The organism is Guptibacillus hwajinpoensis (assembly GCF_020171785.1).
In the GTDB taxonomy this organism is placed as follows: Bacteria; Bacillota; Bacilli; order Bacillales; family Guptibacillaceae; genus Guptibacillus; species Guptibacillus sedimenti.
The window spans coordinates 286,206-343,876 of the sequence record NZ_JAIVAE010000002.1; the positions used below are offsets into that span (position 1 = coordinate 286,206).

Sequence of the window (57,671 nt, forward strand, 5' to 3'; positions counted from 1 at the left end):
AAAGAAACAAAAAGTTTAATGGAAGAAAATACTGCAGATATTATCCTAACGGATGTGAGTGACCCAGAGTCAATCACCAGTCTTTTTAATAAAATAGAAGAGAAATATGGACGCATAGATGTTTTAATTAATAACGCAGGCTTATCAGAATTTAAGCAAATGGATGAGCTAAGTGTTAATGAATGGGACAAGGTGATCAATACAAATTTACGAAGCGTTTTTCTTGGCTCACGTGCGGCAGCACGAGTCATGAGAAAACATAATGGTGGATCAATCGTTAACATCGCATCTACTAGAGCAACGATGTCAGAACCAAACAGTGAAGCATATGCTGCTACGAAGGGTGGCATCGTAGCGCTCACACACGCGCTTGCTATTTCCCTTGCTGATGACCATATTACCGTCAATTCAATAAGCCCTGGTTGGATTGAAGTGGAGAATTATGATTCTCTGCGCAAGGTCGATCATGAGCAACACCCAGCAAAAAGAGTGGGGAAACCTTCTGATATTGGACGTGCGTGTCTCTTTCTAACAAATGAAGCGAATAATTTTGTGACTGGTGAGAATCTGGTGGTTGATGGAGGCATGACTCGAAAAATGATTTACGAGCATTAATCGACTTACAGTTAACGGACAATCCCCATTCATGTTACTATAAAAGCAGACCTTCCTTAAAGAAAATTAACAGGGCGAATCATGCTTGAGGGGACGTTTTAAATGGCAAAACATATGGAAGTACCTAATTTGTATGAAACAGGAATTGAAGATCTTGTAATTTCAGCAGAAAAAGTTGCGCATGTCCAGCTTACGAATCCTTTGGAGCACGCAATGCTTATCTTGATTAAGTCAGGCTATTCATCGATACCCGTATTAGATACAGAATATCGGTTAAAAGGGTTGATCAGTCAGCCGCTAATCCTCGATTCTATATTAGGGATTGAGCGAATTGAATTCGAAAAGTTAAGTGAATTAGTTGTTCAGGAAGTTATGAATACGGATATACCTTGCATTAATGAAAAAGATGGTTTTTTTAAAGGTTTAAAGTTAGCGATTGACCACCCGTTTCTCTGTGTTGTTGATGATGAGAACATCTTTAAAGGAATATTGACGAGAAGAGCGCTTCTTAAATTCGTTAACCGTTATTTGCATGAATCTTCCGTACGACAGTCATAATGATTTACCCGGTTCTTTAACCGGGCTTTTTTAAATAGGTGGAGTTGAGAAAAATGAAATCGCTAACAAATCAAATATCCTATAGTATTCGAAAAAAAGAAACAAACCGCCCCCTCGTTCTCGGTGCGATTATAATTGGGATGTTTATGGCGGCAATTGAAGGAACGATTGTTTCCACAGCTATGCCTGGTATTGTGGGAGATCTTGGTGGATTTTCAACATTTAGCTGGGTTTTTTCAGCATACTTATTAATGTCTGCCATCACAGTACTGATTTTTGGGAAACTTTCTGATTTATTTGGAAGGAAGCCCATTTATACGATTGGCGTCGTGATTTTTCTAATCGGGTCACTTTTATGTGGGTTTGCGGAGTCAATGGAAGCACTTATCCTTTTTAGGCTCATTCAGGGGATTGGAGCAGGGGCCGTTCAACCGATTGCTCTTACGATTGTAGGAGATATGTATACAATGGAAGAAAGAGCGAAAATACAGGGATATCTTGCAAGCGTATGGGGGATTTCAGCGATTGCAGGACCAGCCCTTGGCGGTGTTTTTGTTCAATACCTAGATTGGGCCTGGGTTTTCTGGATGAACATCCCGCTTGGTATTTTATCGTTGGTTGGAATTGTTCTTCTGCTTCATGAATCCATTGATAAAGAAAGAAAGTCAATTGATTATGCAGGAGCAGCACTTCTACTTGTGTCCATCAGTGCGCTAATGGTCGTGTTAATTGAAGGAGGAGTTCACTGGGGTTGGACATCAGCTCCGATCTTAATGCTCGTCAGTATTTCAATTGTAGCGATGGTTCTGTTTTTTAGAGTAGAACGAAGGGCGAAAGAACCGCTAATGCCACTTGGGATTTGGCGGGACCCTGTTATCGCTATTTCAAATTCCGTTACGTTTACAACCGGGATGATTTTAATTGGCGTTTCGAGTTTTCTTCCGACATTTGTTCAAGGAGTTATGGAAGAGCCCCCTATCATTGCAGGTTTTACCCTTACAACGATGTCGATTGGGTGGCCGATTGCATCAACCATTGCTGGGAAGCTTGTGATCAAAATTGGATTTAGGGTCACTTCAGTGCTTGGAGGTATCGGTCTTATTAGTGGTTCTGCCATCTATCTTTTAATGACTCCTGCACTAGGCCCTATTTTTGCAGGAGTTGGTTCGTTTTTTATCGGGGTTGGAATGGGGTTAACCTCTACAACGTTTATCGTAGCCATACAAAGCGCTGTCTCATGGAAACAGAGAGGCATTGCAACTGCCTCAAATATGTTTATGAGAACATTAGGAAGTGCAGTCGGTGCAGCCTTACTTGGCGGTATTTTAAATAGTCGTCTGCAGAAATACTTAGCAAATCAAACCTCGAGTGACGAGGTGAATATCAATACAGCGAATCAGTTACTTGATGAAGCAAAGAGGAAAAGTCTTGATCCAACAGTTCTTGAACTGTTACAAAGTGGATTAACTACTTCATTAAAGTGGGTATATGGGGGAGTAGCTGTCTTCGCACTCATAAGTTTTGTTCTGGTTCTTTTTTTACCCAAAAAAGCGGAGTCAACTTCCGAGGAAAAAGAACTTCATCATGGATAACATTAAGAAAAACCCGGCTCGGTCAAGAGTCGGGTTTAGCTATACGTGAAAGGAACTCAATTCGATTACAGAAAGGATCAAAGAATGTAAAGCGCTGGAGACCTTCAATCGGGGTTTCCTCATGAATCGTAATGCCACGTTTTTCGAGATACGCTCTTACTTCATTTAGGTTATTAATCTCAAATGCAGGGTGTCTTTTACCAGGGACGATCGTGTCCTCTGTTCCGATATGAAGCTCAATGTTCGCTCCTTTAAGCCAGAAGCCACCATTTTTCTTTAACGCTTCCGGTTTTTCTATTTCCATAAAGCCTAATGTTTCAATATAAAATTGTTTTGCTTTCTCTTCCTTTCCTTTCGGTATGCAAATTTGGACATGGTGAAGGCTTAGGTAGTCGATAACCATTTCAGCTCACTCCTAAAATTGAGTTTTTATAAGGCTATAGCAAACTTGAAAAATCAAAAGAATCGTCATCAACCGTAATAACCAGTTTACTTGACGGAAAGAAAGTTTATTTGCCATTCGAACAGAAAGTTGAGCCCCGGTAATGGATCCAGCTGCAAGAGGAAGGGCAATTGCCATACTCAGATGACCGTGAAGTAAATAGACGATGACGGCTCCCGTACAGCTTAAAAATGTATTAAATCTTGTGAGTCCAATGGAAGTCAGATAGGCGATTCCGCTTTGACGAAAAAGATGCATCTGCAGGGTCGCCTGTCCAGGACCGAATGTTCCATCATACCATCCAATAAGACCAATAAAAGGCAAAGATTGAACGGGTACCTTATGCGATGACTGAGTTGACTGCCCTTTTTTTATAAAGGATAAAGCTAATGCAAGAACAAGCATTGTGGCAGCAAAAATTTGAAGGACCTGTTCGGAAAGTAAGGAGGCAAATAGACCACCAAGAACGCCACCACATAGCGCAATAGGGCCAGTTTTTAGTGCTTCCTTCATTGATAATTCTTTTCTCTTCAATAAAACATAAAAGCTAGAGAATGAGCTTAGCATATTGGAAAACTTGTTCGCTGAAATAATGGAATGAATGGGAAGTCCGAGTAGCATCATCGAAGGCACGTTAATGAGACCACCGCTTCCTGATAATGTGCCGACAAAGGTGGCAATAAGCCCAATGCCAAATAAGAAAAGTGAGTCCATGAACATCATCTCCATATGAAAGATTTCATTCATAGTATAGTCACCTTTCTTCCATAATGAAATTAGATTATAATAATGAATTACGATAAGTTATTCTTATGGTTAAAGATTATTGGTGAGAAAGGAGGACTTCGATGAGCTCTGAATATCAAGTGTTATCGATCCTAGCTGAAGAAGCAAATATGCGAAGAGCCGCTGAAAGATTGTATGTTTCCCAACCAGCGTTAAGTCAGAGACTTCAATCAATTGAAAAAGCGTGGGGTGTTCCGATTTTTCTTCGATCTCAAAGAGGATTAACGATTACACCAGCGGGTGAGCGAATTATTGCTTTTGCGAATGATACGATTCGGAGAGAAGAAAAAGTGTTTGAAGCGTTGACTGCCTTAAGCTCAGAAGTTCACGGAACGTTAAAATTAGCTGTTGCGTCTATTATTGGACAATATTGGCTTCCGGCAGTGTTGAAGAAGTTTGTTGAACATTATCCAAGCGTAAAAATCTCACTTGTCACCGGATGGAGCAGTGACATTTTACGCTATTTGTATGAAGATGATATTCACATTGGGATCATTCGTGGAAAGCCCGATTGGCGAGGTAGAAGTCAGTACTTGCTTTCAGATGAGCTTTACCTTGTGGATACAGCGATTCAATCGATGGAAGAGTTGAAGGAAACAGAAAAACCGTTTATACAGTTTAAGAGTGATTCGACTTATTTTCAAGAAATACAAGAGTGGTGGCAAACTCAGTCATTCGCACCCCCAAAGAAAACGATCGTCGTAGATCAAATTGAAACGTGCAAGCAGATGGCGTTAAATGGGATCGGCTATGCCATCCTACCTTCGATTAGCATTACAGAGAATGATAAAGAGTATTTTCGCATTCCTCTTAAAGATGGTGAGGGATTGCCATTAAAGAGAGATACTTGGTTATTAACCAATGATACCGCCATGCAATTGAAGCAAGTTCAAAAGTTTGTGGAATTATTAAGTGAATAGCTTGTAAGATTAGACTTCACGTGATCGATCATGTACGATAAAATGTGTAACATGCTTAGTTTTATAAGCATGATAACAAAGGAGGAATTTTCCAATGAAAATGATGGATGCAAACGAAATTATTAGCTTTATTCAAAACAGTGAGAAATCAACTCCTGTTAAAGTACATATTAAAGGAAACCTTGAAGGAATTGACTTTGGTAGTAACACGAAGTCATTCATTACAGGGAATACTGGTGTTCTTTTCGGAGAGTGGAAAGACATTAAAAAGGCGCTTGAGTCTGAAGCTTCTAATATTGAAGATTATGTTGTAGAGAATGACCGTCGTAATTCTGCAATTCCAATGCTTGATCTTAAAGGTATTCAAGCACGTATTGAGCCTGGAGCTGTTATTCGCGATCAAGTGGAAATTGGAAATAACGCTGTTATCATGATGGGCGCAATGATCAATATCGGATCTGTTGTGGGTGAAGGAACTATGATCGACATGAACGTTGTTCTTGGTGGACGTGCAACAGTAGGTAAGAACTGTCATATCGGTGCAGGTTCTGTTCTTGCAGGTGTTATTGAGCCACCATCTGCTAGCCCTGTTGTGATCGAAGACGATGTTGTGATTGGTGCAAACGCAGTCGTTCTTGAAGGCGTAAAAGTAGGAAAAGGTTCAGTAGTCGCTGCAGGTGCGATTGTTACAGAAGATGTTCCTGAGTATACGCTTGTTGCTGGAACGCCAGCACGTGTACTTAAGAAAATTGATGATCAAACTCGTTCAAAAACAGAAATCAAAAAAGAGCTTCGTCAGCTACAAAACGACTAATTCCGATGGATATCACATCAGTCCGAAGGGATTTACATCGTATTCCTGAACTAGGTTTCAAGGAATTTAAGACGCAGCGGTATTTGCTTCATTTTATTGAAAACTTGCCACAGGACCGTCTTCAGGTGAAAACCTGGAGAACGGGTATCCTTGTGCTAGTGAAGGGTGATAATCCTTCAAAAACAATAGGGTATCGCACGGATATAGATGGCCTTCCGATTAAGGAAGAGACAGGGTATGAGTTTAAATCGGAGCATGAAGGCTATATGCATGCATGTGGTCATGATTTTCATATGACGATCGCTCTTTCCATTCTTGAATATTATGCGTCTCACGCTTTAAAAGATAATTTACTGTTCGTCTTTCAGCCGGCAGAAGAAGGACCCGGCGGTGCACTCCCAATGCTTGATAGTGAAGAGTTTAAAGCATGGAAGCCTGATCAAATGATTGCATTGCATATTGCACCTGAATATCCAGTTGGAACGATCGCAATAAGACCGGGTTTGCTTTTTGCGAATACATCTGAGCTGTTTATTGATTTAACTGGTAAAGGCGGGCATGCCGCATACCCGCACCATACGCGTGATATGGTCGTTGCAGCTAGCCATCTTGTTACCCAGTTTCAATCGATTGTAGCGAGGAATGTCGATCCGCTCGATTCAGCTGTGGTCACAGTTGGGAAAATCGACGGAGGTACGAAGCAAAACATCATTGCAGAAAAAGCGCGATTAGAAGGTACCATTCGGACGCTTTCGGCTGATTCAATGTCAAAAGTAAAGACCCGTATTGAAGCGATGGTAAGAGGGATTGAGGCCTCATTTGAGTGTGAAGCTTCCATTGATTATGGTTCAAACTACTATCAAGTAAACAATACGCCTGAGCTTGTGAAGACGTTTATGGCGAATATAGAAAACCTCTCTGAGGTAACATTAGTGGAATGTCGAGAAGCGATGACAGGAGAAGATTTTGGTTATTTCTTAAAAGAGATCCCTGGCTTTATGTTCTGGCTTGGTGTGAATTCTTCATCAGGTCTTCATACATCTACATTAAAACCAGATGAGTCGGCAATAGAAACGGCGTACCTTGCGCTCACATCTTATTTAAATGAAATAGCAAATTGAGTTTGTAAGCCTTCAGGTCTTTATGCCTGAAGGCTTTTATTGTTTGGCGTATAAATTAACGAACGTTGGTGAACATAGAAGGGTAGCAGTTACATACTAAAAGAGGGAAGGATTGATTAGGATGAAACGAATCGCAGTAGAAGATACGCTTTCTGATGTGGCGCAAGCTTTACAAGCAAAGGGATATGAGGTTGTACCTTTAAAACAAGAAAGTGATGCAAATGGCTGTGATTGTTGTGTTGTCTCCGGTCAGGATCAAAATGTGATGGGGATGCAGTCGGTTAGTACGCAAGGATCAGTAATTAATGCGGATGGCATGACAGCTGATCAAGTATGTCAGCAAGTGGACAGTCGCTACCAATAGAAATACACAAAAAACCCCTAAAGTAAATTAGGGGTTTTTGCTTAGTTGTTTTTTTCTTTTTGTACCCAGTTCCCATTGTCGTTCTTTTCATATTTCTCTTCCACAGCACTCCAAGCGACTTTAAAGGCCGTTTTCTCAGAATCATATTGCTCAGAAGCTGAGTTGAAAGCTTCTTTGAAAATATCCTGTGCGTGGCTTGGTAAGTTGTCTTTCACTTGATCTGGCAATTCACTTTTAGAATTGTAAGGCAACTGAATCACACTCCTGATTTGTATGTGTGATTACATTACCCATGAAAAATAGTTGATAAACTACTGTTCTTTCTTTTCAATAAATACTTGATGAGGAAATGGAATTTCAATTCCGTTGGCATCAAGCGCTTCTTTAATTTCTTTGCGAAGCTGTCGTTCCACACCCCATTGCTCCATGTTTTGCGTGCGGCACAGTATGCGGAGGACAACATCGGATGAACCAAGACTTTGAACACCAAGGACATCAGGCCCTTCTACAACAGCCTCATTGGTCGCAGCAACATTGTCACACACTTTCTGAATTACGCGAATGGCTTCGTCGATGTTATCATCGTAGGAGATCCCAATATCGACAAGAGCACGCATGTTACCACGTGAATGGTTACTTAGTGAGCTAATCTCACGGTTCGGTACGTAGTTCAATGTTCCATCAAAAGAACGGATGTGTGTGGTGCGAAGACCGACTTCCTCTACGATTCCACCAAAGCCTCCCGCAGTGACATAATCCCCAACATCCATTTGCTTCTCAAGAAGAATGAAGAACCCTGTTACAACGTCACTTACAAGACCTTGAGCACCAAATCCGACGGCAAGGCCGATAATACCGGCACCAGCGATTAATGCTTTAATATCAAAACCAAATGTTTCGAAAATAATCGCAACAGCCATAAAGAGTAGAACGTACGTAAATATGCTTTTTGATAAGTTTTTCAGCGTATTCGCTCTTCCAGGACTCATGTTTTGTTTTTCAGATACTTGCGTAAACGTTCTTTCAATAAATCGGTTTCCAATTGCTTTAACGATGGCGTAAATGATTAAAATCGCAATAAGCTTAAGAACAATTATGCCCGTATCCACTAAAAAACCTTCCCAGTTAATGTTGTCAAATAAATTCAATCGACTTCCTCCTTTTGTTCCCACTACATAAATAGGATAAGCACTCGGTCAAATTATAGCGAAAATTGTTATGATAATTCAAGTAAAGCGTTAATACGCGACGAATGAAATGATTTTCGATATACTAAAACTACCCTGTTTAGTACGCGGTAAACGTGGGTACGATAGTGGGGGAAGGTAATTAACCCACATTAAATTAATTATCATTTAATATTGACTAAAAATAAATCGTGTACTATAATGTCATTTGTGGGCGAAAGCCGCAGGATATTTTCTAGGAGGGATTTACACATGGTAGAACGCATGGTAGGTAAACAAGCACCTCGCTTCGAAATGGAAGCAGTGATGACAAACAAAGAATTTGGCAAAGTAAGCCTTGAAGAAAATATGAAGAACGATAAATGGACAGTCCTTTTCTTCTATCCAATGGACTTTACATTCGTGTGCCCAACTGAAATTACAGCACTAAGCGATCGTTTCGAAGAATTCGACGATCTTGATGCAGAAGTAATCGGTGTTTCAACTGATACAATCCATACACACCTTGCATGGATCAACACAGACCGTAACGATAATGGTCTTGGTGATCTTAACTATCCACTAGCTGCAGATACAAACCACAAAGTATCAAAAGAATACGGCGTATTCATTGAAGATGAAGGTGTTGCACTTCGCGGACTATTCATCATTAACCCTGAAGGGGAGCTTCAGTACTCTGTTGTGAACCATAACAATATTGGTCGTGACGTAGACGAAACACTTCGCGTCCTTCAAGCACTACAAACTGGTGGCCTTTGCCCGGCTAACTGGAAGCCAGGCCAAGAAACACTTAAATAAAGTCAACTAACCCCAGAGAGCGGAGCTCTCTGGGGTTTATTTTTGTTTAAACAATCTCTTCTTCTTGGAAAAACTCCACAAAGTTATCACTCATTTAAAAAATTCCGAATTTTAGGCCGAATAGGTGGTTATTTATTTCGAATTCCGATATATTATGTATATTGTCACTCTATTTATCATTACATACTGTCAAAAGGTGGTGTTGGAATGGAAACGTTTAAAAGATTGAAAGACTTTTATTGGCCATATAAGAACCTTTTTCTATGGTCTGTGTTTTCCCTTCTATTTGTAACAGGTATTACCGTCTTATATCCTATGCTTCTTCAATTCACAATTGATGACGTCATCCTTAAGCAAGAATACAAATGGGTTCCGTATCTTGCATTTGGTTTTATAGGAATTATGATCGTGAAAGGGACCGCTACATTTTTTCAACAATACTTAGGAGATTTGTTTGGCGTTACCGCTGTTTACAGACTTAGAGAGGAGCTTTATAAAAAACTACAGTACTTGCCTTTTCGTTATTATGATAACGCAAAAACGGGAGACTTAATGTCGCGTTTAACTGCTGACGTAGAAGGGTTTCGCTTTTTCTTATCGTTTGGATTTGCTCAGGTGATCAATTTTGTTCTTATCATAAGCTTTAGTTTAATCGTCATGTTTAGCTATTCAGTTCCGCTAGCTTTCGTTACATTAGGGATGCTGCCATTTCTTGCGATTGTCGTTTACCAATTTGATAAGCGCGTCCATCCTGCATTCCGTGGGATTCGAAAGTCGATGGCACGCTTGAATACAAAAGTACAAGAAAATATTAGCGGTATTAATACCGTGAAATCACTCTCGAGAGAAGATTTTGAAATTGATAAATTTGTAAATAGTAATACGGATTATCGTGATAACTACTTAACAACGTCTTATATTTGGGCTAAATTCTTTCCGTTAATGGAGTTTATCGGAAATTTATGCGTTGTTTTTCTTCTATCTTATGGAGGTTATCTGGTCTTTCAAAACCAGCTACAGCCTGGTGAACTCGTCGCTTTCTTTAGTTTAGTCTGGTATATCATCTGGCCTATAATGAACCTTGGCTTCGTTATTAATACTTTTTCTCAGTCAAAAGCCTCGGGTGAAAGATTGCTAGAGATTCTTGATGAGCCTGAAGATATTTATGATCTTGAAGGCGCTGTTAACGTTGAACGTCTTGAAGGAAATGTGGCCTTTAACAATGTAACCCACCAGTATGCTGTTGATGACGATGAAGCGTTAAAAAACATTTCATTTCATGCTCCGAAAGGGACGACAATTGGTTTATTAGGAGCAACAGGAGCTGGTAAAACGACGCTCACTCAGCTCATTGCACGTTTTTATGAACCGAATAGTGGTGAGATTATGATTGATGGGCGAAATATTAATGAGTATAGCTTGAAATCGCTCCGAAAAAATATCGGCGTAGTTCTTCAAGAGACATTTCTTTTTTCGTCAACGATCAGAGACAATATTGCTTACGGTGATCCTGACATCTCGTTTGATGCGATTCAGGATGCTGCCAAAAGAGCCCAGGCCCATGACTTTATCATGGAAATGCCAAATGGATACGATACCGTTTTAGGAGAGCGTGGTATGGGACTCTCTGGTGGCCAAAAGCAGCGGATCGCGATTGCCCGTGCCATTTTAACTGATCCAAGTATTTTAATTCTTGATGATGCCACTAGCGCAGTTGATATGCAAACGGAAGTAAAGATTCAGAAGGCATTTGAAGAAGTGATGAAAGGGAGAACAACCTTTATCATCGCGCACAGAATTTCTTCACTTAAACACGCAAATGAAATCCTTGTATTAAAAGAAGGAGAAATTGTTGAACGTGGGAATCACCAAGAATTAATTGAACAGAATGGATATTACCGGAGTATTTACGATATTCAATACCAAGATCGTAAGGAGATAATGGCCAAACAGACTGGATGAAATGGGGTGAAGACTTGAAGCAAAATCGAAGAGAGCGGTTCCATTATTCACAGGATACAGCAATTGAAAAACAGTTTAACTGGAAACAGATGTCACGACTGCTTGGGTATATGGATCCTTACAAGAAAAATTTGTTGCCAAAAGCGATTATTTCAATGCTGCTGTCAACAGCAGTTCGGCTAATTGTCCCGATCTTCATCGGGGTCTTGTTGTTTGATCACGCGATAAAGAATCAAAACCAAACGTTACTTATCCAATTGATCATTGGTATAGCTGGGTTGTATTTGCTATCATGGATTGCCAATACGTACCGAATTAAATGGACCAATCAACTTGGTCAATATATTATTTATGACATTAGACAAGGATTGTTCAAGCATATTCAGCGACTTTCCCATGGCTTTTTCGATAAACGATCAGCAGGTTCAATCCTCGTTCGAATTATCAATGACGTGAACTCCATGCAGGAACTTTTCACAAGTGGTGTTATTAACCTACTAATGGATATTGTTTTATTACTAGGAATCATTGTGATTATGTTTGTATTAAGTCCTCAATTAACGCTCGCAATTATGATCATTTTGCCGCTTATGTTCTTAATCTCAACGAGCTTAAGAAAAAGAATCCGTCGATCCTGGCAGGATGTTCGAATCAAGCAGGCAAAAATAAATTCACACTTAAATGAAAGTATCCAGGGAATTCGCGTTACTCAATCCTATACCCAGGAAAAAGGAAACATGGAATTTTTCCAGGGCGTAAATCAAGAGAATTACGCAAGTTGGAAAGATGCAACGCAAAAGAGTGCTATTTTTAGACCGTTTGTTGAAATGTCAAATGCAATTGGAACGGCCATTTTAATTTGGTTTGGCGTTTATCTTATTCAAAATGGAATGGATTACGGTGTTTTCGTAACGTTTGCTTTCTATCTAGGGATGTTCTGGGAACCAATTTCTCGTTTAGGGCAAGTTTACAATCAACTTCTTGTAGCCATGGCTTCTTCAGAAAGAATTTTTGAGTTTCTAGATGAACAACCAAATGTCCCTGAAAAGAAAAACGCAATTGAGCTCGACGATATTAAAGGAGAAATCACGTTTGAAAATGTTGAATTTTCCTATGATGAAAGTCGTAAAGCGCTCCATGAGTTAAGTTTGAAAATGCAAGCGGGTGATACGGTTGCGCTTGTTGGTCATACCGGTTCAGGAAAATCAACCATTGCAAACTTAATTAGTCGCTTCTATGATCCGACCAGTGGAACAGTTCGAATTGATGGAATGGATTTAAAAGATGTGAAACTCGATAGTTTGCGAGAAAAGGTGAGCGTCGTTCTTCAAGATACGTTCATTTTTTCCGGAACCATTATGGAAAACATCCGTTTTGGACGTCCAGGTGCAAGTGATGAAGAGGTGATTGAAGCAGCTAAAGCGGTAGGGGCTGATCACTTTATTCAGCGCTTAAGCAATGGTTATGAAACAGAAGTAGAGGAGAGAGGGAACGTTCTCTCGGTTGGTGAGAGGCAGCTATTGTCCTTTGCGAGAGCACTGCTCGCTGATCCCCGTATTCTTATCTTAGATGAAGCTACTGCAAGCATTGATACAGAAACCGAGCTTAAAATTCAACAAGCCTTGAATGTGGTTCTAGAAGGTCGAACGGCCATTATGATTGCGCATCGACTTTCTACCATTCGTGAAGCGGATAATATCATCGTTCTTGACCACGGTCGAATCCTAGAACAAGGAAATCATAATGAGTTGATGCGTAAAGGCGGAACTTACTATGAGCTTGTAAAATCACAATTTAATATGATGGATGCTGTTTAAAAAAGAAGCCTGCTTGGCTTCTTTTTTTTGAATAGAACTTAACGAAAGGAAATTTTAATAAATGTGAACAGATTATTAACGGACAGAACATTATTCTTAAGAAAAAAGATTGTGATACTTGTCACAATCTCAACGATGATTCATAATAAAGGTGTAAACAAGAGGTTCACTGTTTCTATGTGCATTGATAAGGGAAGATGAGTAACAGATGATGAGAAATTGGTACAAGGGGGATGAACAATTTGGAACTAGATTCAGCGATGCTAAGTCGTCTTTTAACAAGTCTAACACTAGGCTTTCACATTATTTTTGCGACGTTAGGTGTCGGTGTCCCGTTATTAATTAGTCTAGCTGAATGGATCGGGATTAAACGAAACGATCCCTATTATACGTTACTTGCTCGGAGGTGGGCGAGAGGTTTCGTCGTTACCGTAGCGGTAGGTGTTGTGACTGGTACTGCTATTGGGTTACAATTATCACTTTTATGGCCTAACTTTATGCAGCTGGCGGGTCAAGTCATTAGTTTACCGCTATTCCTTGAAACATTTGCTTTCTTTTTTGAAGCGATTTTTCTAGGAATCTATCTTTATACTTGGGACAGGTTTAAAAAGCCGATCTACCACTGGTTAATTTCAATCCCAGTTGTCATTGGCTCAACGTTATCCGCTGTCTTTATTTCAACAGTTAATGCTTTTATGAACTCCCCGCAGGGTTTTGATATGGTAGATGGTGTGCTTACCAATATCCAACCGCTTGCAGCAATGTTTAACCCTGCAACGCCAACAAAGGTTGGGCACGTTGTGATGTCAGCCTATTTAACTTCTGCGATCGTACTAGCTGCTATTACAGCGTTCCATATGTTAAAGGGAAAGCGAAGTACGTATTATCGAAAAGCGCTTAAATTGACGATGACGGCCGGTTTTATCTTTGCGATCGGAACAGCTGTCATTGGAGATTTTTCAGGAAAGTATTTAGCTGAGTACCAGCCGAGTAAGCTAGCTGCTGCAGAGTGGCATTTTGAGACGTCTGAAAATGCTGATCTCGTTGTTGGTGGTTTTCTAAATGACGAAACGAACGAAGTGAAATATGGTCTTGTTTTACCTAATTTCTTAAGTATTCTTGCCCATGGTGATCCTAATGCTGAAGTAATGGGACTTGATCAAGTTCCGGAAGATGAAGTGCCGCCGCTTTACATCCACTATTTATTTGATGGGATGGTCGGCATCGGGATGTTTTTGGCCGCTTTAACGTTCTTTTTTGTGATCGCTCTTCGATTGAAACGGTTTAATACCGAAAATAAATGGTTCTTGCGCCTCATCGTCCTTGCTGGACCGCTCTCAGTTCTTGCAATTGAATTTGGATGGATTTTCTCGGAAGTGGGCCGTCAACCGTGGATTCTATGGGACATAATGAGGACGGGTCATGCTGCTACATCTGCAAATGGTGTTGGATGGATGTTTGTTCTTTTCCTTCTCCTCTATATTGTACTTGGCACGCTTTGTGTGACTGTGCTTAGAAAAATGTTCAAAACGAATCCAGCTGAAAATGAGCTAGAGGAGATTGCTAGAAAGAAATAAGAGCTTTCAATAGAAGGGGTGAAAAAATGGATATTCAATTACTTGGGATCACCGTTCTGTGGGTTTTTCTTTATGGCTATCTCATTACAGCCTCCATTGATTTTGGAGCGGGCTTCTTTGCTTACTATGGAGAGCTTACGGGACGCGACCACATTATTAATAAAATCATTAGTCGTTATTTATCACCTGTATGGGAAGTGACCAATGTTTTCTTTGTTTTCTTTTTCGTTGGCCTCGTAGGCTTTTTCCCTGATACGGCCTATTATTATGGAACGGCTTTACTTGTACCAGGCAGCATCGCCATTATTCTTTTGGCGATACGAGGGTCATTTTATGCATTTGGAAACTATGGAGCGAAGAAAAGCAGAGTTTATACGTTTTTATACGGGGTTACAGGCTTATTGATCCCAGCTTCACTTTCAACTGCTTTAACGTTATCAGAAGGTGGATTTATAGAAGAGGTTAACGGAGAAGTGAAATTTCTTGCAGGAGAGCTATTTTCCAGTTTTTACTCATGGTCTGTTGTCTTGCTTGCGATTGTATCCGTGCTCTTTATTAGTGCGGCGTTTCTCACGTACTATGCTAGTCGAGCAAATGATGAGCCTGCTCTTGAATTGCTTAGAAAGTACGCGCTGTTTTGGAGTGCGCCAACGATTTTGTCCAGTATTCTGGTTTTCGTAGCCCTTCAACAACATAATTCTGTGCATTTCGAACGAACGCTGGATTATGCCTGGTTCTTTATTGCTTCACTTTTTTGTTTTTTAATCGCAACGTATTTGATTTTCCAACGTAAACGATATGGAACCGCATTTATTTTTGTGATGCTTCAATTCTTTTTCGCATTCTTCGGGTATGGCATTTCTCACTTACCATGGATTTTATATGATCACATTACCATTTATTCAGGGTATACGAACGAAACAACTGGTGTATATCTTGTTATCGCCTTTATAGCTGGTCTTTGCTTACTCGTGCCTTCCCTCGTCTTATTAATGAGGCTATTCTTATTTGATGCAGAGTATGTAAAGGGGAATAAGTCCTGAAGAAGAAATATTGACACTGATGATAAGAGTGGTAGGATAGATATGATAGTGCGTCAGCAATGTTGCTGGCGCGCGTTTCTTTCTGAATGAGTAGGAGGAGTGTGTCTTGAAAAAGCAATTTGCCGTTATTGGACTCGGTCGTTTTGGAGGAAGCATTTGTAAGTCACTAAGTCAGCAGGGGATGGAAGTTCTTGCGATTGATATGGATGAAGATAAAGTGAATGAGTTTTCTTCTGTAGCGACACATGCTGTTATCGCTGATTCAACTGATGAAAGTGTTCTTAAAAACCTTGGTATTCGTAACTTTGATCACGTTATCGTAGCTATTGGGGATAACATTCAATCGAGTATTTTAACGACGTTAATTCTAAAGGAATTGGGCGTAAGTAAAATTACGGTAAAAGCCCAAAATGATTATCATGAAAAAGTACTAAACAAAATTGGTGCAGATAAAATTGTGCACCCCGAACGCGATATGGGTGTTCGGATTGCACATAGCATGATTTCAAATAGCGTATTAGACTATTTAGAACTCTCTGATGAGCACAGCATTGTAGAGCTGATCGCAAACTCGAGAATGGATAATAAAACAATCATTGAATTGGATATTCGCGCAAAGTATGGTGCAAATATTGTTGCTATCAAAAAAGGTGATGAGATTATCGTTTCGCCTCAAGCTGATCAAATGATATCAAAAGGTGATATTCTTATCGTAATTGGTTCAGATCAGGACATTAACCGCCTTGAGCGACAAATTTTAAATCGTGATTAATCTTCACACAGAAAAAACAGCCTGTCGAACGATCGACAGGCTGTTTTTGTTTGATCAAATTTCCATAATGATCGGAAGGATCATTGGACGACGCTTCGTTTTTTCGTATAGGAAAGGTGCAAGAGTATCTGTAATTTCATTCTTAATTTCAGACCACTGGCTTGTACGCTTTTCCATTACACCATTCAGATGCTTTGATAAAAGCTCTTGAGCATCATTAATCAAATCACCAGATTCTCTCATGTAGACAAATCCACGAGAAATGATGTCAGGACCGGAAAGAATTTTAAACTCTTTCATGTTAATGGAGACAACAACAATAACAAGACCTTCTTCAGAAAGGATTTTACGATCTCGTAGCACAATGTTGCCAATGTCCCCGATTCCTTTTCCGTCCACATAGACAGATCCAGAAGGGATTTTACCACTAATGGAGGCTTCATTTTCGCTTAGTGCGAGAACTTCACCGTTATCCATAATGAAAGAATGATCCTGCGGAATGCCGCAATCTTGTGCGAGCTTTGTATGCATCTTAAGCATACGGTACTCACCGTGAATTGGCATAAAGAATTTAGGCTTAATGAGACGAAGCATAAGCTTCTGCTCATCTTGTCCACCGTGACCAGAAGTATGAATGTCACTTAGTTTATGGTGAATCACATCAGCACCTGCGCGAGATAGTTGGTTAATGATTCTCGATACGCTTACCTGGTTACCAGGAATAGGTGAAGAAGAGAAAACAACTGTATCTCCAGGAATGATTTGAATTTGACGATGTGTCGCGTTCGCAATTCGAGATAGAGCAGCCATCGGCTCTCCCTGACTTCCTGTACAAAGAATCGTTACTTTATTTTCTGGAAGACGGTTGATTTGATTCGCATCAATAAATGTATCTTTAGGTGCATTAATGTACCCAAGTTCCTGACCAATCGTAATGTTAGATTCCATACTGCGTCCGAAGACGGCTACTTTACGTCCGTTTTCAACGGCTGCTTCCACAACCTGTTGAAGGCGGTGAATATTTGATGCGAAAGTAGCGAAAATGACACGGCCATCTACTTTTCTAAAGATATCCTGGATGGTTTCCCCTACGCGACTCTCAGACATTGTAAAGCCTGGAACTTCACTATTTGTACTATCAGAAAGAAGAGCTAGAACGCCTTCTTTACCGATTTCGGCCATTTTAGTTAAGTTTGCGGGTTCGCCAACCGGTGTGAAATCAAACTTAAAGTCTCCCGTATGAACGATGTTACCAGGAGGAGTTTTAACAACGACACCATAAGAATCAGGAATACTGTGAGTTGTTCTAAAGAACATTACTGATGTTTTACGGAACTTAATAATGTCTTCTTCTGTGATTTCATTTAAAGAAGCGCCTCGAAGAAGTCCGTGCTCTTCAAGTTTATTGCGAATAAAACCTAGTGCAAGCTTACCACCATAGATTGGCACGTTAATTTCACGAAGTAAGTAAGGGATGCCGCCTATATGGTCTTCGTGACCGTGAGTGATAAATAAACCTTTGATTTTATCCTGGTTTTTAACGAGATAAGAATAGTCTGGAATAACGTAGTCAATTCCTAGTAATTCTTCTTCTGGGAATTTAATCCCAGCATCAACAAGGATAATTTCATCCTGAAACTGAATACCGTACATGTTTTTACCGATTTCTCCGAGTCCACCTAAAGCGAACACGGCGGTTTGATGATTTTTAACAAATTTCATAGTCTATACATTCTCCAATTCAAAGTGCTCTGATTTTTGCTCAAACGAAAGGAAGTCATCTTCCACGGTTTGAATAAATTCAATATTAAGGTCGCGGTCCTTTAATTTGTAGCGAACTTCCCGTTCAGAAGTAGCCTCTACGTAAAGGCTCATTGTTCGCTCTCTTACAGGAACCTCCTTTTTTGTCTCTTGATAAAATACCTTATAAATCATTCTAAATCTCTCCTTAACTCAGACAATTTGTGTGCATCTTCGTTTATTATATAGGAAATTGGTTTCTTTTTCATGTTTCTAACCACATTTCCATAAGAAATAGGAGAATTTGCACGAATTTAAGGGTGGAAAAGGTTAATCAATGGAATATTTAGGTTGTGGAAATAGCACGTTCCTCCAGGTTTTTTTTAATTTACGCTTCATTTTTCGATACATTAAGCTCATCCTTCCTTTTTTAATAACTATTTTTATTATTGATCATGTCGTTAGGATTTAGTTTGGAAAAAGATGGGGAAATAGTAGGGACACCATTTCCTTAATCATGTAACATGTTAATGAATTCGCTTATAAGGAGGGTGAGATTTGAAGTTATATGTTGCGCTTATTTCATTAAGTTTAATATGGGGCATGTCGTTCATGTTCATTAAATTGATTGTTCCGATTACAGGGCCATGGGGCGTAGTCTTTTTTCGCTGCATACTTGGGGCAGTATCAATTTTTCTTTATTTAATGATAAGAGGAAGAATAAAGAAGTTAAAAGGCAATCTTAAGTGGGGAAGTCTTATTCTAGTAGGGATTATGAATGCGCTCATTCCCTGGGGAATGATTGCACTTAGTGAAGAACGGATCTCGAGTAGCCTTGCTGCTACGTTAAATGCGACGACACCACTATTCACAAGTATTCTTGGCGCTTTTTTATTTGGGCGAATGCTATTTCTGAAACAGTGGACAGGTATAATCGTTGGATTTATCGGCATCCTTTTTTTAATTGATCTTGATCTAAGTGCATTGGTAAAAGGCGAGTGGAGAGGGGTATTTCCAATGCTAATCGCCACTTGCTGCTATGGATTTGCATCGCAATATACAAAAAAGAACTTAAAGGGCGTACCTGTTGATGTGTTGTCGTTCATTACGTTAACGATCGGAGCGACAGGAGGACTTCTAATGATGCTCATTAGTGGGGAAGGTGGTATTCAGTTTACGTTACTCCTTCAACGTGATATTCTAATAGCGCTAATTGGTCTAGGTGTGTTCGGTTCGGGTCTAGCTTATTTGCTCTTCTATTATATGATTCAACATGGTAGCGCAGAGTTTGCGACATTAGTGACATACCTTGTACCTGTCACCGCCTTGATCTGGGGAAGCTTTTATTTAAATGAAAACATCACACTACCTATGATTTTAGGGTTGCTACTTGTGTTTTTTGGAGTTTATTTATCAGGTAAACATCAAAGAACTGAAGCAAACACGATAAGAAGATCAGCATAATGTTTTCAAGATAGTTATGATAAAAAATATAGCAGGAACAGGTGAATGACGATGCATAACGAAAAGATTGTGTTTTTTGATATTGATGGCACACTTCTTAATCATGACAAAAAAATTCCAGTGTCAACGCGGGAAGCTTTAAAAACACTTACAGAGAATGGGGTTCATGTTGCCATTGCAACAGGCAGAGCGCCATTTATGTTCGCAGATCTTAGAGAAGATCTTGGAATAGACACGTTTATCAGTTTTAATGGCCAATACGTGAAACACCAGGAAAAGGTTGTTCATACAAATCCGCTAAGTCGCGATGAAATTACGGTTCTTGAAGAAGAAGCCAAGAAAAATGGCCATCCCATGGTATTCCTTGATCACGAAGCGATGATGAGTAACCATGATGAACATCCTCATATTATGAAAAGCATGGACGACTTAAAAATGCATTATCCTGGATATGATCCTTCCTATTATCACAATAGAGAAATTTATCAGGCGCTTCTGTTTTGCGAAAGTAATGACGAAGGTGGCTATCGTGATGCATATGGGAACCTTGATTTTATCCGCTGGCATGATTATTCCATGGACGTGATTCCCCCTGGAGGCTCAAAAGCGAAAGGAATAGAAGCTATGATTAAGCACCTTGGATTTAAACGAGAAAATACGTACGCTTTTGGAGATGCACTCAACGACATCGAAATGTTGAAGTTTGCAGGCACGGGAGTCGCAATGGGAAATGGCTATGAAGAAGTGAAACAAGTGGCTGATTACATCACGGATCCGGTCGATCAAGACGGTATTCAAAAAGGGTTGAAAAAAGTAGGCTTACTATAAAAAAGGGGATCGCCTATTGAAACGGCGATCCCCTTTGCTCATTGTAGAATCAAGCTTATCGACCTAAAGGTGTTAATTCACTTGCTTCTTCATTGTTAATCCGATCGTAAAACATAACGCCATCAAGATGATCAACTTCATGTTGGACAACGATAGCAGGCAACCCCTTTAATCTTAGCTTTAGCGGATTACCTTCAGCATCAACGCCCTTGACTGTAATCCGAGCATATCTCGGTACAGCACCAGGTACTTCACGATCAACGGAAAGACAGCCTTCCCCTCCATCTAAATACGTTTTTTCAACGGAATGACTAATGATTTTTGGATTCATGATGCCATAGCTATATAGCGTGCCTCTATTATCAGAGACGTGCACCGCAATCATACGTTTGCTAATGCCGATTTGTGGGGCAGCAATTCCGATACCTGAGCGTAATTCATACTTTAAGGCAGCTTCAGGATCTTGACTATTAATAAGGAATTCAAGCATTTCTCTTAAGGTTTGCTTTTCTTCTTCAGTTGCAGGAAGGGTAATTTCATTTGCAACTTCAGTTAGGATTGGATCCCCTTCTCTACGAATATCTTTCATTGTTAACATGGTATGTTTCACTCCTATTCAAAACGGTCTATCATAAGTATATTCAACTTTTTGTAAGGGTTAAAGCAATTGCTCTTTTATTAATGACGATTGATACTGAAAAAGTACAAGTGGCATTATGTGTCACTGTGTAAAAGAGAATCTTACAATAGTGATAGTTTAGCACAAGCCGATTTAACAGGGAATCCTCTTGAATGATCTGTCTAGAAGGAATATGCGTGAATTATAGTATTGATTAAAAATGGAGTATTCTATTGAGATCTGTATTATGGTATAGTAATCAGGGATGTAATTATTATGGTATGAATTGGATATGTGGGGGGACTTTTTTTGCTACGTAAATATCGTTTGGGAATTATTTCTCTGTTTTTCTGTTTTCTAATGGTTGGGTTAGCTGGTTGTCAGTTTGGTGGTAGCCCAGCAGAAAAAATGTATGACCATTTAGAGGAAGCTGTTGCTCTTGAAGATCAATTTAGAGAACAACAAGAACCTCTGGCGAAGGCAGAGAAAAAAGAGCAAGACATTTATAATGAGATTGTTGCACTAAGTATGGAAGAGTTTGATAAGATTGAAAAGCTTTCGAAAGAAGCTGAAGAAAATGCAGATCAGCGCCTTGAGTATTTAAAGAAGGAAAAAGAAAGCATCGATGAAGCATATGAAGAATTTGAGGAAGTTAAAGATTTAACCGAGGATCTTGAAACGGATGCAGCTAAGAAAGATGCTAAAAGCTTGATTGACATTATGGATAAGCGTTATGAAGCTTATGGAAAGCTACATAAAGAATACAAAGCAGCTGTTGAACAAGATCAAAAGCTCTACAGCTCACTTGAAGATAAAGAACTAACATTAGAGCAACTCCAAGAACAAATTAAAGTCGTTAACGAGAAATATGGCAAAGTGGCTGAGCATAAAGAAAGTTTCAACAAATTCACATCTGAATTTAATGAAGCCAAAAAAGCTTTTTATGAATCAGCTGAATTAAATGTGAATTACGGAGAATAGAAACCGCTCGTTTGAGCGGTTTTTTCTATGGATGTAGAAAATATTTTGAACGCGGTCGTTTTTTAAAATTAAAGGGGACAGCATTTTTGTCATGAAATTTGAAGCAATTTCTTGTTATAACGAGTTATAAAAGATCTCCCCTCCTAATTATTGACACTAATACAGTCTATCAAAACAGAATGTAACAGTTTTAATATCATCCCATAACATGCAATTAATAAATCAATTAATTGACTTGAAACTTACTGTATTGTAAACTTAAAAACGAACTTACTCATGAAGAGAAGCACTCCCTTAATCTTACTGATACAGACTATTATTCGCAGTAATACATAGCACTAGGGATTATTTCTTCAGAATTAAGGGTATGACATTGAGTGTTGTCTTAAGTAATGCAAATTAATGAATGGTATTTGTCATTTAATAACGTTGAAATGGACATGCTAGTGATGTCTGTAAACTGAACGACCCACTCACAATTGCAACATTTGCAATTCAATAATCTATCTCTTTATGAATGAAAGGATGAGGTGAAAGGTATGGGAACTAAAACCATCGAAAACATCGAAGGCCAATTCGAAATGTTCCAGATTCTAAATGAAAATGGCGAAATCGTTAATGAAGAAGCAATGCCTGAACTATCAGATGAGCAGCTTCAAGAATTAATGCGCCGCATGGTGTACACACGCATTCTTGACCAACGTTCAATCTCTTTGAACCGTCAAGGACGTCTTGGCTTCTACGCACCAACTGCAGGACAAGAAGCTTCACAATTAGGAAGTCAATTTGCACTTGATAAAGAGGACTGGATTCTTCCAGGTTATCGTGATGTTCCTCAAATCATCTGGCACGGTCTTCCACTATATAAAGCATTTTTATTCTCCCGTGGTCACTTTGTAGGAAACCAGGCTGATGGTCTTAACGTATTGAGCCCACAAATCATTATCGGTGCTCAAATTACACAAACGGCTGGCGTTGCGCTTGGACTTAAGAAAAAAGGCAAGAAAAACGTAGCAATCACTTACACTGGTGATGGCGGTGCTTCTCAAGGGGATTTCTATGAAGGAATGAACTTTGCAGGTGCTTATGCTGCTCCAGCAATTTTCGTTGTACAAAACAACCGCTTTGCTATCTCAGTTCCAGTTGAAAAGCAATCTGCTGCGAAAACAATTGCTCAAAAAGCAGTTGCAGCTGGTATCCAAGGCGTTCAAGTAGACGGCATGGACGTTCTTGCTGTTTATAAAGCAGTTACGGATGCTCGTGAGCGCGCAATTAATGGTGAAGGTCCAACACTAATTGAAACAATGACTTACCGTTATGGTCCACATACAATGGCTGGTGACGATCCAACACGTTACCGTTCTGAAGATCTTGATAGCGAGTGGGAAAAGAAAGATCCAATCGTTCGCTTCCGCAAGTATCTTGAGAGCAAGAACCTTTGGTCAGAAGAAAAAGAAAATGAAGTAGTTGATAATGCGAAGGACGAAATCAAAGCGGCTATTAAGAAAGCAGATGGCACTCCTAAGCAAAAAGTAACAGATCTTATTTCAAACATGTACGAAGAGCTTCCACAGAACCTTCGTGAACAATATGAAGAATATAGTGCAAAGGAGTCGAAGTAAGCTATGGCGCAAATGACAATGATTCAAGCAATCACTGATGCGATGCGTACGGAGTTGAAAAATGACGAGAACGTACTCGTGTTTGGTGAAGACGTAGGTCAAAACGGCGGCGTTTTCCGTGCGACAGAAGGACTTCAAAAGGAATTTGGCGAAGATCGCGTATTCGATACTCCGCTTGCTGAATCAGGTATCGGTGGTATGTCTATCGGACTTGCACTAACTGGATTCCGTCCAGTACCAGAAGTTCAGTTCTTTGGATTTGTATACGAAGTAATGGATGCTATTTCCGGTCAAATGGCTCGTCTTCGTTATCGTTCAGGCGGCTCTTTCCACGCGCCGATTACTGTTCGCTCACCATTTGGTGGCGGCGTTAAAACACCAGAACTTCACGCAGATAGCCTTGAAGGTCTAATGGCGCAACAGCCAGGACTAAAAGTTGTAATCCCTTCAAACCCTTATGATGCAAAAGGACTTCTTATTTCTGCGATTCGTGATAACGATCCAGTTATTTTCCTTGAGCACATGAAGCTTTATCGTTCTTTCCGTCAGGAAGTTCCTGAAGAAGAATACACAATTGAAATTGGTAAAGCTGAAGTGAAACGTGAAGGTACTGACATCACAATCGTAACTTACGGTGCGATGGTACAAGCTTCTCTTAAAGCTGCTGAAGAGCTTGAAAAGAACGACATCAGTGCAGAAGTAATCGACCTTCGTACGGTTAGCCCGCTCGATATCGATACAATTATTGCCTCTGTTGAAAAAACAAATCGTGCAATTGTTGTTCAAGAAGCTCAGAAGCAAGCTGGTATTGCGGCTAACGTCGTTGCAGAAATTAACGACCGCGCAATTCTAAGTCTTGAAGCACCAGTTCTTCGCGTAGCTGCACCTGATACTGTATTTGCATTCTCAGCTGCTGAAGATGTATGGCTTCCTGATCATACTGATATTATCGAAAAAGCAACTCAAGTTGTTAATTTCTAATTAACTCTTTATAAAAAAACATGAAGTGAAGCTGCGATCCGCGCTTCGCTTCAGATCTTATATGAGCAAAATTTTTCTACAATTAGGAGGCGAAGTCCCGTGGCATTTCAATTTAAGATGCCGGATATCGGTGAAGGTATCCATGAAGGCGAAATCGTAAAATGGTTTGTTAAATCCGGAGATGAAGTTAAAGAAGACGATATTCTTGCAGAAGTACAAAACGACAAAGCTGTTGTTGAAATTCCTTCCCCAGTAGACGGAACAGTTAAAGAAGTTCACGCTGAAGAAGGCGCAACTGTAATCGTTGGAGACGTAGTGATTACTTTCGACGCAGAAGGTTATGAAGATGCAGAGGAAGAACCTGCAGCTGAACAGCCTCAAGCTGAAGAAGAAGCTCCTAAAGCTGAAGCAAAATCTGAAGCAAAAGAAGATAGCGCTGGATCAAAACCACTTCCTGAAGCTGAAGAAGAAACAGATCCAACAAAACGCGTTATTGCTATGCCAGCAGTACGTAAATATGCTCGTGAAAACGGCGTAAGCATTTCAAAAGTATCTGGTTCAGGTAAAAATGGTCGCGTCGTAAAAGAAGACATCGACACTCACTTGAATGGTGGAGGCGAAGCAGCTTCTGAAGCTCCAGCAGCGACAGAAGAAAAAGCTGAAGCGAAGCAAGAAGCTTCTACTACATCAGCACAGCCACAAGCATCTGCACAACCAGAAACTCGTGAGAAGATGAAAGGTATGCGTAAAGCAATTGCGAAAGCAATGGTTAACTCGAAGCATACTGCTCCACACGTAACTCACATGGATGAAGTTGTTGTAACAGATCTTGTTGCTCATCGTAAGAAGTTCAAACAATATGCTGCAGACAAAGATGTGAAGCTAACTTACCTTCCATACGTTGTAAAAGCACTTGTTTCTGCACTTCGCGAATTCCCAATGTTGAATGCATCTATTGATGATTCTACTGAGGAAATCGTACACAAGCATTACTACAACATCGGTATCGCTGCTAACACTGACGCTGGACTAGTTGTTCCAGTTGTGAAAGAAGCAGACCGTAAGCCACTTCTTAATGTTTCATCTGAAATTAATGAGTTGGCTAAAAAAGCTCGCGATGGTAAACTATCAGGGGACGATATGAAAGGTAGCACATGTACTATTTCTAACCTGGGTTCTGCTGGTGGTCAATGGTTCACTCCAATCATCAACAACCCGGATGCTGCTATTCTTGGTATTGGTCGTATTGAGGAGAAGCCAGTTGTTATCGACGGAGAAATCGTTGCTGCACCTGTTCTTGCTCTATCGATCAGCTACGACCACAGACTTATTGATGGCGTAACAGCACAACTTGCTCTTAATCACATCAAGCGTCTGTTGAACGATCCACAACTCTTAATGATGGAGGCGTAATAATATGGTAGTAGGAGATTTTCCAATCGAATTAGACACACTTGTAGTAGGAGCTGGACCAGGTGGATATGTGGCTGCAATCCGTGCAGCACAGCTTGGTCAGAAAGTTGCCATTGCTGACAAAGGAACTCTAGGCGGAGTTTGCTTAAACGTCGGCTGTATTCCTTCAAAAGCAATGATTAATGCATCTCATAAATATGAGTCTGCAAAGCACTCCGATGATATCGGAATCACAGCTGAGAACGTGAGCGTCGACATGAAAAAAGTACAGGAGTGGAAATCTTCTGTTGTTGACAAGCTTACTGGCGGCGTAGCAGGACTTATGAAATCAAATAAAGTTGATGTTATCAGTGGTGAAGTTTATTTCGTCGATAAGAACACAGTTCGTATCATGGACGAAAAGAACTCTCAAACGTATACATTCAACAACTGCATCATCGCAACAGGATCTCGCCCAATCGAACTTCCAAGCTTCAAATGGAGCAAGCGTGTGATTTCTTCAACTGGTGCACTTGCACTTGACGAAGTTCCTAAGAAAATGGTGGTAATCGGCGGAGGATACATCGGAATCGAACTTGGTACTGTGTACGCAAACTTCGGTACTGAAGTAACAATCCTTGAAGGTACGAAGCAAATTCTACCTGGATTCGAAAAACAAATGAGCTCTCTTGTTTCTCGTCGTCTTAAGAAGAAAGGTAATGTAGAAATCATTACTCAAGCTCTTGCACAAGGCGTTGAAGAAACAGAAGACGGCGTAACAGTAACAGCAGAAATCAAAGGTGAAACGCAGACGTTTGACGCTGATTATGTTCTAGTTACAGTTGGTCGTAAGCCTAATACAAATGAAATCGGTCTTGAAGAACTTGGCGTTGAAATGACGGACAAAGGTCTTGTGAAGATTGACAAGCAGTGTCGTACAAACTTCGATAACATCTATGCGATTGGTGATATCGTAGAAGGTCCTGCACTTGCTCATAAAGCTTCTTACGAAGGTAAAGTAGCTGCAGAAGCGATCAGTGGTGAAAACTCTGTGATTGACTATCTTGCAATCCCAGCGGTTGTTTTCTCTGACCCAGAACTCGCTTCAGTTGGTTACACTGAACAAGAAGCAAAAGATCAAGGTTTCGATGTGAAAGCATCTAAATTCCCATTCGGCGCTAATGGCCGTGCATTGTCTCTTAACGACAGTGAAGGATTTATGAAGCTTATCACTCGTAAAGAAGATGGCTTAGTGATCGGTGCTCAAATTGCTGGTCCTAACGCTTCTGATATGATTGCTGAGCTTGGTCTTGCAATCGAAGCTGGTATGACAGCTGAAGACATTGCGCTTACAATCCATGCTCACCCAACACTTGGAGAAATTACTATGGAAGCTGCTGAAGTAGCTCTAGGTACTCCAATTCATATTGGTTAATTTCTTATTAAAAAACTTCGGAGACACTGAGTCTCCGAAGTTTTTTTTGCTGAGCGAAACTTGTTTTAGAACTGATTGAGGGAGAGGAGCCATTTTTATCAATAAAAGGACATACATATGAATAGAATAACTGCTTCTAGTGGAGGTGGAGTGGAATGTATTGAAAAGTGCTTTGCTTTCAGTTCATGATCTGGTTTGCTTTTTTTCAAATCATTCATCATTCTCCACGAGATCCAATTGGATTTAAAATCGTATTGTTTCTCGTTTTTCTCTATCTGGTTTGTACGATTTCAATACAAATGGTGACGAGAGGGAAGGAGCTTCTTTTTCTCATTTCTTTCTCTACAACTATTGCATTAGTCATTAATTATTTCTATATCTTATTCATATAAGTTGTAGTCCATATAAAAGCGCACTACCAAATTGGTAGTGCGCTTTTATTATTTTGTCTCATCTTTTTTAGGTGGTCTTGGCGGTATTTTCTCTTGTTTAAAAGCTTTTAATAGAGAGATTATCATACCGATTATGATAATAGCAAACGGAAAAGCGGCTATGATAGACGCAGTTTGCAGGGCACCGAGGCCACCTGACCAAAGAAGAACTGCTGCAGCTGATGACTGAATCACACCCCAAGTTAATTTCACTTTGGTTGAAGGATTCATACTTCCGTTCGTCGTTTGCATCCCAAGAACAAATGTAGCTGAGTCAGCCGATGTAATAAAGAAGGTACTGATTAGTAATATCGCAATGATCGACATAAATGTACCAAGTGGATATTGCTCTAGTACAGCGAATAGTGCAACTTCCATACCCCGGTTGTTAATAATGTCGTAAATACCCGTTCCGGCCATATCAAGTGAAATAGCGGAACCTCCAAACACGGAGAACCATAATCCCCCGAAGATCGTTGGTACTAAAAGAACACCAAGAACAAATTCTCGTATCGTTCTACCTTTTGATACACGAGCAATAAACGTTCCGACAAATGGTGCCCAGGCAATCCACCATGCCCAGTAGAAGATTGTCCAACTCTGTATCCAGGACGATCCTTCAAATGGTCTCATTCGAAGACTCATGCTAGGCAAATTTTGAATATAGGAACCAAGCGTAGATGTAAAGAGATCCATAATAAAGTTTGTTGGTCCTGCAAAGAGCAAGAAGAACATGAGTAAAATGGCAAGTACGATATTTGTATTACTTAAGTACTTAATTCCTTTTGAAATGCCTGTTGAAGCAGAAATCATATAAAGCACTGTAACAATTAAGATAATGATCAATTGTGTTGTAAACGAATTTTCAATGCCTGTTAAATAAGAGATTCCTCCACCGATTTGTGAAGCTCCGAATCCGAGTGAAGTAGCGACACCAAATACGGTCGCAATAACAGCGATAACGTCAATTATTTTACCAATAGGTCCATTTACGCGCTCTCCTAGAATCGGATAGAAAATAGCACTAATAAGACCTGGTGCTCCTTTTCTAAACTTAAAGAATGCTAGAGCTAACGCAACTGTGGTATAAATCGCCCAAGGGTGTAGCCCCCAATGGAAGAAACTATACTGAAACGCAAGTCTTGCTGCTTCATCTGACTGAGAAGCAGCGCCAGCAGGTGGATCGTAATAATGGAACATTGGTTCTGCAACGCCCCAGAATACAAGTCCAATTCCCATTCCAGCTGAAAATAACATCGCAAACCATGTAATGAGATTATACTCCGGTACATCTGTTTCTTTTCCAAGTCGAAGTCTGCCGTACTTCGAAAAAATAAGATAGATTGCAAAAATTAGAAAGCCTGACGCTGCTAATAAATAAAACCATCCAAACTTCACCTGAAGAAAGCTTTGAAGTGAAGTAGTCGTTGCATCTAAAGACTCTGGAGAAATGGTTCCCCATGAAATAAAGATAAGAGATAATACTACAGAGATTATAAAGACTGCTGTAAGCTTATTCAAATTTCATCATCACCTTTCTGAATAATTAACTGTACTTTCATCCGAAAAGCTTTTTTAATAAATCAGAAATAAAATGCATGTGTACTCAATTTCACCTGTCGTTACCAAAACTATGCAGCAAGCACCCTATTTCCTATTATTAACAGGCTTTGTAACGGATCGCGAAATTTGCCACGTTGTCTAGTATATTTGTTGAAATCAACGTTGTAAAGGGAAATACCATGTCAGAGAGGTAGTCAGAATTGTAGGATAATGAAAAGGGATTTGTTGGTTAAATGTGACATTCTTCTCTTTCACCAGCCCCATAATTGGTTTATGATGAAGGGAGACTACATAAGGAGAGAGAGAAATGACAAATACGTTAAAATGGATGATGTTAGCACTACTGGTTTTTGTAGCTGCTTGCTCAACGAATGCAGGTTCTGAACCAAATACCGATGCATCAAAAGAAGAAGCTAGTAATAGCGAACAGGCCTCAAATGAGCAAGAAGCGAGCGAAGACTCTTCTGATGAAGAAGCAGATTCAAAAGAGGCGAGTGACCAAGAGGAGAAGAAAGAGGAAGAAGAGGCCACTGCTGAAGAGACAGAGCCTGAGTATCGCTTGAATGAAGCATTTTGGGGATTTGAACCAATAAATGATGCTCCAGCTGAAGCAGTGCTTCTTACAATCGATGATGCGCCAGATAAAAATGCAGTTGAAATGGCAAAGACACTAAAAGAACTTGATGCTCCTGCGATTTTCTTTGTGAATGGTCATTTTATTGATACTGATGAAGAAAAGGCTAGATTAAAGGAAATATATGAGATGGGCTTTGCTATTGGTAATCATACGATGACGCATGCTGATTTGAAATCTTTATCTGAGGATGAGCAAAGGGAAGAGATTTTGAAATTAAATGAGATGATTGAAGAAGTGATAGGTGAGAAGCCGAAGTTTTTTAGAGCGCCATTCGGATCAAACACTGATTATTCTAAGTCACTAGCTAAAGAAGAAGGCATGCTTGTGATGAATTGGACGTATGGGTATGATTGGGTAAAAGAATACCAAAATAAAGCTGCACTAGCTGACATTATGGTCAATTCACCACTTCTACAAAATGGAGCAAACTTGCTTATGCATGACCGTGATTGGACTGCTGCGGCCATGAGTGACATTGTGTCCGGATTAAGAGATAAAGATTATGATCTCATCAATCCAGAACAAATCGAATTAGTCAAAAAATAAACAGCCATTTGGCTGTTTATTTTTTTGCATATCGCATTTTCCGACCATTAAAAAGGATGAGATCTGCTTTTAGTTTTGTAGCAAGAAATTTACATAGTTCATTTGCTTTTGCTTTATCACCGTGAGTCGATTGATCGGGTAAAACAACCTGGATCTTTTTTTCAACGAGTCCAATGACAATTGTACGGTAAGAATCGTTTTTGCCCTTTAAATAAAACCATTCATCAGAGTCAGCATTTTCAACAAGTGTATAAGGAAAAGCTAAGTCACCATACGACCAGGAAAGCTGCTCTCCTGTTTTCGAAGTAATGTTCATGTAATAAGTGAGCAGTTCTTTAACGTGAATGAGGGACAGTTCCTCTTCTGTTACGGGAGTAAGGTAGGCGCTTTGTGGCATCAAATCCTCCTTTCTTCATCTCCATTAGTTTACAGGCAAAAATGTTTTCTGACAATTAGTAGTTTAGAACACATAATAGCGTAAAAAGAATATAATGTGATATACAATATAGTGTTGACAAAACAATTGTGACACACTATTATGGAGTTAAGCGAAACGGAAGCGTTTTCAAAACTAACTTAAGGGGTGTTGAGAATGGGTATTATCATTTGCCAAACTTGCGAGAAAACAATTGATCACGTTCATGAAGAGAAGGTAAGCACACTTTATAGCAGATGCCCGGAATGCAATAAAAAAGATAAAAAATAATTCTGATAAGACAAAGAGGCGGCCCTAGGGCCGCCTCTTATTTAATTGCTTTATATTCTTTAATCACACGAATATATTTTAATTCATCATCTTCAGGTCCTTGAACAGGAAGACCAGCTTCAATATTTTCCACAATATAATTCAAGTTTTCTTCCGTAATGATTTCACCAGGAATAAAGATTGGAATGCCTGGTGGATAAACCATAACGAATTCAGCGATGACGCGCCCCGCTGACTCAGTAAATGGAATAATTTCCGTTTCGGAATAAAAAGCATCCCTTGGAGAAACGGCTAGTGTCGGTATATCTGGAGCATGAACCTCAAACTTTTCAGCAACTGTACCATCCGACTCTTTGAAAGCTTCTACCATATCTTTTAAGGCGTATACAAGGGCATTAACGGATTCCTCATTATCCCCAGGTGTGACAATACAAAGCAAATTATACAAGTCGGAAAGCTCCACTTCCAGATTTGCCTCTTTTCGTAACCACACTTCTGCTTCATAGCCCGTAATCCCTAGATCGTGAACAGAGATAATTAGTTTTGTTGGATCATAGTCGTAAGTGGCATTAGTTCCAAGAATTTCATTCCCAACACAATAGAGTGGGGAGATATCATTAATTTGATTCCTGGCTCGGTCTGCTAGTTGTATCGCGCTTTCGATTAATTCGTACCCATCCATCACGAGTCTCTTTCTTGCAACATCAAGAGAAGCAAGGAGAATATAAGAAGTAGAAGTTGTTGTGAGCATACTGATAATGGTTTGTACGCGCTTTGCAGAGATGAGACCTTCTTTTACATTTAGCACAGAGCTTTGCGTCATTGATCCACCGAGTTTATGAACGCTAGTTGCGGCCATATCTGCACCTGCCTGCATTGCTGATACTGGCAAGCGATCATGAAAATGAATGTGAACACCATGTGCTTCATCAACTAAAACGGGCACATCATATTCATGAGAGATTGAAACAATTTCTTCTAAATTTGCAGAAATCCCGAAATAAGTAGGGTTAATAACGAGAACGCCTTTAGCATCAGGGTGCTGTTCGAGCGCTTTCTTTACTGCGACTGGGGTGATGCCATGAGAAATGCCGAGCTTAGGATCAATTTCAGGGTGAATGAATACGGGCGTGGCACCTGAAAAGATGATGGCAGACATGACCGATTTATGAACGTTTCTTGGCACGATTATTTTGTCACCAGGAGAACATACGGTCATCACCATTGTCATGATTGCGCCACTTGTACCTTGAACAGAGAAGAATGTGGAATCGGCACCAAAAGCTTCTGCTGCAAGGTCCTGTGCTTTTTTAATCATGCCATGCGGATGATGAAGATCATCAAGAGGCTGAATATTAATTAAATCAATCGAAAGTGCATTATCGCCAATAAATGCACGAAATTCAGGATCCATTCCATTTCCTTTTTTATGACCAGGAATATGAAATTGAATGGGGTTTTTATTTGCGTGGTTAACTAAACCAGTGAATAATGGTGTTTCGTTTTGTTGCAAATCAAGCACCTCTTTATTTATACTTTAGTACGATAGCATTCCACCAACGTTTGGGAAATGAGAATTTAATCTTGAATGAGCTGTCGCGAATGGAAAAAGGTTCAACGTTCCGTCACTGCGACCTTTTTTATCCTTAAACAAACTGAGTATAATCACATAAGTACTATTTTGCAAGTTTTATTTAGATGCTGGGTATCTTTTATAGTTACAAAAAAGGAGATCCTCTCTTATTCTCGAAATGAATGATGGGAAGGAGAGGATAAGTGATGAAATGGAAGACGCGACTAACAGAGTTATTAGGGATAAAGAAACCAATTGTTCAGGGAGGACTTGCCTACCTTGCCTATCACGAGTTAGCTTCTGCGGTTAGCAACGCAGGTGGGCTAGGTCAGCTCACAGCTATGTCTATGGACTCAGAAACACAGCTAAAAAAGGAAATATACCTTACAAGAAGTCTTACCGATCAACCATTCGGAGTCAATTTTGCAATTGGCCAGCACGGGAGGCCATTTGAACACATGCTTGAAACTGCTATCCAAGAAGGAGTAGAAATCATTTCGGTTACAGGTGGTAATCCTAAGCCTGTTTTTGATATGGTGAGAGGGACAAATGTGAAAGTCCTTGTTTTAACAGCTGGGAAGCGACAGGCCATTAAGGCAGAAGAGCTAGGTGCTACAGGGGTCATGGTTGTTGGTCAAGAAGGTGGTGGACATCTTGGAAAGGAAGATACTGGAACAATGGTTCTCGTTCCTCAAGTAGTTGATGCAGTTTCAATTCCCGTTATTGCATCAGGTGGTATAGGCGATGGGCGGGGATTAATGGCCTCTCTCGCACTTGGCGCTGAAGGAATCGAAATGGGAACAAGATTTATTGCTACGAAAGAGTGTACACACGCTCATAATACTTACAAACAACGTTTGTTACAGGGATCCGAGACGGATACAATGATTATTAAACGAAGCATTGGTGCGCCTGCAAGAGTTATCCGAAATGCATTTGCTGAACGAATTACCGAGATTGAAGCAAGTAATGGTGGATATGACCTTCTGAAAGAATACATAAGCGGTGAAGTGAACAGGAAGTTTATATATGAAGGAAAAGAAGAAGAAGGATTTGCGTGGGCAGGTCAGGTGATGGGTGCGATTCATGATGTTCCTTCCGTACACGAGTTATTTGAACGGATTGATCAAGAAGCAAAAGAGATTCGAATAAAATGGCAATGTTAGAGAGGGGTTAAAAAAATGGAAGTCCAATATCCTATTTCCATTGATTGGAGCAAAGAAGAAGTAATTAAAGTAGTTAATTTCTTTGAATTGATTGAGAAAGCGTATGGTCACGGTGTTCCTAAGGGTGAATTAATTAGTAGCTATCATGAATTTAAAGATGTTGTTCCTTCTAAATCGGAGGAAAAACAAATTTTTAAACAGTTTGATAAAGAGACGGGCTTTTCAACTTATCACGTCGTCAAAGAAGCGAAGCAAACAGAACGTGATCGAGTAAAAATGACAACATAAAAACCAGGGGGAAACCCCTGGTTTTTATGTTGTCGTTTGAAGGGAAAGGTGATAAAACGGCATGAGCGTTTCAAACGTTTTTTTAACCTCTTGAATAAATTGTTCCCCGTCTTGCAATAGTGGATCATCGCTCGTAAAGTGACGTCCAATGAGAAACTCCCCTTTTTTTACGTCGCGAAAGCGGGTTAGAACCTTATCAAGTTCAACATCTTTAAGAGGTTGACTTGCTTTTTTCTTCGTGTGATCAGTGGAAATCCAATAAGATGCTGGAACGTCTTCTTTAAGCTTATCCATATGATCTAAAAGTAACGTAGCCATTTGTGGCTTACCTGGCAGCTCATAAATGTAAGCGAGCCATACAAAAACATGATCATCAAATAGGCCAATTTGAAAGTGGGGGTGCATTTTGTATCCACGTTTATTGTGAGAAAATGCCATCCATGTATCAACCGGTGGGTTCTTTGTTCTTCGTGCATGACGTGCAATGTGTAGGTGCATTTCATTACCAGCAAACATTTCTAGATCACTTATCACGTCGTCGCTGATCGCCTGAAACTTTGGCTGTATTCGTTCTTGAATGGCTTCCATTCTCGCATCAAGTCCTTCGATTTGGAAGGCGTTAAAATCGTGTTGAGTAAATCCATTAAATGACATAATATCCTCCGTTACGACAAATTTTTATACATTTATAGTAACATAGAACTGCAATTTATATGAAAACTGACGATTGATGTGTAAGGATAGGTTTGAAAAAGAAGCAAAAGAGGAAAAATAGTAACAAATAAAGAGGTTGCATAGTGAGCGGGGAAGGCATAAGATATAGTAATCAAAGCAGAAATATCAGAATATTCCGTCTTATAAGGTTTCTCTGATAACTATGACTGCTTAATCGAAAAGAAGAGGGGTGTAGGTTACCATGAAACAAGTGATTCAGTCATTACAAAGAAACGAAGCAGAGAAGCGGATTCCGGTATTGAGAATGGAGATTGACTATGAGCTGGCAACGCTACACGATGCAATGACGGCTAGTGATCAAGAGGAAATGGCGAGATGTAAAGTAAAGCTTGAAGAACTTCGTAAAGAAATGGTTAGATTAGAGGCTTAGCAAAACGAACCTTGCAAAAAGGTTCGTTTTTTCTTCTTTTCCTGTCATAATAAGAACAAGCATGAAATATAAGGTAAAAGGAGATCGAGCCATGACACAGCAGACGAATTGGAATCGCGTATATGATGATGCTATTAAATGGATTAAAGAAGCGGGAGAAGAAATCATGTCTTCCTTTACAACATCTTTTAACATTGAGTCAAAAAGCAATCCGAACGATCTCGTTACGGACATTGATAAGCAAACTGAGAAATTTTTTATTCAGAAAATAAAAGGTACATATCCAAATCATCGCATTATGGGAGAAGAAGGATTTGGAGATGAAATAGATGATTTAGATGGTGTTATTTGGTTTCTTGATCCGATTGATGGAACGATGAATTTTGTTCATCAACAAACCAATTTTGCGATATCGATCGGGATCTACGAAGATGGAGTAGGGAAACTTGCGTTTATTTATGACGTAACAAAAGACGAGCTATATCATTGTAAAAAGGGCTCAGGTCTATTCCTTAATGATAAACAAGTAAAACCGTTGCAGTCGACGAATCTTTCAGAATCCCTATTGGCCATCAATGCAACCTGGGTCACGGAGAATCATCGTATCGATCCGCGCACTTTCTCACCTCTTCTAAAAAAAATAAGAGGCACCCGTTCTTATGGTAGTGCTGCAATTGAGATGGCTTTCGTAGCAGCGGGGCGTCTTGATGGGTATGTCTCCTTACGGCTCGCTCCTTGGGATTTTGCGGCTGGTAAAATGTTAATTGAGGAAGCGGGAGGCATTTGTACTACAGTGGATAATAAGGAAATTGATTTGTTAGATAAAAACACCATCTTTGTCGGTACTCCACTGTTTCATTCACAGGTACAAAAAGAGTACATCCAACCAGCACTTGATCAAAACTTCTATTTAAGAACTCCTTCAACAAAATGAAATTTGTAACTTCGACAAGCAAGGAAAAATTCGCAAACCTCCTATTGGAATGGACAATGGATGATAAAGATTGGCTTGACGAAGAATTTGGGCGGATGCCAATCGCAGAAGATATAGTAACCTATATACAAACTTATGAAGGAATAGGGTGTGAATTTAGGATTTGGTTTAAAGATGAAGCCCCTGTAGCCATTACAGCCGTTCTTGATCAGGCTCCATCAAATCAAAAGTCCTGGTTAGGTACAATCGTTGTCAATCCTGTTCAGCGAAAAAAGGGAGTCGGTCATGAAGTGATTCAGTGTATAGTAGGTGAAAAAAGAGAGGTTGTTTTTGCTGGCATTCCCTTAAAGCAGAATGAGTGGAGTTTGTTTTTAGGGAAATGTGGGTTTGAACAATACGCCATTGAAGGTGAAGAAAAAAAGTATTTAATTTTTGTACATCCTAACGAGCATTAAAAGATCATCAAAAAGAGCTGTTCAGTGGTGAACAGCTCTTTTTGATGTTATTGTTCAGCTTTACGTTTAATTCGAAAACCCATTCCCATAAAGAAACCTACTCCAATAAATGAAAGTAGTCCGCCGATCCAGCTTTGTTCAGCTATAGAAATACCGATTGCACACATGCTTGCAACCGCCAGAATGGCCATTAAGAGTAAAAGGAATTGATGCTTGTTCATGCGGAAAGCCCCCTTTATAGTACTAGTGTACAATAACCGGGTTAAGCTGGAAAGAAGAGAAATTTCGCCTTAAGCGATATCTGTGTTATAATGATCTAGTTATTGAGTTTATCGTCAGAAATAAGACGAGAATACGAGGAGAGAATAATTAATGGCAATAAGAGAAGATATTCGTAACATCGCAATCATTGCCCACGTTGACCACGGTAAAACGACGCTGGTAGACCAAATGCTTCATCAATCAGGTACGTTTCGTGACAACGAGCAAGTAAGCGAACGTGCGATGGATTCGAATGACCTTGAAAGAGAACGCGGGATTACAATCCTTGCTAAAAATACGGCAATTAACTATGAAGACAAACGAATCAACATTATGGATACACCTGGTCACGCTGACTTTGGTGGTGAAGTTGAACGTATCATGAAAATGGTTGACGGTGTTCTTCTAGTTGTTGACGCTTATGAAGGCTGTATGCCACAGACACGTTTCGTGCTGAAAAAAGCTCTTGAGCAGAAGCTTACACCAATTGTAGTTCTTAACAAAATTGATCGTCCTGCAGCACGTCCTGAAGAAGTTGTGGATGAAGTCGTTGATTTATTTATTGATCTTGGCGCGGACGAAGATCAGCTAGACTTCCCAGTGGTTTATGCTTCAGCAATCAACGGTACAGCTAGTCTTGATCCTGAAGTACAGGATGACGATATGAAAGTTCTTATGAACACAATTATTGATAACATTCCTGCACCTCTAGATAACAGTGACGAGCCTCTTCAATTCCAGATTACACTTCTTGATTACAACGACTATCTTGGAAGAATTGGAATTGGTCGTGTGTTCAGAGGAACAATGAAGGTTGGCCAACAGGTAGCCCTGATGAAGGTCGATGGAACAGTGAAGCAATTCAGAGTGACTAAGCTCTTTGGTTTCATTGGATTGAAGCGTACTGAGATCGAAGAAGCGAAAGCTGGCGACCTTGTAGCGGTTTCTGGTATGGAAGAAATCAACGTAGGTGAAACAGTTTGTCCTTACGATCATCAGGAAGCACTTCCTATTCTTCGTATTGATGAGCCTACTCTTCAGATGACGTTCCTTGTAAACAATAGTCCTTTTGCTGGTAAAGAAGGTAAATACATTACAAGTCGTAAAATTGAAGAGCGTCTTAGAGCTCAGCTTGAAACTGACGTAAGTCTTCGCGTTGAAAATACAGATTCTCCAGATGCATGGGTTGTCTCAGGACGTGGTGAGCTTCACCTTTCAATCCTAATTGAGAACATGCGTCGTGAAGGATATGAGCTTCAAGTTTCAAAACCTGAAGTTATCGTTCGTGAAGTAGACGGCGTTGCAAGTGAGCCTGTTGAACGCGTTCAAATCGACGTACCTGAAGACTACACTGGTTCTGTAATGGAATCACTTGGTGAGCGTAAAGGTGAAATGGTTAACATGGTAAACAACGGTTCAGGCCAAGTTCGCCTTGAATTCATGGTTCCTGCTCGTGGTTTGATTGGTTACTCAACTGAGTTCCTAACACAAACACGCGGATATGGTATTATTAACCATACATTTGAAACGTATATGCCTCTTATTAGCGGTCGTGTAGGTGGACGTCGTGCTGGTGTTCTTGTTTCAATGGAAAAAGGAAAAGCTTCAGAGTACGGTATTATGGGTGTTGAAGACCGCGGTACAATATTCGTAGCTCCAGGTACTGAAGTTTACGAAGGAATGATCGTTGGGGAACACACTCGTGAGAATGACATCACGGTTAACATCGTTAAAGTGAAGCAGATGACGAATATGCGTTCTGCCAACAAAGACCAAACGGTTTCCATGAAGAAGCCTCGCGTTCTAACTCTTGAAGAAGCGCTTGAGTATTTGAACGATGATGAGTATTGCGAAGTAACACCGGATTCAATCCGTCTTCGTAAGAAAATTCTTGATAAGAACGAACGTGAAAAGAACGCTAAAAAGAAAAAAACAGCCCAATAAGGGTGTCTAATGCGATTCAAAAGGGGCATCCCTTTTGGATCGTTTTTTTATTCTTTTATCATTCTTATATTTTCTGTCCTATGTAGGACTTTTTTTCTGAATGGAAAGAAATCGTTTACTTTTATTTGTGATTTCATTTATTATGCTTTTATACCGGGGGTGGAAAAATGAATACAGAACCTACTATACAATCTGAAGATTTATCTTTTTTCGCTAAATTAGTTGGCATTGAAGACAATATGACGATGGGATTTTATTTGCTATATGCGATTATTGTTATCCTATGTATTGTTGTTTATCGTCTAGGCTTTGCCAAAAAACTACCGATCCTTAAAAACGTCATTGTATATGCTGTTCTTGTTATAGGGTGTTTTCCGCTAACCTTTTTTGGAATAGGATTGCCTGTTGCTGAAGGATTAGTGGCTTCTGCTGTCGTATTAATTATTTATAAGATGCGACTGAACCAGTCGAAGAAAAAAGAAGCCTAGCGTTAAAGGAGGGAAGCTTTGAATCTTCAGGATACCATGTACAATTGGCTTAGTATTAAAGTTGTGGCAAATCAAAGACAGAGCGATCAGGCGGCGCAAGATACGTATGAATTCTTTCATGAAATATTAACGGAAGATCATCTGGTCTCTGATTTGAATGTGGAGGTGTCACATGACTATTACGTTGTTCATTATCGACAAAACGGAGAAGAAGATTCAAAGAAGTTTCCAGTTGAATTAATCGAAGCGCTGTTAACTTCGATTGAAAATGAACCAAAATATAACCATCAATAAAGAAAGACGTGCTCCGAGCACGTCTTTCTTAAACGAAGTTATTTTTCACTCCATGTATAGATACAGAACAAGAGTGCAGCATAAATCAGATGCCCAAGTGTCCAGTAGCTAATGGCTGTAATGTCCCATAAATCAGGAGTTGGTTTTATTGCCAGGTAGGTGAGCGGAAAGTATAGAAACACGGTGGGTAGTGTCAGAACATAGGCGAAAATAGCCTGAGCTCTTTTTTGATGAGCAAAATAACGGGAACTTACAACGCTGTAAACAACACCGATAATAAGAGATATTATAAGATGGAAAAGGAATTCAATCCATTCAGGCCAATTGATATTCCCGATAATCGGTATAAAATCAATGTTTAGAAGAAGGGTATAAACAAGTTTACCTGTTAAGGCTTCGATTCCTTTTAAGATGAACCCTAGAGCAATTCCCGCAATCGTACCAGCAATAAGTCCAGACTTGATTTTACCACTCATCATTTGTTTCATCCTGATGAAACAGTTTGAAATTACCTGTATCTTTCCGTTCTTTTGTGCGACTTTCAATTCGATCATTGCAGGTGTCACACATATAAGTGTGGATCGGTCGGTTGCGAAGCTTTTTAGCTAGCGGACTACCGCTTTCAATTTTTTCAATTTTATCACATAATACACATTTTACACGCATTGTTAACACCTCTCATTCCATGTTGCTAGTATAGCATGAATAATCACATCCTTTGCAGTATAATGCGTTAAATCGAAGGAATTAACTGGAGGGAATTATATGCCTAATAAAGTAGATGTTACTCTTTCAAATGACCTTTTAACACTGCTTAAAAGAGAGCAGTATGTTCTTCTTTCGACAATTGATCATGAAACAACCGGGCCAAATGTAAGTGCCATTTCATGGCTTTATGCAGTAGATCAGCAGTCAATTGTATTTGCTGTTGATCAAAAGTCGCGAATCGTCTCTAATATCAATGTGAATGATCAGATTTCAATCACGCTAATTGGAAACGAAAGTACGTATGCTATTACTGGAAGAGCTATTTTAATGGAAGAGAGGATGGAAAACGTTCCACTGAAGCTTACGAAGTTTAAGTTAGATATTAAGGAAGTACGTGATATTATGTTTTATGGAGCAAAAATGTCGGTAGAGCCTGCATATGAAAAAATTTATGATCCAGAAGCAGCGGCTAAGTTAGACCGCTCCGTGATGGCACAGCTTAAAAAAGAAACGAACCGTTAACGGTCCGTTTCTTTTTTTTGCATCAAATCTAATTACTTGTCTAAATCTTGTTCCTCTTGCTGTTGTTTTAATTCATCTTCTTTTGACTTAGGTAGCTGTTTATCGTTCGAGCGAACCGGCTCTGGTTCGGATTTATTGGATTTGCTAGGAACTTCAGGCATTAACCTACCAACAATATCTGCAAGTTCCTCCATTATGCCTCCTACAGGATGCCCTCGTTTAATTTCAGTTGCCATTTGTTTTAATCGATAAGTTGTATCTGCATCTGCAGTAACGACCGCATTTGCTCCATAAGGATCTTTTTGGAGTGCTTCTGCCACAGTATACTTAATGGAGCTTACACGTGTACGATCGAGTTTTTGATTCACATCAATTCCTACTACCGCATATTTCCCAGTAACAACTGCGGTTGCGTCATTGACATCAGGAACTTGTTTAGCAACAGTGACGAGATGTTCTGCAATCTCCGTCGCTGACATATTTTGATTCTCAGGTGTGCGCACCGACTGCTTTACGTATTGGACGCGCTCGGTCTGCTCTTTTTCTTCTGCAACAGGTTCATCATTTGCCTGACAGGCTGCAAGAAGAAAGAGAGCAATAATCCATTGAATTTTATACATTCGATTACCTCCGTAATGAGCAATTTAGAAACAAATCACTGCAGTTTGTTAATTATTTTCTGAATAACCGTCTAACTTTATACGCTAGTTCATAGATTATAGAAAACGTAGATAGTCCCAACTGTTTTTCGTACCTGTTATAGCAATTTAAATTTGGTCAGGAGGCGAAGTGTTGGATAAAGTTTACGTCCTAGATACGAACGTGTTACTCCAGGATCCAAATGCGATTTATTCGTTTAATACGAATGAAATTGTCATTCCGGCAGTTGTGTTAGAAGAAGTGGATTCAAAGAAAAGGTACATGGATGAAATCGGAAGAAATGCCAGGCAAGTATCACGCATGATTGATGGCTTTCGAGAAAGAGGAAAGCTCCATGAGTCGATTCCGTTAGAAAATGGAGGAACGCTTCGAATCGAACTCAACCATCGATCATTTCAATACTTACAAGATAAATTTGTGGAGAAAACAAACGATAATCGAATTCTAGCCGTGGCGTTAAATTTATTTTTAGAAGAAGGAAAGTTAAAATCAGGACGCACCGTTATTCTTGTGAGTAAGGATGCGTTGGTTCGTGTCAAAGCTGATGCAATGGGCATACAGGCAGAGGATTTTTTAACTGATAGAGTTGTGGAATTTAATCAAATTTACACAGGGTATGAGGAGAGATATGTCGATTCAGAACTACTGAATCAATTTTTTGAGAAGCAATTTATTGATGCTAAGAAACTAAAGGGAAGGCCGCTCTATCCTAATCAATATGTGATTTTAAAAGACCCTGTACAGGCCTCTTCATCGGGTATTGGTAAAGTCGACAAAAATGGGAAAAGAATTGAAAAAACGGCGATGGAAACGGAGTATATGTGGGGGATAGGTCCTCGAAACGTTCAGCAAAGAATGGCCCTGGACCTGCTTGTTCGAAGTGATATTCCTCTCGTTACTCTAGTAGGGAAGGCAGGAACAGGGAAAACGTTGCTTGCGATGGCAGCTGGTTTGATGCAAACAGAAGATTTAAATCGATACAAAAAGCTATTTATTGCAAGACCGATTGTACCAGTTGGAAAAGATATTGGGTTTTTACCTGGTGAGAAAGAAGAAAAGCTGCGCCCCTGGATGCAGCCAATCTATGATAATTTGGAGTACTTATTTAATGTGAAGAAAACGGGTGAGCTTGAAAAGATTCTCTCGGGAATCGGTTCCATTCAAGTAGAAGCACTGACGTATATTCGTGGTAGGAGTTTACCTGATCAGTATATTATCATCGATGAAGCCCAGAATTTAACGAAGCACGAAGTAAAAACCATTTTAACGAGGGTGGGCGAAGGAAGTAAGATTGTGCTTCTCGGTGATCCGCAACAAATTGATCATCCTTATCTAGATGAGTATACAAATGGACTTACGTATGTTGTAGAAAAATTTAAAGATCAGCCGCTTAGCGGACATGTTAAGCTCGAGAAAGGTGAACGTTCTCTGCTTGCCCGAATTGCAGCTGATCTTCTTTAAATGACGGTAATACCTAAAATATTCTTAAGGGGGTCTGAAGCATTAGATCCATCTCCAAAATAGAAGTGAGTAGGTCCATCTTCCCTGAGCGGCTTTCCGTCTTTTGAAAAGCGAAGAAAGCCGTTCATCGCTTCTTCCATTGTTAAAACATGCTGGTTACCATCACTCGATTCAAGCTGAACCCTGTCACTAGCGGGCTCGGCATTAGAGAGAAATGGTTTTAACGGAATAACAAAGCTTCCGGTTAATACTCGTTCTTTCTCAAAACGTTTAATGCTTTTGTTAACGGGAGGTTTGATCCCTGTGCGTTCTCTTTCCCATCGCTCGGCTTGAGCTCGGATGTAATCGTTCTCATTCGTTTTCATTGAATCGTCAAATTTCAAAAAATCTTCTAGTTCAATCTTGCGATCATCAAAAATCCATACGCTTGCATCTAAGGTAATGGCATAATTGACTTTCCCCTTGATGGGTAGAATCGTTTCCATCTCATACACCCCACTATCAAAATCTTTTGCAAACCAAGTATACCGGTTATGCTTGCATTTGTCACATTTGGGGAACAGTAGGGCGAGAGTCAATTTTTTCCGAGCGGGAGGATTTAATATGAGATGTCGTACAGAAGAAGAACTAGTAGAACTAGTCAGACGAAGTAAACCTTATACAAAGGATGGGAAAGTAGCGGACTATATCCCAGCTCTTGCAAAAGCAGAGCCCGATAAACTTGCCATTGCCATTTATTCTAAAGAAGATGGTTGCTTATCTGCCGGTGATGTTGGAGAGACGTTTACGTTACAAAGTATCTCTAAAGTTCTTACTTTAGCTCTTGCCATCATGGATGCAGGAGAAGAGCACGTTTTCTCAAGGGTAGGAATGGAACCGACGGGAGATCCGTTTAATTCTATTGCGAAGCTTGAGACGATGGTGCCCTCAAAACCTCTCAACCCAATGATAAATGCCGGAGCTTTGGTTGTAACAAATATGATTCATGGAAACTCAGTGGAAGAAAAAGTTGGGCGGATTTTACAGCTCATACACGACATGACGAATAACTCGAGTATCGGAATAAATATGGAAGTAGCTGATTCAGAATATCAGTCGGCTAATCTTAATAGAGCATTAAGTTACTTTATGAAACAACATGGCATCATAGACAATGACGTTGAAATGCTTCTTGAAGCCTACACAAAACAGTGTGCCATTGAAGTGAATTGTAAGGACCTTGCTAGGATCGGGATGGTTCTTGCAAATGAAGGTAGGGATCCTGAAACAGAACGGAGAATTATCCCTAGATACATTGCGAGAATTGTAAAAACATTTATGGTAACGTGTGGGATGTACAACGCTTCAGGCGAATTTGCTATTAACGTAGCGATACCTGCCAAGAGTGGTGTGTCGGGTGGGATTTTAAGCCTTGTACCAAATGAAATGGGAATTGGAGTCTACAGTCCACCACTTGATGCGAAAGGAAATAGTATTGCAGGTAATAAACTCCTTGAAAATTTATCTTCACAGTATGGACTTAGTATTTTTTAAAGATGGTTGCGTTTACCCTGCTTTTTCTTGCAATTTTTTTGTATTCCTTTTATGATAAGAGAAGGAATGGGAAAGGGAACGGAGGGATCAGATTTGTCAACTGGTATGGCAACAGGACATCGTGAAAAAGCATACGAGCTGTTAAAAGCCGATGCTCATAAGATCCTAAAACTTATCGAAGTTCAAATGGAGAATTTAACGATGCCTCAGTGTCCTCTGTATGAAGAGGTTCTTGATACGCAAATGTTTGGTTTATCTCGCGAAATTGACTTCGCGGTTCGTCTTGGATTAGTTAATGAAGAGGATGGCAAAGAATTGCTTGAATCACTCGAGCGCCAGCTTTCAGCTCTTCACGAAGCTAGTATGAGGAAATAATGAAAGCTCAAACTATCGTAGATAGTTTGAGCTTTTTGTTTTTCTGTAGAGAACCAGTTTAAATGAGTTCAAAGTGTAAATCGCTCGTTCTCTTTAAGCAGACACATTAATTTCCGAGTATGAGCAGAAAATATGATAGAATACGAGTAGGTTATGAAAGAATTCAGAAGATTTTAGGAGTAGATACGAATGAATGATTTGCTCATGGTGCTCCTGATCATTGCTCCAATCAGTTTGTTATTTCATGAAGCAGGACATACACTGGCCGCAAACATTTTCACATCCTCCAGTGTAAACCTTCATCTTGGGATCGGACCAAGAGTATTGACATGGAAGCATTCTAGAGGAGAAGTAGCCGTTAACGCCTTCTATTTTGCAGGAGGAATGACCATCAGTGCACAACCTGAAAAACCCTATGCAAAAGTAGCCATCGCCATAGCTGGTCCACTCGTTAACCTCACGATCGCTGCACTAATACTTCTTTATCCGTTCCATCCATCTATCACAACCTGGGTTTTATTCTTTAACCTCTGGCTAGGCATAACCAACCTGATCCCTTTCAAACTGCTAGGAAAAGAATCAGACGGATGGACCATCGTAAAAGCGATAATCAAAAAAACTTAATTTCTATAGGACAGGCAGGTTTCAAACAAAAACCATCGAAACCTATACATACTTCGAAAAGCGGAGACGAGCGTTTAGAAATGGAGATATTGGAGCTCTTGAACGAGAACACGCTTTTTGTGTTCTGGTGAAAGAGTGAAATATCGCAGTTTCTGCGAGTCGCAGCTGGACAAGAAAAGCGTAGCGGGCCCGTTTAAATCCGCAGGATGTTGGAGCCCTTTCGAATGAGACGCTTTTTGTCTCAATCGAAAGGGCGAAACAGCCGGAGGATTTGGCCCGCGCAGCTGGACAAGAAAAGCGGAGACGAGCGTTTAGAAACGGAGCCTGCCCGCTAAAACACTTAAAAGGTATCCAAATGAAAACCACCACCATCAAATCGAACTGTGAACTGATGAGGACTTCTTAAGAGAAAATAAACAGGTAGGATGACGTCTATGATTAAAAAATTATTTAAGCATTATGATTACTCGTTAATCATTAGTGTGCTACTATTGTGCGGATTTGGACTTGTGATGGTTTATAGTGCAAGTATGGTTTGGGCTGTTATGCGCCATGAAACAAATAGTGCTTATTTCTTTAATAGGCAAATTATTTGGCTAGCGGCTTCCCTTATTATGTTTTTCCTTGCGATGATGTTTCCTTATAAGGCGTATCGGAAGTTTATTGTACCGATCCTTGGATTATCCGTCATCTCGCTATTGCTTGTGAAAGTAATCGGCTCAACAACGAATAATGCTCAAAGTTGGATTGAGATTGGCGCCTTTAGCTTTCAGCCGTCTGAATTTGTCAAACTTGGGTTAATTATTTACCTTGCTGCCATTTACTCCAAAAAGCAAGCTTATATTTCTAATTTTGTAAGAGGGGCTATGCCGCCACTTCTCGTAATTGGCTTGATTTTTGCATTAGTTGCTTCACAGCCAGACTTAGGTACAGCGATGATTATCGCATTAACTTCTGGAATCGTGATTTTCTGCTCTGGAATGAAGTGGAGCCATATTTTGGGCCTTATCATAATCGGTGGCATTGTGTTCGGCTTAGCCTGGATGTCGCTATCGCCTGAACAAGCTTCAAGATTTACAGGTGCTTATGATCCTTTTTCAGATCCAGAAGATAGTGGCTTTCACCTTATTAATTCTTATATTGCGATAGCATCAGGAGGCATTACTGGCCAGGGATTTGGACAAAGCATACAAAAATACGGCTTTCTCCCTGAACCCCATACCGATTTCATTATGGCGATTGTCGCTGAAGAGTTGGGGCTGTTAGGAGTTGTATTTGTAATTGGATTGCTAGGCTATATCGTCTTCAAAGGGTTTGTTATTGGAATTCGATGTAAGGATACTTTCGGCAGTTTGTTAGCGATTGGGATTTCTGGAATGATTGGTGTTCAGACCGCCGTTAATTTGGGTGCTATTACTGGCTGGTTACCCGTTACAGGTGTTCCGCTCCCATTTATAAGCTATGGAGGTTCATCTTTAATTCTACTAATGATATCAGTAGGGATATTAATAAACGTTTCTGCGTTTGTGAATATAAGAAAAGAACAAAAAACAGGTTATATCAACAAGGATAGTAACGTTGAAATGCAGCTTTAGTTTAAGGAGGAATTATCATGACAGCTATTTCAAAAATTCTTGTCGCCAATCGAGGGGAAATCGCAATTCGTATTTTTCGTGCCTGTACGGAGTTAAATATCCGGACAGTCGCGATTTATTCAAAAGAAGACAGTGGTTCTTATCATCGGTATAAAGCAGATGAAGCTTATCTTGTTGGAGAAGATAAGAAGCCGATCGATGCTTATCTTGATATTGAGGGGATTATTGAAATTGCCAAAACAAATAATATCGATGCGATCCATCCTGGCTATGGTTTTCTTTCAGAAAACCTTCAGTTCGCCAAACGTTGTGAAGAAGAAGGCATCATATTTATTGGTCCAGAGCTTGAACACCTTAGAATGTTTGGAGATAAAGTGGAGGCGAGAAAGCAAGCGATTCTTGCGGGTCTTCCCGTTATCCCTGGAACAGATGGCCCGGTGGAAGGACTTGATGAGGTAAAGGCTTTTGCTGATGAAAATGGCTATCCTCTGATGATAAAGGCTGCTCTTGGTGGCGGTGGAAGAGGAATGCGGATCGTTCGAAGCCAGGAAGCGCTCGCGGATGCATACGATCGCGCGAAATCAGAAGCGAAAGCGGCTTTCGGTGCAGATGATATTTATGTGGAGAAGTTTGTCGAGAACCCTAAGCACATTGAAGTTCAAATTCTTGGAGATAAACATGGAAATACAATTCATCTCTATGAAAGAGATTGCTCTGTCCAGCGTCGCCATCAAAAAGTTGTTGAAGTAGCACCAAGCGTGTCTCTTAGTGAGAATGCTAGGAGAGAGATATGTGAAGCTGCCGTTAAGCTGATGGAAAATGTGCAGTACGTTAACGCAGGTACAGTAGAGTTTCTAGTTAATCAAAACGGTGAGTTTTATTTTATAGAAGTAAATCCCCGCGTGCAGGTTGAACATACAATTACAGAAATGATTACGGGCATCGATATTGTGCAATCACAAATCATGATTGCTGAAGGTGAAAATATTCATGGTGATCGCCTCGGTATTCCAGAGCAAGAGGCCATCGACTGTCACGGCTATGCCATTCAATGTCGTGTTACCACAGAAGATCCGGAGAACAACTTTATGCCAGATACCGGAAAGCTTATGGCTTATCGATCAGGTGGAGGCTTTGGCGTACGTCTGGATGCAGGGAATGCTTACCAGGGCGCGGTTATTACCCCGTATTATGATTCATTGCTTGTTAAGCTCTCGACCTGGGCACTAAGTTTTGACCATGCTTCATCTAAAATGGTCAGAAATTTAAAAGAATTCCGGATTAGAGGAATTAAAACAAATATTGCATTTCTTGAAAATGTAATGAAACATGAGAATTTCCGATCAGGTGTTTATGATACGTCATTCATAGATTCATCACCAGAGCTGTTTGTGTTTCCAAAGCGAAAGGACCGCGGAACGAAGATGCTCTCGTACATTGGGAATATTACGGTTAATGGATTTCCTGGTCTTGATAATAAGAAAAAACCAACATTTTCAAAAAGAAGGGTACCGCATTTAAAATACAGTGAAGAAATCCCTCGAGGTACTAAGCAAATTCTTGATGAAGAAGGGGCAGAGGGACTTGTACAATGGGTGAAAGAGCAGAAGAAGACCTTGCTCACAGACACAACATTCCGAGATGGGCATCAATCGCTTCTCGCCACAAGAATGCGTACAACAGATTTACTTCACATTGCAGGTCCAACAGCGAGAATGACGCCGAATTTGTTTTCAATGGAAATGTGGGGCGGGGCAACGTTTGATGTTTCTCTCCGCTACTTAAAAGAAGATCCGTGGGATCGTCTAATAAAATTGAGAAAGCAAGTGCCGAACGTCATGTTCCAAATGTTACTACGCGCTTCGAATGCTGTTGGTTATAAGAACTATCCAGATAACTTAATTCGTGAATTTGTACAAAAGTCTGCTGATGCTGGCATTGACGTATTCCGTATATTTGATAGTTTGAACTGGGTGGAAGGTATGACAAAGGCCATTGAGGCAGTGCGTGAAACAGGGAAGATTGCTGAAGCATCGATTTGTTATACTGGGGATATTTCTGATCCTTCTAAATCAAAATACAACTTAACTTATTATCAAGAGCTTGCTAAAGAGTTAGAACAAGCGGGAGCACATATTCTAGGCATAAAGGACATGGCTGGCCTTTTGAAACCACATGCCGCATATGAACTCGTTTCAACTTTAAAGGAAACAGTCTCAATCCCAATCCACCTTCATACGCATGATACGAGCGGTAACGGAATCTATACATACGCAAAAGCCATTGAGGCAGGCGTAGATATTGTAGATGTAGCAGTAAGCTCTATGGCAGGCTTAACATCTCAACCAAGTGCTAATTCCTTGTATTATGCACTTGATGGATCAGACAGAAAGCCGGACATCAATATAAACGCGCTAGAGCAATTGTCTCATTACTGGGAGGATACTCGAAAATATTATAGCGGGTTTGAAAGTGGCATGACAGCTCCGCACACAGAAGTGTACGAACATGAAATGCCAGGCGGGCAATATAGTAACCTTCAACAGCAAGCAAAAGGTGTTGGTTTAGGAGAACGCTGGGATGAAGTTAAGCGAATGTACCGAAGAGTAAATGAAATGTTTGGTGACATTGTAAAAGTAACACCTTCTTCAAAAGTTGTCGGGGATATGGCGCTATACATGGTCCAAAATAACTTAACTGAAGACGACGTTTATGACCGTGGTGAAACGCTTGATTTTCCTGATTCTGTAGTTGAACTATTCCAGGGTTACCTTGGCCAGCCTTATCAAGGATTCCCAAAAGAACTTCAGCAAATTATTCTTAAAGGGAGAGAGCCAATTACGACACGGCCGGGGGAACTCCTCGAACCTGTGAATTTTACAGATTTGAAAGAGACTCTTTACCACAAACTAAATCGTCAAGTTACGAGCCATGATCTTATCTCTTATGCGCTCTATCCAAAAGTCTATCTAGAGTATGAAGAGGTTCAGGAAATGTTTGGAGACGTATCTGTTCTTGATACACCAACCTTCCTTTATGGCATGCGTTTAGGTGAAGAAGTTGAAGTAGAGATTGAGCAGGGTAAGACGTTGATTGTAAAGCTAGTATCCATTGGAGAGCCAAACATAGAAGGAAAGCGTACGCTTTACTTTGAGTTGAATGGTCAGCCTCGTGAAGTAGTTATTAAAGATGAAAATATTAAAACCGCTATCGCTGCTAAACCAAAAGCAGATCGCGCTAATCCTAATCACATTGGTGCAACAATGCCTGGAACAGTGATAAAGGTACTTGTAGAAAAAGGTGAGAGAGTAAACAAAGGCGACCACCTGATGATTACAGAAGCGATGAAAATGGAAACAACGGTTCAAGCTCCTCGAAGTGGGGTTGTGGAACATATTCATGTAGCAAATGGTGAGGGTATTGAATCAGGAGATCTATTGTTAGAAATGAACGAATGAAAAAAAGCTGCGCATTTTGCGCAGCTTTTTTTATTGCCTGCCACTTCGTAAGGAAAGCATAACTAGGTAGAGTAGAACGGTAAATAGTCCAGATATAAAAAGTCCATGGAAGAGGGCAAGAAATAAATTTAAATTTGAAACGACAACAAGCATACCACTCAATGCCTGTAAACTTACAAACACAAACGAAACAATTAGACCTGTCCGCATCGTTCCTTTAGATTTAAACTCTTTCAACCCAATAATTAAAATATAAAGCAGCCAAACAAAAATCAATATTGCTGCCGTTCGGTGTAACATTTGAATTCCCTGCGGTCCAGTTACTGCAAAGAGTTGACCATCGCTACAAAACGGGACATTCTCGCATGCCATGCTTGCCCCTGTATGGCGAACTAGCGCACCTGTATAAACCACAATATAGGAATAAATGGTGATCGCATATAAATGAATGCGAATACGCTTAGGCACATGAGGCGTTTTTTGATTACCCGAAGCTTCGAATACGAGAATAGTTAAAAGAACGACACTTGCAAAACTAGCTAGCGAAAAACCAAAGTGTGAAGCAAGGATAATATCTGACTGCCCCCAAACAACAGCAGCAGCGCCAAGCAATCCTTGGAAGACAATTAAGAATACGGAAGCAATCGCTAGAAATTTCGTTTCGCGAAGATGTCCTATTTTTCTCCATGTCCATATCGCAAGAATAATAACGAGGAGTCCTAAAGCTGCTGACACAATTCTGTGACTGACTTCAATAATCGTTTCAATTTCAGGTGCCTCAGGTAGAACCTTTCCATAGCAGAGCGGCCAGGAGTTCCCACAGCCGTCACCTGATCCCGTTTTTGTTACGACAGCCCCCATTAATAGAACGAGTAACATGCCAAACGAGGTTAAAATCCCGAATAATTTCAACAATTTATTCACAAATAACACCTTCTTATCTAATTGAGTGTAAATCATAGTACAATGAATGTGTGAAGAAGCAAAACCAACATTGTGCGTATGAAAGGATAGACCATTATGAAACGACGTATACAAAACAATTAGATTCGTTTATAATGGATAAGGATTGCGGATACTGCTTCCTTTCACAAAACCAACATTATCTTACCATAGCTGTTAGCAAGATATAATAGTAAGATGTGAAGATTGATTTACATTTTGCTTAACAGAATGGAAGAAACCTGGAGGGGTAATCGTGATAGCAAATAATAAACAGGGCTTACACAGTCTTCTTATAAGATTGTCTAACATGAATGATCGAAAGACTGATTTACTTCAGTCGTTTGAAAAAGGAGGTGTGTAGATTGAGTAAAGCTAGAACTGCATATGAAGCTTCGAACCGCGTTATGGAACCAGGTCCGTTATCAGAGGCGAATCCGTCTGGTACTTGGAAGGATTTCTTAACACTTACGAAATTAGGAATTGTGTTTGATAATTTAATTACCGCATTCACTGGACTATGGGTTGCCTCAGTTGCTGCAGGATTTGATCTATTCGCTAACCCAATGGTACTTATTCTTACAATGTTGGGAACAGCTTTTGTTGTTGCCGGGGGAACATCGTTGAATAATTACATTGACCGTGATATTGATCAGGTGATGGCGAGAACAAATACACGTCCATCCGTAACCGGCAAAATTCCAGCAAATCAGGTATTATTTGTAGGTCTCGGTCTATCAATAGCTGGAACGATCATGTTGCTAATCGTTGAACCGATGGCGGCGTTGCTAGGTCTATTAGGGCTTGTGATTTACGTTGTGCTCTACACAATGTGGACAAAACGGACAACTTCATTAAATACGGTTGTAGGTTCGTTTTCAGGTGCGCTTCCGCCACTTATTGGCTGGGCGGCAATCGACCCAAACTTAAGTCCAGTCGCATGGGGAATGTTCTTAATTATGTTTATCTGGCAGCCGCCTCACTTCCTCGCACTAGCGATGAAACGGGTTGATGATTATCGAGATGCTGGAATTCCAATGTTGCCAGTTGTGGCAGGATTTCCAATGACCAAGCGCCAAATTGTATTATATACAGCGGCACTTGTGCCAGTTTCCCTATTGCTTTACAGCTTTGGACCTGTATATATTACCGTGGCAGCTATTCTTGGTTTCGGCTGGCTCGCGATTGGCATTGCAGGATTTTTTATGAAGGATGATATAAAGTGGGCGCGAATTATGTTTGTATACTCGCTCAACTATATTACAATCCTATTTATTGTTATGATTGCTGTAAATATTAATCCTTAAGAGTATGAATGAAAGTATGGTCAGACATGGTGGGTAGGGATGCCCACCTTGTCTTCCTATAACTCAATTTTGAGTAAAAGCTATTATGAAAGTGAGGTTTAAGGTGCAAATGAAACGTTGGAGAAATGTTTGGCGTTTTTTACCACTGCTATCGGTAATTGCGTTAGCGCTTACGGGTTGCGGGAACGAACAGCTAACAGCTATGCTTCCTAAGGGAGAAGGGGCTGAAATGCAATTTAATCTCATGATGTTAAGCCTTTACATCATGATCGGGGTTTTCGTTGTAGTAGCACTCATTTATACAGTTGTGCTTGTTCGTTTCAGACGACGTGGTGAAAGCGACAATGAAATTCCAGAGCAAACGGAAGGTAATGTAGTTCTTGAGATTCTATGGACAGTCGTGCCGATTATTCTTCTTTTGATCCTTGCCGTACCGACAGTTATGACGACGTTTGCATTGGACGAAGGAACTGAAAAAGTGCCTGAAGGTGCAACCGTTATCAAGGTAACAGCACACCAATACTGGTGGGAATTTGAATATCCGGATCTTGAAGTGAAAACGTCTCAAGATTTGTACATCCCAACTGGTGAAAGAGTTTATTTTGAACTCGTTTCCAAGGATGTAACGCATTCATTTTGGGTGCCTACTTTAGGTGGGAAAATGGATACGAACACAGCTACAACGAACAAAATGTGGCTGAATGCTCAGGAACCTGGTACATATTATGGTAAGTGTGCTGAGCTTTGTGGACCATCACACGCATTGATGGATTTTAAAGTAATTGCTCAAGAAAAAGAAGATTTTGAAGCGTGGGCAGAAAAAATGAAAGAAGCCGGTTCACAGGCAGCTTCTGATCAAGCAGCTCAAGGGGAAGAAATCTTCGCGAACAGCTGTATTGGGTGTCACGCTGTAGGTAGTGAAGGCGGTAACACCGGTCCAAACTTAACAAACTTTGGAGATCGTGAAAAAGTCGCTGGAATTCTTGATCATACAGATCAGAACATTAAAGATTGGATCAGTAATCCATCAGAATTCAAGCCAGGTAATAACATGCCTGCTTTTGGCGATCAGCTAAATGATGAAGAGCTTGATGCTTTAGTTGTTTACTTGCAAGGACTAAAAGTTGAAGAATAGTCATCGGAAATAAGGAGGTTTCATTCGTGTCAGCACATGCTTATAAAAAGAAAAATCCTGTATGGGATTGGCTTACTACCGTTGACCATAAGAAGATCGGGATACTTTATCTCGCTTCCGGTGCTTTCTTCTTTCTACTCGGTGGTTTAGAAGCAATCTTACTGCGGGTGCAGTTGCTTTATCCAGAATTTGATTTTGTCGGAGCTGAAACATTTAATCAGCTGCTTACAATGCACGGTACTACAATGATTTTCCTGGCGGCCATGCCACTAGTATTTGGGTTTATGAACGCCATTGTTCCACTCCAAATTGGGGCGAGAGACGTTGCGTTTCCATTCGTAAACTCACTTGGCTTCTGGTTGTTCTCACTTGGTGGGGTGCTCTTAAACCTTGGTTGGTTCATGGGCGGTGCTCCCGATGCAGGTTGGACCGGATATGCGCCACTATCGACCACAAGTCCAGGGAACGGGGTTGACTTTTACGTTCTTGGACTTCAGATTTCAGGGATCGGAACGTTAATCGGGGGAATTAACTTCCTGGTCACCATTATTAACATGCGAGCTCCAGGTATGACATTTATGCGTATGCCGTTGTTCACATGGTCTAGTTTTATTACATCGGGTCTTATTCTTTTTGCTTTCCCTGCACTTACAATTGGTCTTGCACTACTTATGTTTGATCGTTTGTTTGGTTCTCAGTTCTTTGCAGCTGAAGCAGGCGGAAATCCGATTATTTACGAACATCTTTTCTGGATCTTTGGGCATCCGGAAGTTTACATCCTTGTTCTACCAGCTTTCGGTATATTCTCTGAAATCATTGCAACATTTGCAAGAAAGCGTCTGTTTGGTTATTCAGCAATGGTTTTCGCAACAGCTCTTATTGGTTTCTTAGGTTTCATGGTATGGGTTCACCATATGTTTACGGTTGGACTTGGTCCAATTGCAAACTCGATCTTTGCGGTTGCAACAATGTTAATTGCGGTTCCAACTGGTGTTAAAATCTTTAACTGGCTTTTCACTATGTGGGGAGGAAAAGTAAGTTTCCCGACGGCCAATTTATTTGCTGTTGGATTTATTCCTTCTTTCGTACTTGGTGGTATGACAGGGGTAATGTTAAGTGTGCCGCCTGCTGACTATCAATACCACGATAGTTACTTCGTAGTTGCTCACTTCCACTACGTAATCGTTGGTGGGGTAGTATTTGGTCTCTTTGCTGGTATGTACTACTGGTGGCCGAAAATTTTCGGTACATTACTAAATGAATTTTTAGGAAAGCTTCACTTCTGGCTATTCTTTATCGGCTTCCATCTAACATTCTTCCCGATGCATTTCCTAGGTCTTATGGGAATGCCGCGTCGAGTGTATACGTACCTTTCTGGTCAGAGCCTAGATGAGGCAAACTTTGCAGCAACGATCGGTGCTTTTTTGATGGGACTTGCAACGATCATCATGCTTTGGAACATTATTCAAACTTCAATTAAAGGCAAGAAAGCTGGGAATGATCCATGGGATGCTCGTACGCTTGAGTGGGCGATTGCATCACCAGCTCCAGAATACAACTTTGCTCAAACTCCACTCGTTCGTGGTCTTGATGCATGGTGGTTAGAAAAACGTGCTGGTAATAAGGCAATGATTGCAGCGGAGCCGCTCGATGATATTCATATGCCGGACTCCTCAATTCTTCCACTTGTTCTTTCTATCGGGTTGTTTATTGCAGCTCTTGCAGCAATGTACTCGAATTGGGTGATTGCGATCGGTGGCCTTGTGATTACGGCAGTAGCGATGATTCTACGCTCTGTCATTGATTATCACGGCTATCATATCCATAAGGAAGATCTGCCTGATGAAGGGAGGGAAGGCAAATGAAATCGAACGAAGCAATGACTAAGTTGCCTGCCAATCCAGAACGGGCTACGCTAGAAGGTAAAAATAAATTTCTTGGTTTCTGGTTCTTCCTCGGAGGCGAAACCGTGCTTTTCGCCTCGCTTTTTGGGGTATACTTAGGATTAAGGAATGCAACAAACGGTGGGGTTACATCGAATGAGCTGTTTGAACTTCCACTTGTTTTTATTGCGACAATGCTTTTGTTATCAAGTAGTTTAACATCGGTGTTTGCTACGATGGCACTTAAAACAAATCATTTTAAGCGTATGATTGGCTGGTTTGTGGTGACTGGACTTCTAGGCCTTGCTTTTCTAGGTCTTGAGATTTATGAGTTTAATCACTATGTACATGAATACGGTCATACGATTCAAAGTAGTGCATGGGGATCTGCTTTCTACACGTTAGTAGGTACTCACGGAGCTCACGTATTTGTAGGGATTTCCTGGATTACGATTCTTATTGTTCGTAATCTAAGAAGAGGGATGGACCTATATACGGCACCGAAATTTTATCTCTTTGCGCTTTACTGGCACTTTATTGACGTTGTATGGATTTTCATCTTTACAGTCGTTTACCTAATGGGAAAGGTGGGTTAATTTAATGGCACATCATGAAGGTCATGATACACTGTCAGAGCACGATCAAAGTCATCTCGACATTCATCACAAGATTGCTCATGAAAAGGAATTTAAGCAACAGATTGTTTCTTTTGCCATGATGATTTTCCTAACGATGATTGCATTTGTAGCTGTAGCAAGCGATGCAATCTCTGATGCTTTTACCGTTGTTTTCATCATGATTCTTGCAGGTATTCAGCTGGTATTTCAACTTTATATGTTTATGCATTTAAGCCATAAAGGTCACCAGTATCCAGCATGGGGAATATTCTTTGGAGTATTCGTAGCTGGTACGTGTGTAGTTGGCCTAATGGGCATGATTTGGTAATTGAAATGAAAGAGAAAGAAGCTGTTCACATGGAACAGCTTCTTTTTTTGCACAATAAAAAGCGCAGCAGAGTGCGCTTTATTATTAAAGTTTAAAATTAATTTTAATTAGACCAGCTTCTCTTGCTGAATTGAATGCGATTAGAAGAATCGGTCCAATAATGAAGCCCATAATACCAAGTAGCTTTAAGCCGATGTACATTGAAATGAGCGTAGACAGTGGAGAGAGTCCAATGTGACGGCCCATTACTTTAGGTTCTACCGTTCGGCGAATCACAAGCAAAACGACGGCGAGGATCGCCATTTGACTTCCCGTTGCAATGTCACCGGTAATTAAGTAATAAATAGCCCAAGGTCCGAGTATAACAATTGAACCAATAATTGGTATGAAATCAATCACCCAAATAATAAAGGCCATTAAAAGCGCTACTTTCGGAGTAATGAATAACAAGCCAATTAAACTAACGACAAAAATAATAATGCTCACAAGAAATTGCGCTTTAAAAAAACCAAAAATAACGTAAGATAAACGACTTGTCATAAATTGAACTTTCTCAGCCGTTTGGACAGATAAATAAGAATAAGATTTTTTCTTAAGTCTTGGTAAGTCCATTAAAAACAAGAAAAGTGCAATTAAATAGACAACAATACTAACTAGATAATTTGGAATGCCTGTAACAATGATGGTAATGATTTTTAAGTA

General features: G+C 40.2%; 60 protein-coding genes (2 of these 60 cut by a window edge). 42 read left to right on the plus strand and 18 right to left on the minus strand.

Translation table 11 applies throughout. The features are described 5' to 3' along the window. The 3 genes from LCL91_RS01940 to LCL91_RS01950 form a co-directional block, all read left to right on the plus strand. Window positions 1-615 carry the 3' portion of an SDR family NAD(P)-dependent oxidoreductase gene (locus LCL91_RS01940; protein WP_224879503.1) on the plus strand. 117 nt of this gene lie to the left of the window's left edge, so the window shows 615 of its 732 coding nt (coding positions 118-732); its start codon lies off the left edge, out of view; its stop codon occupies window positions 613-615. 102 nt (window positions 616-717) lie between these two features. Continuing rightward, entirely contained in the window at window positions 718-1,173 is a 456-nt protein-coding gene (gene cbpB, locus LCL91_RS01945) for a cyclic-di-AMP-binding protein CbpB (protein ID WP_098443208.1), read from the plus strand. 53 nt (window positions 1,174-1,226) lie between these two features. Continuing rightward, entirely contained in the window at window positions 1,227-2,765 is a 1,539-nt protein-coding gene (locus LCL91_RS01950; protein WP_224879505.1) for an MDR family MFS transporter, read from the plus strand. Between the two features lie 22 nt (window positions 2,766-2,787). Here the strand turns inward: LCL91_RS01950 and LCL91_RS01955 are convergent, their stop codons facing one another. Together LCL91_RS01955 and LCL91_RS01960 are read right to left on the minus strand one after the other, a co-directional pair. After that, a complete protein-coding gene (locus LCL91_RS01955; protein WP_224879507.1) occupies window positions 2,788-3,168 on the minus strand; it encodes a VOC family protein in 381 nt (126 codons plus the stop codon). Window positions 3,169-3,180: 12 nt separating this feature from the next. Then, window positions 3,181-3,954 (minus strand): sulfite exporter TauE/SafE family protein, encoded by a 774-nt coding sequence (locus LCL91_RS01960; RefSeq protein WP_224879509.1) that lies wholly within the window; start codon window positions 3,952-3,954, stop codon window positions 3,181-3,183. A 101-nt stretch (window positions 3,955-4,055) separates the two neighbouring features. Here LCL91_RS01960 and LCL91_RS01965 point away from each other — a divergent pair, with 101 nt between their 5' ends. The 4 genes from LCL91_RS01965 to LCL91_RS01980 all read left to right on the plus strand — a co-directional run bounded on the left by LCL91_RS01965 (window position 4,056) and on the right by LCL91_RS01980 (window position 7,212). Continuing rightward, window positions 4,056-4,913: a LysR family transcriptional regulator gene (locus LCL91_RS01965; protein WP_165995076.1), complete on the plus strand. Its 858-nt coding sequence runs from the start codon at window positions 4,056-4,058 to the stop codon at window positions 4,911-4,913. 94 nt (window positions 4,914-5,007) lie between these two features. Further along, on the plus strand, window positions 5,008-5,727 hold the full coding sequence (dapD, locus tag LCL91_RS01970) for a 2,3,4,5-tetrahydropyridine-2,6-dicarboxylate N-acetyltransferase (protein WP_194221255.1): 720 nt from the start codon (window positions 5,008-5,010) through the stop codon (window positions 5,725-5,727). A 5-nt stretch (window positions 5,728-5,732) separates the two neighbouring features. Next, window positions 5,733-6,848, plus strand: coding sequence for an N-acetyldiaminopimelate deacetylase (locus LCL91_RS01975; RefSeq protein ID WP_224879511.1), 1,116 nt, complete (start codon window positions 5,733-5,735; stop codon window positions 6,846-6,848). A gap of 121 nt (window positions 6,849-6,969) precedes the next feature. Continuing rightward, a complete protein-coding gene (locus LCL91_RS01980; protein WP_224879513.1) occupies window positions 6,970-7,212 on the plus strand; it encodes a YkuS family protein in 243 nt (80 codons plus the stop codon). Window positions 7,213-7,253: 41 nt separating this feature from the next. Here LCL91_RS01980 and LCL91_RS01985 read toward each other — a convergent pair whose 3' ends face one another. Together LCL91_RS01985 and LCL91_RS01990 are read right to left on the minus strand one after the other, a co-directional pair. Next, entirely contained in the window at window positions 7,254-7,463 is a 210-nt protein-coding gene (locus LCL91_RS01985) for a ChaB family protein (protein ID WP_224879515.1), read from the minus strand. 60 nt (window positions 7,464-7,523) lie between these two features. Beyond that, entirely contained in the window at window positions 7,524-8,360 is an 837-nt protein-coding gene (locus LCL91_RS01990) for a mechanosensitive ion channel family protein (protein WP_224879517.1), read from the minus strand. A gap of 291 nt (window positions 8,361-8,651) precedes the next feature. Between LCL91_RS01990 and LCL91_RS01995 the strand changes: the two genes are divergently transcribed. The 6 genes from LCL91_RS01995 (at window position 8,652) to LCL91_RS02020 (ending at window position 16,368) form a co-directional block, all read left to right on the plus strand. After that, window positions 8,652-9,197: a peroxiredoxin gene (locus LCL91_RS01995; RefSeq protein WP_224879518.1), complete on the plus strand. Its 546-nt coding sequence runs from the start codon at window positions 8,652-8,654 to the stop codon at window positions 9,195-9,197. Window positions 9,198-9,404: 207 nt separating this feature from the next. Then, window positions 9,405-11,159, plus strand: coding sequence for an ABC transporter ATP-binding protein (locus LCL91_RS02000; protein ID WP_224879520.1), 1,755 nt, complete (start codon window positions 9,405-9,407; stop codon window positions 11,157-11,159). Then, complete coding sequence (locus LCL91_RS02005; RefSeq protein ID WP_224879522.1) at window positions 11,156-12,976, plus strand: ABC transporter ATP-binding protein; 1,821 nt, start codon at window positions 11,156-11,158, stop codon at window positions 12,974-12,976. Before LCL91_RS02000 ends, LCL91_RS02005 begins: the two co-directional genes overlap by 4 nt. 260 nt (window positions 12,977-13,236) lie before the next feature. Beyond that, window positions 13,237-14,553, plus strand: coding sequence for a cytochrome ubiquinol oxidase subunit I (locus LCL91_RS02010; protein WP_224880156.1), 1,317 nt, complete (start codon window positions 13,237-13,239; stop codon window positions 14,551-14,553). Window positions 14,554-14,579: 26 nt separating this feature from the next. Next, a complete protein-coding gene (locus LCL91_RS02015) occupies window positions 14,580-15,596 on the plus strand; it encodes a cytochrome d ubiquinol oxidase subunit II (RefSeq protein ID WP_098443220.1) in 1,017 nt (338 codons plus the stop codon). Between the two features lie 106 nt (window positions 15,597-15,702). Further along, complete coding sequence (locus LCL91_RS02020; RefSeq protein ID WP_224879524.1) at window positions 15,703-16,368, plus strand: potassium channel family protein; 666 nt, start codon at window positions 15,703-15,705, stop codon at window positions 16,366-16,368. Window positions 16,369-16,422: 54 nt separating this feature from the next. Here LCL91_RS02020 and rnjA read toward each other — a convergent pair whose 3' ends face one another. Then, on the minus strand, window positions 16,423-18,090 hold the full coding sequence (rnjA, locus tag LCL91_RS02025; RefSeq protein ID WP_159782237.1) for a ribonuclease J1: 1,668 nt from the start codon (window positions 18,088-18,090) through the stop codon (window positions 16,423-16,425). A gap of 3 nt (window positions 18,091-18,093) precedes the next feature. Then, window positions 18,094-18,303 carry a DNA-dependent RNA polymerase subunit epsilon gene (locus LCL91_RS02030; protein ID WP_224879526.1) on the minus strand — a complete coding sequence of 70 codons (210 nt, stop codon included), beginning with the start codon at window positions 18,301-18,303 and terminating at the stop codon, window positions 18,094-18,096. A gap of 363 nt (window positions 18,304-18,666) precedes the next feature. Here LCL91_RS02030 and LCL91_RS02035 point away from each other — a divergent pair, with 363 nt between their 5' ends. Then, complete coding sequence (locus LCL91_RS02035) at window positions 18,667-19,572, plus strand: DMT family transporter (protein ID WP_224879528.1); 906 nt, start codon at window positions 18,667-18,669, stop codon at window positions 19,570-19,572. 51 nt (window positions 19,573-19,623) lie between these two features. Further along, entirely contained in the window at window positions 19,624-20,400 is a 777-nt protein-coding gene (locus LCL91_RS02040; protein WP_224879530.1) for a Cof-type HAD-IIB family hydrolase, read from the plus strand. A 55-nt stretch (window positions 20,401-20,455) separates the two neighbouring features. Here the strand turns inward: LCL91_RS02040 and def are convergent, their stop codons facing one another. Next, a complete protein-coding gene (gene def / locus LCL91_RS02045; protein ID WP_224879532.1) occupies window positions 20,456-20,998 on the minus strand; it encodes a peptide deformylase in 543 nt (180 codons plus the stop codon). Between the two features lie 330 nt (window positions 20,999-21,328). Here def and LCL91_RS02050 point away from each other — a divergent pair, with 330 nt between their 5' ends. The 5 genes from LCL91_RS02050 (at window position 21,329) to lpdA (ending at window position 27,430) form a co-directional block, all read left to right on the plus strand. Then, complete coding sequence (locus LCL91_RS02050; RefSeq protein ID WP_224879534.1) at window positions 21,329-22,000, plus strand: YkyA family protein; 672 nt, start codon at window positions 21,329-21,331, stop codon at window positions 21,998-22,000. A 539-nt stretch (window positions 22,001-22,539) separates the two neighbouring features. Further along, window positions 22,540-23,622 carry a pyruvate dehydrogenase (acetyl-transferring) E1 component subunit alpha gene (pdhA, locus tag LCL91_RS02055; RefSeq protein ID WP_224879536.1) on the plus strand — a complete coding sequence of 361 codons (1,083 nt, stop codon included), beginning with the start codon at window positions 22,540-22,542 and terminating at the stop codon, window positions 23,620-23,622. Window positions 23,623-23,625: 3 nt separating this feature from the next. After that, on the plus strand, window positions 23,626-24,603 hold the full coding sequence (locus LCL91_RS02060) for an alpha-ketoacid dehydrogenase subunit beta (protein ID WP_159782242.1): 978 nt from the start codon (window positions 23,626-23,628) through the stop codon (window positions 24,601-24,603). Between the two features lie 99 nt (window positions 24,604-24,702). After that, on the plus strand, window positions 24,703-26,016 hold the full coding sequence (locus tag LCL91_RS02065; protein ID WP_224879538.1) for a dihydrolipoamide acetyltransferase family protein: 1,314 nt from the start codon (window positions 24,703-24,705) through the stop codon (window positions 26,014-26,016). Window positions 26,017-26,020: 4 nt separating this feature from the next. Further along, window positions 26,021-27,430, plus strand: a complete 1,410-nt coding sequence (lpdA, locus tag LCL91_RS02070) for a dihydrolipoyl dehydrogenase (protein ID WP_224879540.1) — start codon at window positions 26,021-26,023, stop codon at window positions 27,428-27,430. Between the two features lie 440 nt (window positions 27,431-27,870). Here the strand turns inward: lpdA and LCL91_RS02075 are convergent, their stop codons facing one another. After that, on the minus strand, window positions 27,871-29,382 hold the full coding sequence (locus LCL91_RS02075) for a glycine betaine uptake BCCT transporter (protein ID WP_224879542.1): 1,512 nt from the start codon (window positions 29,380-29,382) through the stop codon (window positions 27,871-27,873). A 349-nt stretch (window positions 29,383-29,731) separates the two neighbouring features. On the opposite strand from LCL91_RS02075, the gene LCL91_RS02080 reads away from it, so the two are divergent. Continuing rightward, entirely contained in the window at window positions 29,732-30,607 is an 876-nt protein-coding gene (locus LCL91_RS02080) for a polysaccharide deacetylase family protein (protein ID WP_224879544.1), read from the plus strand. Between the two features lie 16 nt (window positions 30,608-30,623). Here the strand turns inward: LCL91_RS02080 and LCL91_RS02085 are convergent, their stop codons facing one another. Continuing rightward, on the minus strand, window positions 30,624-31,004 hold the full coding sequence (locus LCL91_RS02085; protein ID WP_224879545.1) for a DUF1885 family protein: 381 nt from the start codon (window positions 31,002-31,004) through the stop codon (window positions 30,624-30,626). Between the two features lie 195 nt (window positions 31,005-31,199). Here LCL91_RS02085 and LCL91_RS02090 point away from each other — a divergent pair, with 195 nt between their 5' ends. Continuing rightward, window positions 31,200-31,313 carry a GapA-binding peptide SR1P gene (locus LCL91_RS02090; protein ID WP_098443236.1) on the plus strand — a complete coding sequence of 38 codons (114 nt, stop codon included), beginning with the start codon at window positions 31,200-31,202 and terminating at the stop codon, window positions 31,311-31,313. Between the two features lie 37 nt (window positions 31,314-31,350). Here LCL91_RS02090 and LCL91_RS02095 read toward each other — a convergent pair whose 3' ends face one another. Then, window positions 31,351-32,826, minus strand: a complete 1,476-nt coding sequence (locus LCL91_RS02095; protein WP_224879547.1) for an aminotransferase class I/II-fold pyridoxal phosphate-dependent enzyme — start codon at window positions 32,824-32,826, stop codon at window positions 31,351-31,353. 266 nt (window positions 32,827-33,092) lie between these two features. Here LCL91_RS02095 and LCL91_RS02100 point away from each other — a divergent pair, with 266 nt between their 5' ends. Both LCL91_RS02100 and LCL91_RS02105 read left to right on the plus strand, forming a co-directional pair. After that, entirely contained in the window at window positions 33,093-34,052 is a 960-nt protein-coding gene (locus LCL91_RS02100; protein WP_224879549.1) for an NAD(P)H-dependent flavin oxidoreductase, read from the plus strand. A gap of 15 nt (window positions 34,053-34,067) precedes the next feature. After that, window positions 34,068-34,340 (plus strand): UPF0223 family protein, encoded by a 273-nt coding sequence (locus tag LCL91_RS02105; RefSeq protein WP_224879551.1) that lies wholly within the window; start codon window positions 34,068-34,070, stop codon window positions 34,338-34,340. A 24-nt stretch (window positions 34,341-34,364) separates the two neighbouring features. Here the strand turns inward: LCL91_RS02105 and LCL91_RS02110 are convergent, their stop codons facing one another. Continuing rightward, the gene (locus LCL91_RS02110) at window positions 34,365-34,994 is read right to left on the minus strand and encodes a YktB family protein (RefSeq protein ID WP_224879553.1); all 630 of its coding nucleotides are present in this window, start codon (window positions 34,992-34,994) and stop codon (window positions 34,365-34,367) included. Window positions 34,995-35,256: 262 nt separating this feature from the next. Between LCL91_RS02110 and LCL91_RS02115 the strand changes: the two genes are divergently transcribed. The 3 genes from LCL91_RS02115 (at window position 35,257) to LCL91_RS02125 (ending at window position 36,834) form a co-directional block, all read left to right on the plus strand. Further along, entirely contained in the window at window positions 35,257-35,445 is a 189-nt protein-coding gene (locus tag LCL91_RS02115) for a hypothetical protein (protein ID WP_224879555.1), read from the plus strand. Window positions 35,446-35,536: 91 nt separating this feature from the next. Next, the gene (locus LCL91_RS02120; protein ID WP_224879557.1) at window positions 35,537-36,379 is read left to right on the plus strand and encodes an inositol monophosphatase family protein; all 843 of its coding nucleotides are present in this window, start codon (window positions 35,537-35,539) and stop codon (window positions 36,377-36,379) included. 56 nt (window positions 36,380-36,435) lie between these two features. Next, window positions 36,436-36,834 (plus strand): GNAT family N-acetyltransferase, encoded by a 399-nt coding sequence (locus tag LCL91_RS02125; RefSeq protein WP_224879559.1) that lies wholly within the window; start codon window positions 36,436-36,438, stop codon window positions 36,832-36,834. Between the two features lie 47 nt (window positions 36,835-36,881). Here LCL91_RS02125 and LCL91_RS02130 read toward each other — a convergent pair whose 3' ends face one another. Beyond that, the gene (locus LCL91_RS02130) at window positions 36,882-37,055 is read right to left on the minus strand and encodes a DUF5325 family protein (protein WP_098443243.1); all 174 of its coding nucleotides are present in this window, start codon (window positions 37,053-37,055) and stop codon (window positions 36,882-36,884) included. 151 nt (window positions 37,056-37,206) lie between these two features. On the opposite strand from LCL91_RS02130, the gene typA reads away from it, so the two are divergent. The 3 genes from typA to LCL91_RS02145 all read left to right on the plus strand — a co-directional run bounded on the left by typA (window position 37,207) and on the right by LCL91_RS02145 (window position 39,821). Further along, the gene (gene typA, locus LCL91_RS02135) at window positions 37,207-39,039 is read left to right on the plus strand and encodes a translational GTPase TypA (protein WP_194221284.1); all 1,833 of its coding nucleotides are present in this window, start codon (window positions 37,207-37,209) and stop codon (window positions 39,037-39,039) included. 167 nt (window positions 39,040-39,206) lie between these two features. Beyond that, complete coding sequence (locus LCL91_RS02140; RefSeq protein WP_160919220.1) at window positions 39,207-39,527, plus strand: YlaH-like family protein; 321 nt, start codon at window positions 39,207-39,209, stop codon at window positions 39,525-39,527. An 18-nt stretch (window positions 39,528-39,545) separates the two neighbouring features. Continuing rightward, complete coding sequence (locus LCL91_RS02145) at window positions 39,546-39,821, plus strand: hypothetical protein (RefSeq protein ID WP_224879562.1); 276 nt, start codon at window positions 39,546-39,548, stop codon at window positions 39,819-39,821. A 38-nt stretch (window positions 39,822-39,859) separates the two neighbouring features. On the opposite strand, the gene LCL91_RS02150 is transcribed toward LCL91_RS02145, so the two are convergent. Both LCL91_RS02150 and LCL91_RS02155 read right to left on the minus strand, forming a co-directional pair. Beyond that, window positions 39,860-40,297 (minus strand): hypothetical protein, encoded by a 438-nt coding sequence (locus tag LCL91_RS02150; RefSeq protein ID WP_224879564.1) that lies wholly within the window; start codon window positions 40,295-40,297, stop codon window positions 39,860-39,862. Continuing rightward, window positions 40,287-40,487 carry a YlaI family protein gene (locus LCL91_RS02155; RefSeq protein WP_098443246.1) on the minus strand — a complete coding sequence of 67 codons (201 nt, stop codon included), beginning with the start codon at window positions 40,485-40,487 and terminating at the stop codon, window positions 40,287-40,289. Before LCL91_RS02155 ends, LCL91_RS02150 begins: the two co-directional genes overlap by 11 nt. A 99-nt stretch (window positions 40,488-40,586) precedes the next feature. On the opposite strand from LCL91_RS02155, the gene LCL91_RS02160 reads away from it, so the two are divergent. Next, a complete protein-coding gene (locus LCL91_RS02160) occupies window positions 40,587-41,051 on the plus strand; it encodes a pyridoxamine 5'-phosphate oxidase family protein (RefSeq protein WP_224879566.1) in 465 nt (154 codons plus the stop codon). Window positions 41,052-41,083: 32 nt separating this feature from the next. Here LCL91_RS02160 and LCL91_RS02165 read toward each other — a convergent pair whose 3' ends face one another. Continuing rightward, a complete protein-coding gene (locus LCL91_RS02165) occupies window positions 41,084-41,671 on the minus strand; it encodes a YhcN/YlaJ family sporulation lipoprotein (RefSeq protein ID WP_224879568.1) in 588 nt (195 codons plus the stop codon). Between the two features lie 172 nt (window positions 41,672-41,843). Between LCL91_RS02165 and LCL91_RS02170 the strand changes: the two genes are divergently transcribed. Next, on the plus strand, window positions 41,844-43,172 hold the full coding sequence (locus tag LCL91_RS02170) for a PhoH family protein (protein WP_224879570.1): 1,329 nt from the start codon (window positions 41,844-41,846) through the stop codon (window positions 43,170-43,172). Here LCL91_RS02170 and LCL91_RS02175 read toward each other — a convergent pair. After that, the gene (locus LCL91_RS02175; protein ID WP_224879573.1) at window positions 43,169-43,657 is read right to left on the minus strand and encodes a peptidyl-prolyl cis-trans isomerase; all 489 of its coding nucleotides are present in this window, start codon (window positions 43,655-43,657) and stop codon (window positions 43,169-43,171) included. The genes LCL91_RS02170 and LCL91_RS02175 overlap by 4 nt on opposite strands. Window positions 43,658-43,775: 118 nt before the next feature. Between LCL91_RS02175 and glsA the strand changes: the two genes are divergently transcribed. From glsA to pyc, 5 genes are all read left to right on the plus strand, one after another. Further along, window positions 43,776-44,705, plus strand: a complete 930-nt coding sequence (glsA, locus tag LCL91_RS02180) for a glutaminase A (RefSeq protein WP_224879575.1) — start codon at window positions 43,776-43,778, stop codon at window positions 44,703-44,705. A 105-nt stretch (window positions 44,706-44,810) separates the two neighbouring features. After that, window positions 44,811-45,080 carry a YlaN family protein gene (locus LCL91_RS02185; protein WP_098445722.1) on the plus strand — a complete coding sequence of 90 codons (270 nt, stop codon included), beginning with the start codon at window positions 44,811-44,813 and terminating at the stop codon, window positions 45,078-45,080. A gap of 189 nt (window positions 45,081-45,269) precedes the next feature. Continuing rightward, window positions 45,270-45,704, plus strand: a complete 435-nt coding sequence (locus tag LCL91_RS02190; RefSeq protein ID WP_224879577.1) for a site-2 protease family protein — start codon at window positions 45,270-45,272, stop codon at window positions 45,702-45,704. A 434-nt stretch (window positions 45,705-46,138) separates the two neighbouring features. Then, the gene (gene ftsW, locus LCL91_RS02195) at window positions 46,139-47,299 is read left to right on the plus strand and encodes a putative lipid II flippase FtsW (RefSeq protein ID WP_224879580.1); all 1,161 of its coding nucleotides are present in this window, start codon (window positions 46,139-46,141) and stop codon (window positions 47,297-47,299) included. A gap of 17 nt (window positions 47,300-47,316) precedes the next feature. Next, window positions 47,317-50,757 (plus strand): pyruvate carboxylase, encoded by a 3,441-nt coding sequence (gene pyc / locus LCL91_RS02200; protein ID WP_224879582.1) that lies wholly within the window; start codon window positions 47,317-47,319, stop codon window positions 50,755-50,757. Between the two features lie 30 nt (window positions 50,758-50,787). On the opposite strand, the gene LCL91_RS02205 is transcribed toward pyc, so the two are convergent. Next, window positions 50,788-51,681: a COX15/CtaA family protein gene (locus tag LCL91_RS02205; RefSeq protein ID WP_224879584.1), complete on the minus strand. Its 894-nt coding sequence runs from the start codon at window positions 51,679-51,681 to the stop codon at window positions 50,788-50,790. 383 nt (window positions 51,682-52,064) lie between these two features. Here LCL91_RS02205 and cyoE point away from each other — a divergent pair, with 383 nt between their 5' ends. From cyoE to LCL91_RS02230, 5 genes are all read left to right on the plus strand, one after another. Then, window positions 52,065-53,006 carry a heme o synthase gene (cyoE, locus tag LCL91_RS02210; RefSeq protein WP_098443257.1) on the plus strand — a complete coding sequence of 314 codons (942 nt, stop codon included), beginning with the start codon at window positions 52,065-52,067 and terminating at the stop codon, window positions 53,004-53,006. Between the two features lie 109 nt (window positions 53,007-53,115). After that, window positions 53,116-54,141: a cytochrome c oxidase subunit II gene (gene coxB, locus LCL91_RS02215; RefSeq protein WP_165995183.1), complete on the plus strand. Its 1,026-nt coding sequence runs from the start codon at window positions 53,116-53,118 to the stop codon at window positions 54,139-54,141. A 26-nt stretch (window positions 54,142-54,167) separates the two neighbouring features. Continuing rightward, the gene (ctaD, locus tag LCL91_RS02220; RefSeq protein ID WP_224879586.1) at window positions 54,168-56,006 is read left to right on the plus strand and encodes a cytochrome c oxidase subunit I; all 1,839 of its coding nucleotides are present in this window, start codon (window positions 54,168-54,170) and stop codon (window positions 56,004-56,006) included. Further along, complete coding sequence (locus LCL91_RS02225) at window positions 56,003-56,620, plus strand: cytochrome c oxidase subunit 3 (RefSeq protein WP_224879589.1); 618 nt, start codon at window positions 56,003-56,005, stop codon at window positions 56,618-56,620. The genes ctaD and LCL91_RS02225 overlap by 4 nt, the downstream gene beginning before the upstream one ends. A gap of 4 nt (window positions 56,621-56,624) precedes the next feature. Further along, window positions 56,625-56,969: a cytochrome C oxidase subunit IV family protein gene (locus LCL91_RS02230; RefSeq protein ID WP_160919230.1), complete on the plus strand. Its 345-nt coding sequence runs from the start codon at window positions 56,625-56,627 to the stop codon at window positions 56,967-56,969. An 84-nt stretch (window positions 56,970-57,053) separates the two neighbouring features. On the opposite strand, the gene ytvI is transcribed toward LCL91_RS02230, so the two are convergent. Beyond that, window positions 57,054-57,671, minus strand: the 3' portion of a protein-coding gene (ytvI, locus tag LCL91_RS02235; protein WP_224879591.1) for a sporulation integral membrane protein YtvI. The gene runs 441 nt beyond the window's last position; only the last 618 of its 1,059 coding nucleotides appear in the window; its start codon lies beyond the right edge, outside the window; the stop codon is at window positions 57,054-57,056.

Excerpts from the sequence above, each read along its gene's own strand:
- lpdA (WP_224879540.1), top strand. The coding sequence starts at position 26,021 with ATGGTAGTAGGAGATTTTCCAATCGAATTAGACACACTTGTAGTAGGA.
- LCL91_RS02085 (WP_224879545.1), bottom strand. The coding sequence starts at position 31,004 with ATGCCACAAAGCGCCTACCTTACTCCCGTAACAGAAGAGGAACTGTCC.
- pdhA (WP_224879536.1), top strand. The coding sequence starts at position 22,540 with ATGGGAACTAAAACCATCGAAAACATCGAAGGCCAATTCGAAATGTTC.
- LCL91_RS02040 (WP_224879530.1), top strand. The coding sequence starts at position 19,624 with ATGCATAACGAAAAGATTGTGTTTTTTGATATTGATGGCACACTTCTT.
- LCL91_RS02125 (WP_224879559.1), top strand. The coding sequence starts at position 36,436 with ATGGATGATAAAGATTGGCTTGACGAAGAATTTGGGCGGATGCCAATC.
- LCL91_RS02155 (WP_098443246.1), bottom strand. The coding sequence starts at position 40,487 with ATGCGTGTAAAATGTGTATTATGTGATAAAATTGAAAAAATTGAAAGC.
- LCL91_RS02190 (WP_224879577.1), top strand. The coding sequence starts at position 45,270 with ATGAATGATTTGCTCATGGTGCTCCTGATCATTGCTCCAATCAGTTTG.
- rnjA (WP_159782237.1), bottom strand. The coding sequence starts at position 18,090 with ATGAAATTTGTTAAAAATCATCAAACCGCCGTGTTCGCTTTAGGTGGA.
- cbpB (WP_098443208.1), top strand. The coding sequence starts at position 718 with ATGGCAAAACATATGGAAGTACCTAATTTGTATGAAACAGGAATTGAA.
- LCL91_RS02230 (WP_160919230.1), top strand. The coding sequence starts at position 56,625 with ATGGCACATCATGAAGGTCATGATACACTGTCAGAGCACGATCAAAGT.
- LCL91_RS02100 (WP_224879549.1), top strand. The coding sequence starts at position 33,093 with ATGAAATGGAAGACGCGACTAACAGAGTTATTAGGGATAAAGAAACCA.
- LCL91_RS01975 (WP_224879511.1), top strand. The coding sequence starts at position 5,733 with ATGGATATCACATCAGTCCGAAGGGATTTACATCGTATTCCTGAACTA.
- LCL91_RS02185 (WP_098445722.1), top strand. The coding sequence starts at position 44,811 with ATGGCAACAGGACATCGTGAAAAAGCATACGAGCTGTTAAAAGCCGAT.
- LCL91_RS02225 (WP_224879589.1), top strand. The coding sequence starts at position 56,003 with ATGAAATCGAACGAAGCAATGACTAAGTTGCCTGCCAATCCAGAACGG.
- LCL91_RS02105 (WP_224879551.1), top strand. The coding sequence starts at position 34,068 with ATGGAAGTCCAATATCCTATTTCCATTGATTGGAGCAAAGAAGAAGTA.
- LCL91_RS02175 (WP_224879573.1), bottom strand. The coding sequence starts at position 43,657 with ATGGAAACGATTCTACCCATCAAGGGGAAAGTCAATTATGCCATTACC.
- LCL91_RS02160 (WP_224879566.1), top strand. The coding sequence starts at position 40,587 with ATGCCTAATAAAGTAGATGTTACTCTTTCAAATGACCTTTTAACACTG.
- LCL91_RS02000 (WP_224879520.1), top strand. The coding sequence starts at position 9,405 with ATGGAAACGTTTAAAAGATTGAAAGACTTTTATTGGCCATATAAGAAC.
- LCL91_RS02150 (WP_224879564.1), bottom strand. The coding sequence starts at position 40,297 with ATGAGTGGTAAAATCAAGTCTGGACTTATTGCTGGTACGATTGCGGGA.
- dapD (WP_194221255.1), top strand. The coding sequence starts at position 5,008 with ATGAAAATGATGGATGCAAACGAAATTATTAGCTTTATTCAAAACAGT.
- LCL91_RS02080 (WP_224879544.1), top strand. The coding sequence starts at position 29,732 with ATGACAAATACGTTAAAATGGATGATGTTAGCACTACTGGTTTTTGTA.
- LCL91_RS01980 (WP_224879513.1), top strand. The coding sequence starts at position 6,970 with ATGAAACGAATCGCAGTAGAAGATACGCTTTCTGATGTGGCGCAAGCT.
- LCL91_RS01955 (WP_224879507.1), bottom strand. The coding sequence starts at position 3,168 with ATGGTTATCGACTACCTAAGCCTTCACCATGTCCAAATTTGCATACCG.
- LCL91_RS02165 (WP_224879568.1), bottom strand. The coding sequence starts at position 41,671 with ATGTATAAAATTCAATGGATTATTGCTCTCTTTCTTCTTGCAGCCTGT.
- typA (WP_194221284.1), top strand. The coding sequence starts at position 37,207 with ATGGCAATAAGAGAAGATATTCGTAACATCGCAATCATTGCCCACGTT.
- LCL91_RS02030 (WP_224879526.1), bottom strand. The coding sequence starts at position 18,303 with ATGATTTATAAGGTATTTTATCAAGAGACAAAAAAGGAGGTTCCTGTA.
- LCL91_RS02140 (WP_160919220.1), top strand. The coding sequence starts at position 39,207 with ATGAATACAGAACCTACTATACAATCTGAAGATTTATCTTTTTTCGCT.
- LCL91_RS02115 (WP_224879555.1), top strand. The coding sequence starts at position 35,257 with ATGAAACAAGTGATTCAGTCATTACAAAGAAACGAAGCAGAGAAGCGG.
- LCL91_RS02130 (WP_098443243.1), bottom strand. The coding sequence starts at position 37,055 with ATGAACAAGCATCAATTCCTTTTACTCTTAATGGCCATTCTGGCGGTT.
- LCL91_RS01950 (WP_224879505.1), top strand. The coding sequence starts at position 1,227 with ATGAAATCGCTAACAAATCAAATATCCTATAGTATTCGAAAAAAAGAA.
- glsA (WP_224879575.1), top strand. The coding sequence starts at position 43,776 with ATGAGATGTCGTACAGAAGAAGAACTAGTAGAACTAGTCAGACGAAGT.
- LCL91_RS01995 (WP_224879518.1), top strand. The coding sequence starts at position 8,652 with ATGGTAGAACGCATGGTAGGTAAACAAGCACCTCGCTTCGAAATGGAA.
- coxB (WP_165995183.1), top strand. The coding sequence starts at position 53,116 with ATGAAACGTTGGAGAAATGTTTGGCGTTTTTTACCACTGCTATCGGTA.
- LCL91_RS02120 (WP_224879557.1), top strand. The coding sequence starts at position 35,537 with ATGACACAGCAGACGAATTGGAATCGCGTATATGATGATGCTATTAAA.
- pyc (WP_224879582.1), top strand. The coding sequence starts at position 47,317 with ATGACAGCTATTTCAAAAATTCTTGTCGCCAATCGAGGGGAAATCGCA.
- LCL91_RS02110 (WP_224879553.1), bottom strand. The coding sequence starts at position 34,994 with ATGTCATTTAATGGATTTACTCAACACGATTTTAACGCCTTCCAAATC.
- LCL91_RS01965 (WP_165995076.1), top strand. The coding sequence starts at position 4,056 with ATGAGCTCTGAATATCAAGTGTTATCGATCCTAGCTGAAGAAGCAAAT.
- ftsW (WP_224879580.1), top strand. The coding sequence starts at position 46,139 with ATGATTAAAAAATTATTTAAGCATTATGATTACTCGTTAATCATTAGT.
- LCL91_RS02015 (WP_098443220.1), top strand. The coding sequence starts at position 14,580 with ATGGATATTCAATTACTTGGGATCACCGTTCTGTGGGTTTTTCTTTAT.
- LCL91_RS02005 (WP_224879522.1), top strand. The coding sequence starts at position 11,156 with ATGAAATGGGGTGAAGACTTGAAGCAAAATCGAAGAGAGCGGTTCCAT.
- LCL91_RS02010 (WP_224880156.1), top strand. The coding sequence starts at position 13,237 with ATGCTAAGTCGTCTTTTAACAAGTCTAACACTAGGCTTTCACATTATT.
- def (WP_224879532.1), bottom strand. The coding sequence starts at position 20,998 with ATGTTAACAATGAAAGATATTCGTAGAGAAGGGGATCCAATCCTAACT.
- LCL91_RS02060 (WP_159782242.1), top strand. The coding sequence starts at position 23,626 with ATGGCGCAAATGACAATGATTCAAGCAATCACTGATGCGATGCGTACG.
- LCL91_RS01960 (WP_224879509.1), bottom strand. The coding sequence starts at position 3,954 with ATGAATGAAATCTTTCATATGGAGATGATGTTCATGGACTCACTTTTC.
- LCL91_RS02090 (WP_098443236.1), top strand. The coding sequence starts at position 31,200 with ATGGGTATTATCATTTGCCAAACTTGCGAGAAAACAATTGATCACGTT.